The organism is Ancylomarina longa, from assembly GCF_003996985.1.
Taxonomy (GTDB): Bacteria; Bacteroidota; Bacteroidia; order Bacteroidales; family Marinifilaceae; genus Ancylomarina_A; species Ancylomarina_A longa.
In genome coordinates, this window is the sequence record NZ_RJJX01000004.1 from 1 (window position 1) to 57,671 (window position 57,671).

At 36.1% G+C, this 57,671-nt stretch carries 41 protein-coding genes (1 of these 41 running past the window's edge); 17 read left to right on the forward strand and 24 right to left on the reverse strand.

The features are described from left to right. Positions 1 to 264 precede the first annotated feature (264 nt). Positions 265 to 645: a VOC family protein gene (locus DLK05_RS04415; protein ID WP_127342779.1), complete on the forward strand. Its 381-nt coding sequence runs from the start codon at positions 265 to 267 to the stop codon at positions 643 to 645. Continuing rightward, positions 642 to 1,391, forward strand: coding sequence for a patatin-like phospholipase family protein (locus tag DLK05_RS04420; protein WP_127342780.1), 750 nt, complete (start codon positions 642 to 644; stop codon positions 1,389 to 1,391). The genes DLK05_RS04415 and DLK05_RS04420 overlap by 4 nt, the downstream gene beginning before the upstream one ends. A 160-nt stretch (positions 1,392 to 1,551) precedes the next feature. Here DLK05_RS04420 and DLK05_RS04425 read toward each other — a convergent pair whose 3' ends face one another. After that, the gene (locus DLK05_RS04425) at positions 1,552 to 2,865 is read right to left on the reverse strand and encodes a cysteate synthase (RefSeq protein WP_127342782.1); all 1,314 of its coding nucleotides are present in this window, start codon (positions 2,863 to 2,865) and stop codon (positions 1,552 to 1,554) included. A gap of 244 nt (positions 2,866 to 3,109) precedes the next feature. Between DLK05_RS04425 and DLK05_RS04430 the strand changes: the two genes are divergently transcribed. Together DLK05_RS04430 and DLK05_RS04435 are read left to right on the forward strand one after the other, a co-directional pair. Then, on the forward strand, positions 3,110 to 4,087 hold the full coding sequence (locus DLK05_RS04430; protein WP_127342784.1) for a Gfo/Idh/MocA family protein: 978 nt from the start codon (positions 3,110 to 3,112) through the stop codon (positions 4,085 to 4,087). Between the two features lie 3 nt (positions 4,088 to 4,090). Next, positions 4,091 to 4,558: a hypothetical protein gene (locus DLK05_RS04435; protein WP_127342785.1), complete on the forward strand. Its 468-nt coding sequence runs from the start codon at positions 4,091 to 4,093 to the stop codon at positions 4,556 to 4,558. A gap of 107 nt (positions 4,559 to 4,665) precedes the next feature. On the opposite strand, the gene DLK05_RS04440 is transcribed toward DLK05_RS04435, so the two are convergent. Beyond that, positions 4,666 to 4,980 carry a putative quinol monooxygenase gene (locus DLK05_RS04440; RefSeq protein WP_127342787.1) on the reverse strand — a complete coding sequence of 105 codons (315 nt, stop codon included), beginning with the start codon at positions 4,978 to 4,980 and terminating at the stop codon, positions 4,666 to 4,668. 73 nt (positions 4,981 to 5,053) lie between these two features. Continuing rightward, positions 5,054 to 6,175 carry a DEAD/DEAH box helicase gene (locus tag DLK05_RS04445; RefSeq protein WP_209319711.1) on the reverse strand — a complete coding sequence of 374 codons (1,122 nt, stop codon included), beginning with the start codon at positions 6,173 to 6,175 and terminating at the stop codon, positions 5,054 to 5,056. 289 nt (positions 6,176 to 6,464) lie between these two features. On the opposite strand from DLK05_RS04445, the gene DLK05_RS04450 reads away from it, so the two are divergent. From DLK05_RS04450 to rlmF, 5 genes are all read left to right on the forward strand, one after another. Continuing rightward, on the forward strand, positions 6,465 to 6,848 hold the full coding sequence (locus DLK05_RS04450) for a hypothetical protein (protein ID WP_127342789.1): 384 nt from the start codon (positions 6,465 to 6,467) through the stop codon (positions 6,846 to 6,848). 282 nt (positions 6,849 to 7,130) lie between these two features. Then, positions 7,131 to 9,680 (forward strand): hybrid sensor histidine kinase/response regulator, encoded by a 2,550-nt coding sequence (locus tag DLK05_RS04455; RefSeq protein ID WP_127342790.1) that lies wholly within the window; start codon positions 7,131 to 7,133, stop codon positions 9,678 to 9,680. 194 nt (positions 9,681 to 9,874) lie between these two features. Further along, the gene (locus DLK05_RS04460) at positions 9,875 to 11,311 is read left to right on the forward strand and encodes a TlpA family protein disulfide reductase (RefSeq protein ID WP_127342792.1); all 1,437 of its coding nucleotides are present in this window, start codon (positions 9,875 to 9,877) and stop codon (positions 11,309 to 11,311) included. A 259-nt stretch (positions 11,312 to 11,570) separates the two neighbouring features. Next, entirely contained in the window at positions 11,571 to 13,256 is a 1,686-nt protein-coding gene (asnB, locus tag DLK05_RS04465) for an asparagine synthase B (RefSeq protein WP_127342794.1), read from the forward strand. Positions 13,257 to 13,396: 140 nt separating this feature from the next. Further along, on the forward strand, positions 13,397 to 14,383 hold the full coding sequence (gene rlmF / locus DLK05_RS04470; protein ID WP_127342795.1) for a 23S rRNA (adenine(1618)-N(6))-methyltransferase RlmF: 987 nt from the start codon (positions 13,397 to 13,399) through the stop codon (positions 14,381 to 14,383). A gap of 118 nt (positions 14,384 to 14,501) precedes the next feature. On the opposite strand, the gene DLK05_RS04475 is transcribed toward rlmF, so the two are convergent. From DLK05_RS04475 to DLK05_RS04515, 9 genes are all read right to left on the reverse strand, one after another. Continuing rightward, positions 14,502 to 15,470 (reverse strand): glycoside hydrolase family 130 protein, encoded by a 969-nt coding sequence (locus tag DLK05_RS04475; RefSeq protein ID WP_127342797.1) that lies wholly within the window; start codon positions 15,468 to 15,470, stop codon positions 14,502 to 14,504. A gap of 123 nt (positions 15,471 to 15,593) precedes the next feature. Continuing rightward, positions 15,594 to 17,480 (reverse strand): sodium:solute symporter family protein, encoded by a 1,887-nt coding sequence (locus DLK05_RS04480; protein WP_127342798.1) that lies wholly within the window; start codon positions 17,478 to 17,480, stop codon positions 15,594 to 15,596. An 85-nt stretch (positions 17,481 to 17,565) separates the two neighbouring features. After that, positions 17,566 to 19,809 (reverse strand): GH92 family glycosyl hydrolase, encoded by a 2,244-nt coding sequence (locus DLK05_RS04485; protein ID WP_209319712.1) that lies wholly within the window; start codon positions 19,807 to 19,809, stop codon positions 17,566 to 17,568. A 534-nt stretch (positions 19,810 to 20,343) separates the two neighbouring features. Then, entirely contained in the window at positions 20,344 to 22,356 is a 2,013-nt protein-coding gene (locus tag DLK05_RS04490) for a glycoside hydrolase family 97 protein (protein WP_127342802.1), read from the reverse strand. 109 nt (positions 22,357 to 22,465) lie between these two features. Beyond that, positions 22,466 to 24,757, reverse strand: a complete 2,292-nt coding sequence (locus DLK05_RS04495; RefSeq protein WP_127342804.1) for a GH92 family glycosyl hydrolase — start codon at positions 24,755 to 24,757, stop codon at positions 22,466 to 22,468. A gap of 12 nt (positions 24,758 to 24,769) precedes the next feature. Then, the gene (locus DLK05_RS04500) at positions 24,770 to 27,052 is read right to left on the reverse strand and encodes a GH92 family glycosyl hydrolase (RefSeq protein WP_127342805.1); all 2,283 of its coding nucleotides are present in this window, start codon (positions 27,050 to 27,052) and stop codon (positions 24,770 to 24,772) included. A 255-nt stretch (positions 27,053 to 27,307) separates the two neighbouring features. After that, on the reverse strand, positions 27,308 to 29,170 hold the full coding sequence (locus DLK05_RS04505) for a LamG domain-containing protein (protein ID WP_127342806.1): 1,863 nt from the start codon (positions 29,168 to 29,170) through the stop codon (positions 27,308 to 27,310). A 66-nt stretch (positions 29,171 to 29,236) separates the two neighbouring features. After that, complete coding sequence (locus DLK05_RS04510; protein ID WP_127342808.1) at positions 29,237 to 30,799, reverse strand: SusD/RagB family nutrient-binding outer membrane lipoprotein; 1,563 nt, start codon at positions 30,797 to 30,799, stop codon at positions 29,237 to 29,239. A 19-nt stretch (positions 30,800 to 30,818) separates the two neighbouring features. Continuing rightward, entirely contained in the window at positions 30,819 to 33,977 is a 3,159-nt protein-coding gene (locus tag DLK05_RS04515) for a SusC/RagA family TonB-linked outer membrane protein (protein ID WP_127342810.1), read from the reverse strand. Between the two features lie 557 nt (positions 33,978 to 34,534). On the opposite strand from DLK05_RS04515, the gene DLK05_RS04520 reads away from it, so the two are divergent. Then, on the forward strand, positions 34,535 to 37,063 hold the full coding sequence (locus DLK05_RS04520) for a hypothetical protein (protein ID WP_127342811.1): 2,529 nt from the start codon (positions 34,535 to 34,537) through the stop codon (positions 37,061 to 37,063). 191 nt (positions 37,064 to 37,254) lie between these two features. Here the strand turns inward: DLK05_RS04520 and DLK05_RS04525 are convergent, their stop codons facing one another. The 4 genes from DLK05_RS04525 to DLK05_RS04540 are packed head-to-tail and all read right to left on the reverse strand — an operon-like array spanning position 37,255 to position 41,967. Then, positions 37,255 to 38,682, reverse strand: coding sequence for a glycoside hydrolase family 125 protein (locus tag DLK05_RS04525; RefSeq protein WP_127342813.1), 1,428 nt, complete (start codon positions 38,680 to 38,682; stop codon positions 37,255 to 37,257). A gap of 17 nt (positions 38,683 to 38,699) precedes the next feature. After that, positions 38,700 to 39,803, reverse strand: coding sequence for an ROK family protein (locus DLK05_RS04530; RefSeq protein ID WP_127342815.1), 1,104 nt, complete (start codon positions 39,801 to 39,803; stop codon positions 38,700 to 38,702). A 1-nt stretch (position 39,804) separates the two neighbouring features. Beyond that, a complete protein-coding gene (locus tag DLK05_RS04535) occupies positions 39,805 to 40,965 on the reverse strand; it encodes an MFS transporter (protein ID WP_127342816.1) in 1,161 nt (386 codons plus the stop codon). Positions 40,966 to 40,971: 6 nt separating this feature from the next. Then, positions 40,972 to 41,967 (reverse strand): LacI family DNA-binding transcriptional regulator, encoded by a 996-nt coding sequence (locus tag DLK05_RS04540; RefSeq protein WP_127342817.1) that lies wholly within the window; start codon positions 41,965 to 41,967, stop codon positions 40,972 to 40,974. Positions 41,968 to 42,385: 418 nt separating this feature from the next. Here DLK05_RS04540 and proC point away from each other — a divergent pair, with 418 nt between their 5' ends. Then, complete coding sequence (gene proC, locus DLK05_RS04545; protein ID WP_127342818.1) at positions 42,386 to 43,183, forward strand: pyrroline-5-carboxylate reductase; 798 nt, start codon at positions 42,386 to 42,388, stop codon at positions 43,181 to 43,183. Positions 43,184 to 43,307: 124 nt separating this feature from the next. Here the strand turns inward: proC and DLK05_RS04550 are convergent, their stop codons facing one another. Continuing rightward, complete coding sequence (locus DLK05_RS04550) at positions 43,308 to 45,392, reverse strand: PKD domain-containing protein (RefSeq protein WP_127342819.1); 2,085 nt, start codon at positions 45,390 to 45,392, stop codon at positions 43,308 to 43,310. Positions 45,393 to 45,659: 267 nt separating this feature from the next. Here DLK05_RS04550 and DLK05_RS04555 point away from each other — a divergent pair, with 267 nt between their 5' ends. Beyond that, positions 45,660 to 46,043, forward strand: coding sequence for a response regulator (locus DLK05_RS04555; protein WP_127342820.1), 384 nt, complete (start codon positions 45,660 to 45,662; stop codon positions 46,041 to 46,043). Here the strand turns inward: DLK05_RS04555 and DLK05_RS04560 are convergent. The 5 genes from DLK05_RS04560 to DLK05_RS04580 all read right to left on the reverse strand — a co-directional run bounded on the left by DLK05_RS04560 (position 46,036) and on the right by DLK05_RS04580 (position 52,381). Further along, positions 46,036 to 47,220 carry a SpoIIE family protein phosphatase gene (locus tag DLK05_RS04560; protein WP_127342821.1) on the reverse strand — a complete coding sequence of 395 codons (1,185 nt, stop codon included), beginning with the start codon at positions 47,218 to 47,220 and terminating at the stop codon, positions 46,036 to 46,038. The genes DLK05_RS04555 and DLK05_RS04560 overlap by 8 nt on opposite strands. After that, positions 47,220 to 49,073, reverse strand: a complete 1,854-nt coding sequence (locus DLK05_RS04565; RefSeq protein WP_127342822.1) for a [Fe-Fe] hydrogenase large subunit C-terminal domain-containing protein — start codon at positions 49,071 to 49,073, stop codon at positions 47,220 to 47,222. The genes DLK05_RS04560 and DLK05_RS04565 overlap by 1 nt, the downstream gene beginning before the upstream one ends. A 33-nt stretch (positions 49,074 to 49,106) precedes the next feature. Then, positions 49,107 to 49,358: an NAD(P)H-dependent oxidoreductase subunit E gene (locus DLK05_RS04570; protein ID WP_127342823.1), complete on the reverse strand. Its 252-nt coding sequence runs from the start codon at positions 49,356 to 49,358 to the stop codon at positions 49,107 to 49,109. A gap of 113 nt (positions 49,359 to 49,471) precedes the next feature. Then, positions 49,472 to 50,659: a SpoIIE family protein phosphatase gene (locus DLK05_RS04575; RefSeq protein ID WP_127342824.1), complete on the reverse strand. Its 1,188-nt coding sequence runs from the start codon at positions 50,657 to 50,659 to the stop codon at positions 49,472 to 49,474. A 3-nt stretch (positions 50,660 to 50,662) separates the two neighbouring features. Then, the gene (locus DLK05_RS04580; protein WP_127342826.1) at positions 50,663 to 52,381 is read right to left on the reverse strand and encodes a [Fe-Fe] hydrogenase large subunit C-terminal domain-containing protein; all 1,719 of its coding nucleotides are present in this window, start codon (positions 52,379 to 52,381) and stop codon (positions 50,663 to 50,665) included. Positions 52,382 to 53,294: 913 nt separating this feature from the next. On the opposite strand from DLK05_RS04580, the gene DLK05_RS04590 reads away from it, so the two are divergent. Together DLK05_RS04590 and DLK05_RS04595 are read left to right on the forward strand one after the other, a co-directional pair. Continuing rightward, a complete protein-coding gene (locus DLK05_RS04590) occupies positions 53,295 to 53,663 on the forward strand; it encodes a DUF6864 domain-containing function (protein ID WP_127342828.1) in 369 nt (122 codons plus the stop codon). Then, positions 53,663 to 53,920, forward strand: coding sequence for a hypothetical protein (locus DLK05_RS04595; protein ID WP_127342830.1), 258 nt, complete (start codon positions 53,663 to 53,665; stop codon positions 53,918 to 53,920). Before DLK05_RS04590 ends, DLK05_RS04595 begins: the two co-directional genes overlap by 1 nt. Before the next feature lie 116 nt (positions 53,921 to 54,036). Here the strand turns inward: DLK05_RS04595 and DLK05_RS17820 are convergent, their stop codons facing one another. Beyond that, positions 54,037 to 54,279 (reverse strand): hypothetical protein, encoded by a 243-nt coding sequence (locus tag DLK05_RS17820; RefSeq protein ID WP_235831951.1) that lies wholly within the window; start codon positions 54,277 to 54,279, stop codon positions 54,037 to 54,039. 293 nt (positions 54,280 to 54,572) lie between these two features. Between DLK05_RS17820 and DLK05_RS04605 the strand changes: the two genes are divergently transcribed. The 3 genes from DLK05_RS04605 (at position 54,573) to DLK05_RS04615 (ending at position 57,543) form a co-directional block, all read left to right on the forward strand. Continuing rightward, the gene (locus DLK05_RS04605) at positions 54,573 to 55,040 is read left to right on the forward strand and encodes a pyridoxamine 5'-phosphate oxidase family protein (protein WP_127342832.1); all 468 of its coding nucleotides are present in this window, start codon (positions 54,573 to 54,575) and stop codon (positions 55,038 to 55,040) included. Between the two features lie 333 nt (positions 55,041 to 55,373). Further along, the gene (locus tag DLK05_RS04610; protein ID WP_127342833.1) at positions 55,374 to 56,114 is read left to right on the forward strand and encodes a glycosyltransferase; all 741 of its coding nucleotides are present in this window, start codon (positions 55,374 to 55,376) and stop codon (positions 56,112 to 56,114) included. Further along, positions 56,098 to 57,543 carry an ArnT family glycosyltransferase gene (locus DLK05_RS04615; protein WP_127342834.1) on the forward strand — a complete coding sequence of 482 codons (1,446 nt, stop codon included), beginning with the start codon at positions 56,098 to 56,100 and terminating at the stop codon, positions 57,541 to 57,543. Before DLK05_RS04610 ends, DLK05_RS04615 begins: the two co-directional genes overlap by 17 nt. Positions 57,544 to 57,664: 121 nt before the next feature. Here DLK05_RS04615 and DLK05_RS04620 read toward each other — a convergent pair whose 3' ends face one another. Next, positions 57,665 to 57,671, reverse strand: partial view of a transposase gene (locus DLK05_RS04620; protein WP_209319722.1) — the final stretch only. It continues 134 nt past the right edge of the window; the window shows 7 of its 141 coding nt (coding positions 135-141); the start codon falls outside the window, past its right edge — the gene reads right to left on this strand; the stop codon is at positions 57,665 to 57,667.

A 57,671-nucleotide genomic window follows, 5' to 3' on the forward strand; every position in this document is an offset into this window, starting at 1 on the left:
ATCTGTATATGGGCTTAAGCCTAATGTTTGTTGTTGAACGAGCATGATATTATTTTTCTAACAGGCTCTAAGATATTAAAAAAGCATCAAGCCAAAGAGTAATTCTTCGGTTTGATGCTTGATAGTATGTTACTTTTTCAGTGGCCTCTATCAATAACGATCTCTTTTTTTACAAAAAAGATTCTATAATAATCGTAAAGCTCGAATCTATTCTGTATTTTCTACAAGTACACAAAATATCTATCAACAATCTAAATAGCTAATATGAAAAAACCATTCTTAGGATTACGAACTACTATCTATAAAGTGCCTGATCTTGCAGAGGCAAAGGTTTGGTATGCGAAAGCATTTAATACTGAACCATATTTTGATGAAGTATTTTACGTGGGATTTAATATCGGAGGCTATGAATTAGGTTTACTGCCGGAAGAAAAGCCACCTCACCATAAAACGGAAAGCGTGGTAGCCTACTGGGGCGTTGAGGATATTCAATTTAGTTATGAGCAATTATTAAAAAATGGAGCTATTGCCAACGAAAAACCCGAAAATGTTGGAGGCACTGTTTGGGTTGCCAGTGTAAAAGACCCATGGGATAATGTAATTGGAATTATTTGTAATCCTGAATTCAAAGCAAATCAAATATGACGATTGGAATTGCTTTAGGTGGTGGTGGAGCAAGAGGATTTGCTCATCTGGGAGTATTAAAAGCCCTGGAAGAAAAAGGCATTCGCCCGGATATTATTTCCGGGGTGAGTGCCGGTGCTTTAATTGGTGCTTTTCTGGCTTCGGGAAATAGCTATCAGGAAATCTTGAAATCCTTAAAAAATAAAGGTATCATGGCTTATTCCAAATTGCAATATCCCAAATATGGATTATTTAGTTTGGATGGATTGAAAAAGGAAATCATTAAACATATTAAAATCAAGAGGATAGAAAATCTAAAAATCCCTTTATATATTGCCGTTTCCAATTTGAATGATGGAAGAGTGGAATACATCAAGGAAGGTAAATTGATTCCTTATTTATTGGCATCGGTAAGTATTCCGGTTCTTTTTTCTCCTATAAGTATAGATAAAAAAATGTATGTTGACGGTGGATTATTTGATAACCTCCCCATTTCTCCACTACTAGGTAAATGTGATATTATTATTGCAGTGAATGTTAGTCCAATCCAAAAAATAGAAAAATTTGATAATCTGGTACAAGTGGCTTCCCGCACTTTTCAATTGGGAGTTCATTCTAACATTATCCGACATAAAGAGAAATGTTCCTTATATATTGAGCCAACAGGACTAAGGGAGTATGAAATTTTAAATGGAGCCAACGCACAAGAAATTTTCGATTTAGGATACAATTACACCAAGAACATGGAAATTAAGGCTTTTGAATAGCTCCTCCACCTCTATCAATCAAGTAAACATTCAGGCATTGCCTCTGTAAGAAAATGAACCATTCTAATAAATTGAGATAAATACTATATCACAAGAAAGTGCATAAAAAAAGCAGGCTTTTACCCTGCTTTCTAAATTGTCCTACAAGAAGTAGGTCGTATTATAATATCTCAGGAATCTCCACTTTAAATATCTTCCCCATCACTTCTCTTACCTCACTAAGATCGGGATTGATATCAAACACATGAGAAGGTTTAAGATAGCAAACCTTTTTTTCACGCTTAAATCTTTCCTCCCCACCGCCAGTAATATTCAGCATGATACAAGCATTTTTATCTATTTTTCCCTGCTGTACATATTTTATGAGTGTTGCCGTAGCAACTGCGGCAGCTGGGTGAATATCATTCCCTTCAGTTTCCAGAAATATTTTTGAAGCTTCCATTGCTTCCTCATTGGTCGCTTTTAGAATATCACCACCAGCATCCTTCATGGCATCAAACAATCCACCTTTAATAGAATAAGGAGGCTTACGATTCGAAAGCACTTTGGCGATTATTTCCTCCACTTGTGCTCTTGCCATATCATCATCTAAAGCCAACATTTCCCGGGAATCCTCTTTCCATGCATCATACATAGGAAGGAAAGGTGTATTCTGAGAAACCATCAACTTCATCTTATGGGTTCCAAAACGTCCATCTTCAATTAAACGCATATTCGCTTCCCAAGCAGCAATTGCACCAGTACCGGACCCAACTGCCTGAAAATAATAATCTGGAATCCTGCCTATTTCTGTTGCGGCAGATAAAACAGTACAAGCCATTCCATCACGACGAGCAATATTTTTAGCTCCTCCTTCGGTGATAAAACCTTCTAATTGGCAAGCCAGATTCGATAGATGAATAGCATCGAAATAGTCGCTTCCTGATTTAGTAGCTACCAAGCACACATTTTCCTTAATTGGCTCATCAAACCAAAGAACATCAATATTATCCTCTGGAACGCAAAGTAATAACGGGATGTTATTATCAGAACAAACTCTTGCAAATGCTCTTGCAGTATTTCCTGCCGATGCTACAACCAATACCTGATCGCTAGAATTTAATCTACCGCAAACGGAATAGGCTTCCGTTTCTTTAAAAGAACAGGTTCTGAAATTTGCATCTTTCTCAGGCCAATAACCACTAAAAGTGATATACAAATTATTTAGCCCTAAATATTTGGCAAGCCCTTCACTCTTATATGTGGCTGGAGCGGAAGATCCTTCCAGCATTCTTTGAATAGGTAACCAATCGGCAAACTTATATAAGCCCAAGGAATTATCCTTAACTTCAATTTGTTCTTTATTATAGATCGCTCTTACTAAACCTGGTTTATCTTCCGCAGGTGCATCAAGTGTCCATCCTTCGTCCTCGAATTTCTTTCCGGTTTGCAAAGACTCTAAAATATACTCTGTAGGTCGAAAATCTTCTGCCATTTTTACACGTTTTGATTTTGAATGGGTAAAATTAATCTTTTTAATGTAATCGGAAGCATTTTGGTATAATATTAGACACAATTGCCATTACAAAAATAATGGAACGGTTGTAAAAGTTCAGAAAATAAAATATGATTTTGATTATAAGTCTCTTCTCAAAATCTTATATTTAAGCTGATAAATATTTAGTACAGTTTACTTCTACTAAATGCAAATAGGTTCTAATTAAAAAAAACTATAGACAATGACTATCAATTGGGCTATTCTGGGTGCAGGACGAATTGCAAGTAAATTTGCTGAAGATTTTAAAGCTGTTCCAAATGGGAAATTACTAGCTGTTGCTTCCAGATCAAAGGCTAAAGCCTTGGAATTTTCTCATTTGCATGACATACCGAAAAGCTATGATTCCTATGAGGCAATGCTTCAGGATGAAGAAATTAATGTGGTATATATTGCAACGCCGCATAATTTTCATTTCGAACAAGTAAAGCTGTGTCTAAATCATGGCAAATCTGTTTTGTGTGAGAAACCTGTAACAGTGAACTCCTCAGAATTTGAAATTTTAATACAACTGGCTAAAGAAAAAAAGCTTTTTTTCATGGAGGCCATGTGGACCTATTATCTCCCTGCGATTCAGCAATGTGTAAAGTGGGTTCAATCTGGTAAAATTGGTGATATCAAACAATTGCAAGTAAGTTTTGGTTTTATTGGGGATATGGATTCAAAATTGAGACTGGCAGATCTAAATTTGGCTGGTGGAGCACTTTTAGATATCGGCATTTATGGAGTGGCAATTTCTCAACTAATATTTAACAAGCCTATAAAAAAAATACAATCACTTGCTCATTTTAGCGATACAGGAATTGACGATTACAATAACATACAGATTCAATACGAAGGAGGAGGCATTGCTCAAATTGCTAGTTCCTTTCTTTCTAATTTGAAAAATGAAGCTGTCATTTATGGTACAAAAGGCAATATCGTTATACCAGAATTCTGGATGGCAAAAAAAGGAATACTAATATCCAAAAGTGAAAAGCTGGAGTTTTTAGATGATAGTCCTCAATTTGGCTATCATTATGAAACAATTGCTATAAATGAATTATTAAAAAAAGGAGCTTTAGAAAGTTCTGTAGTACCTTTAGAAAAAAGTAGGAATAACCTATTAATTCTAGATGAAATAAGGAATCAAATCGGCCTAAAATATCCTTTTGAAAAATAGAATATGGATCAAAACAAAATTATTCTTGGTAAAGGTTTACTTGGTATTCACTTTGGAATGACACAATCCAACGTGGAAAAAAAGCTAGGCAAAGCTGATGATATTGGAGAATATGCTCTTTCTGAAAATGAAAGGAGTATCACACTTTTTTATCACCAGCGTGGCATTAGTTTCACTTTTGAATCTGTTGACCAGTACAAGTTAAGTTATATCTCTGTATATAGTAATAACTTCCAGATCTTTCAATTTATTAGAATTGGTTTACAAAAAAGTATGCTTCTGGAAGAGTTGGAATTATATCAATTGAGTAAGCCCGAATTCGAGAATGCCTATTCCGAAGCTTTTCCCACACATGAATTGATTTATTTTCCTGGAGAAAATCTGCACCTATGGCTAGACAACTACAAAATATCAGAAATTCAGTTCGGACCATTTTGGGAAGATATGAAGACCATTGTATGGGAGGAATAAATGTAATAAGACAAAAGAATTTTGCTTAAGCAAGTGAAATCACACACCAAAATATTACCACTACAAATCCACACTAACAGATTAATATTAAGTAAACAAACTAAACATTAGGCTAAAATTTGCTTATGCAAGTTCACTTCAAATTCTTTTACGTGTAAAGGCTTTCCGTCATTAAAAAATTTTGTGATATAAGGCATGGCACAATGTGTGTTGAAAGTTGTTTCATCATACCACTTCTCTATAAAAGTAATACGGTTTGGATCATCAATACACTGATTCAATTCATAGCGAATACATCCTCCCTCTTGATGAGTTAGTGCAATTAAAGCATGTAAATCATGAATCAATGCTTCGACTTCGCCCTCTTTTGCAATAAATTTAGCGATACAAACCAACTGCGTTTCATTTTTTCTTATCTCCATAATTTAATTTTTAATCGATTCTGCAAAAAAAAGAGGTCTTGAATGTAAGACCTCCTTTGAATAGCTTATTTGTTTATCTTCTTGGTCTAATTTGGCTAAATCCAATATGTAAAGCCTTTTGAAAGTAGCGAATGCTTTTCAACTCTTTACTGTTAACTAATGCCAAGGATCTGCCTTCTTTACCGGCACGTGCCGTTCTTCCGCTTCGATGAGTATAGTATTCTTCTTTATCCGGAAGCTGGTAATGAACCACAAATGCAAGCCCCTCTATGTCAATTCCACGAGCAGCAATATCAGTAGCCACCAAAAATTGAAGTTTTTCATTCTTAAAGGCTCGCATAACTTTAGTACGATCCTTTTGTAATAGATCTCCATGAATAGCATCTGCAGGAATATTTTTAGCAATTAACTGTTTGGCAAGCGTCTGTGCAGCTACTTTCGTCTTACAAAAAATAATACCCCGATTATCGTACTCTCCTTTTAAAAATTGAAGTAATATCTGAAGTTTTTCATTTTCCTCACAAATAAGGAATTCATGCTTAATTTTTTTATTCACCACATTCCTACCACTTATTTCTACCCGAACGGCATTTGGAGACATATGATGTTTTATAATCCGTTTAATTCCTTCAGGCATAGTAGCCGAAAACAACCATTTATTTTCTACCCTTGAAACTTGAGTAAGAATTTCGTCTAATTCCTCTTTAAAACCCATACTCAACATTTCATCCGCCTCATCCAAAATCACCGTCTTCACATTGCTCAAATCCAAAGCTTTTCGTTTTATTAAATCAATTAATCTTCCTGGAGTAGCAACGATAATATGAGTTGGTCTTCTTAAAGCATTTATTTGTCCCTCAATTGGAGCGCCACCATAAACCGCTTCGGTAAAAATTTTATCGGTATATTTTGTAAATCGAAAAAGTTGTTTTGCTATTTGTAAGCCCAATTCCCTTGTAGGACAGAGAATCAATCCTTGAATTACCTTCTGATTAGAATCAATTCGTTGCAATAAAGGCAAACCGAAAGCCGCAGTTTTTCCTGTACCAGTTTGGGCTTGGCCAACCAAATCGGTATTTGCACTTAATAAAACGGAAATAACTTCTGATTGAATTGCAGTAGGTTCAACAATATTCATATCATTCAAACCTTTAACAAGATTTGCACTTACACCAAGTTCTTTGAAATTTTTCAAAATGATAATAATTTAATGAAGCAACAAAGATACTTCAAATAATTAAATTCTAAATATACTTATTCGCAATCCTAATAGATATAAATGACCAAAACAGCAAACTAAAATCCGAAATATTATGGGAGAATTGATACTCATTTCACTTCTATTTCTCCTTATTATACTAATTGTAGACCTACCTACGCTATTCCTTAAAAATAAATACACTAAATTATTTGAAGCCTATTTTGAATTCTATTTTTTGTTTCTCCATTCTGATATTCATATATTTATTAGAAAAGCATCAACAATGAAGTTCAGATACAAAATATTACCAGACCTAAAATTAATTAAGGAATATTATTACGGATATTTTAAATGGAACGATTTAATTCAACACTCTTTAAGCACTCGTAATGATCCCAACTTTGATGAAACATTTAATGTAATTTCAGATTTTTCTCAAGCCAAAGTTCTTCTCAATATTAAAGATCTGGATGATTATATTAATGAATACGAAAAATACAGTCCTATTCTAAACAAATGCGCCATTATTGTTAGTGAATCTTATGATACATCTATGGCAATGCTCTTTGAAATACAAGTCCGTATTCAGAATGCAAAAGTCTTTTATACCGAAAGCGAAGCATTCCGTTGGCTTAATATCGACCCCATAACAGTTAAAAAGCAATAATTACACACAAAATTATATTTATTCTAAAGGATTAAATCAAGGTCTGTATGAATATTACAGGCAAACTTTCAAAATACCGGATTGGGATCTATCACAAAAAATATTTACAAAGGAGAAATCCACCATATCATTTTAATAAAAAAAACGATAGATTAAATCATTACCCTCAAAAGCTCCGGTTAATTTTTTGAATCTTTTCAAAAAATCACCAATACGATCCTGACACAAAATTCAGTATATGTAAATCACAATGAGCGATATTTATTAAACGAATCTTTAGGTATGCAAAACAGTTTAGATAAAAAAATAATAGAAAGCTTACCACACATCTATTATGTAGTGGATGCGGATAATCTTCAGATTATGCAATCTAATTCTCCTAATTACCAAAAAGGAAATTTTAATTGTAGTATCATATTTAACTGCGGTAAATCTTGTAGAAATTCACCTCTCAAAAAATGCATCCTATCCAAAACAATTAGGGAGAAAAAACAAATTCAAAAAAAAATATCTCAGGTTCTCATCAATGGCATACCAACCTGCTTATTAATTAATAGTTTCCCCATTTTTGATTCTCATAAAAATGTAAAGCAAATTATTATCCACACCATAAATATTTCAAAAGAAGAATCTTTACAAGAGGAATTAAAATCCCAAAAGAATGATCTTGCTAAGCAAGAATTAAAATTATCCTTGCTCAACAATCAGCTTAGTGAAGCACATCTTAAGTACAGATCCCTGTTTGATGATTCGCCAGAACCAATATGGGAAGAGGATTTTACTCATCTCATGAAACATCTTAATAAATTAAAAAAACAAGGGGTAAAAGATTTTAAAGCCTATTTTGATAATAATCCTGAAATAGTTCAAGAATTGGCTAATTCCATAGTAATAATAGATGTGAATCAAGCTACACTCGATCTTTATGAAGCTCAAAACAAAAAGGAGTTATTAGAAAATTTTAGTAAAACATTTGTTCCGGAATCCTTTCAAGTGTTTAAAGAGGAAATATTACATCTACTGGATGGATTTAAGTCTTTTGAAAAAGAAGCCAGAGTCTCAAAATTAAATGGTGAAATAATAGATATTATTATTAAACTTCATTATGCTCAGCATCCGGAAAGTGGGAAATTTATTGCATACGTTTCAACAATTGATATAACAAACCGAAAAAAAAGTGAAGAAGCCCTGAGTAAGAGTAAGAATATTTTTGAGAGAGTAATGAATAATATGAATGCTTTAGTATATGTGGCAGATATAAAAACCCATGACCTATTATTCATGAATCAAAAAATGATAGAACGCTTTGGTGATTTTACCAATAAAAAATGTTATCAGGTATTACAAGAAGGGCAAAAATCACCATGCTCCTTTTGCAATAATAATTTAATTGCAAATAATGGTATTCCTACAGGACTTCATACCTGGGAATTTCAAAATACTAAAAACAATAAATGGTACTACATTTCGGATATTGCCATGGAATGGATTGACGGTCGCATGGTAAGATTTGAAATTGCTACTGATATCACAGAACTCAAGGAAACCGATCTTGCACTAAAGAAAAAGAATGAAGAATATCTCAATTTAAATGAGAAACTTCAGGATACAAATAAGGAATACGAAAAACTAAATCTGGAATACAAGAATATTAATAGTAATATTTTAAAAACAAATATAGAACTAGAACAAGCCAAGGCCAAAGCAATAGAGAGTGATAGACTTAAATCAGCTTTTTTGGCTAACATGAGTCATGAAATCAGGACTCCAATGAATGCAATTATTGGCTTCTCAGACTTATTAACTATCGATGGACTTGAAAACGCAAAAAAGCAAAAATATTTAAAATTGGTTCAGACCAGCGGAGTACACTTGTTGCGTATCATTGATGATATCATCGACATCTCTAAAATTGAATCCAATCAATTAAAAATAAAAAGTACACTTTGCAATGTCAATCAATTATTAATTGATATTCAGGATTCGCAAAGTATGCTTAAAATATTGCAAGGAAAACATGACATTCCCTTACATATAAAATTACCAGATAATAGTCAGGATTTATTTATTGAATGTGACAAAACTAGATTTAGACAAATAATATACAATCTGGTGTCTAATGCCTACAAATACACTAAAGAAGGATATGTGGAAATAGGTTATCAATTTGACCAGAGAAAAGATTTCGCTAATTTTTATGTGAAAGATACCGGGGTAGGTATTCCCAAAGAGATGTTTGCTGTTATTTTCGAACGATTCAGGCAAATAGAAGGCGAAAATCTTCAAGAAGGAACAGGACTTGGACTAAGTATTACCAAAGGATTAGTGCGTATTCTAGGCGGAGATATTTGGCTTGAATCTTCAATTGAGCATGGAACGACTTTTTATTTTAGTATTCCAATATCGAAACACCAAGTGGCTCCTGATTCTGAAAAAGAAAATGGGTTCGTACAAACAAAATTAGATTTATCTAAATATTTAATTTATGTAGCCGAAGATGATTCAAGTTCCTATCTACTCATCGAAGAACTATTAATGGAATCAAAAGCAAGACTTCGCCGTGCAAAAAATGGTAAGGAATTATTAAATATGGTTCAGATGCAAAAACCAGATTTAATATTAATGGATATCAATATGCCTGTTATGAATGGATATACAGCCATTTCTGAAATCAGGAAGCAATATCCGAAGCTGGCTATTATTGCACAAACCGCATATGCCATGGAAGAAGAACATCAAAAATGTATTCGTTGTGGTTGTAACGATTATATATCCAAACCAATTAATGCGAACCTATTAATTCGGAAAATTGAAAAACAATTAATTGATTAAGCTTTATCAGAAGTTGGAAAACTTCTCATTTATTAAAATCTTGCTATTATCAGAATAGTCCCAGTTAATAAACTGGGATTTATTCTCCATTATAAATAAGCACTCCATAAGGGTAAATTCATTAAAATAAAACTCAATTTAAAAAAAGTTTTGTAATTTTCGCCCTACATTATGCTTATCTATTACAAAATAACATGAAAAAAATATTTACATCTTTTATTGCGCTCCTAATCAGCTTTACAATTTTTAATTCAATTTCGGCTCAAAAATATCGAATTGCAATTCAATTTTCTAACACTTCGGATAGTACCGCATATCTGGCACACTATTTTGACGGTCGTATATTTGCGGATGACACCTCTCAATTGGTGAATGGAAAAGGCTTATTCAGCAAGGATAAGGTTCTGGATCAAGGTATTTATGTTATTTATTTACAAGGTCAAAAGTATTTCGATTTATTAATTGGAGAAGATCAGCAATTCGAAATCAAAGCAGACCCAGCAGATTTTATTGGGAGTATTAAAATAACCGGATCAGAAGAAAGTAAGGCTTTTCATGATTTCCAGCAATTTATGAAATCTCAAAATACAAAATCTAAAAAGCTACAGGAATCGTTCAAAGCAAATGCAAATAATCCAGAGGAGAAGAAAAAATATAGAGAGGCCTACAAAAATGCCGATTTAGAGGTTAGAAACTATATCGCCTCACTAAAATCTAAATTCAATACGCATAGTTTTCTATCTAAGTTTGCCCAATTAACTCTTACTCCTCAAGTTCCTGATTTTTCTAAGAATATACCAGATTCAATTGTTGATAGGGATAAATTAATTCAAAAAAAATCCTATTTATACAATAAGGATCACTTCTTCGATTATGTGGATTTTTCGGATGACAGATTTCTAAGAACTCCTATTTTAAAAAACAAATTAGATTTTTTCTACGGAAAAATATTAGTACAAAGTCCTGATACTATTGTTAAAGAATCCAATAAATTGATTGAAGCAGCGAGAGCAAATCATGATTTCTTTCAATATCTCACTCAATATTCTTTGAACTACGCTGTAAAAAGCAAAATTATGGGAATGGATGCTGCTTTCGTAAAACTAGCGAAGAAATACTATTTAAGCGGCCAAGCAAGCTGGGCAGATTCAACTCTTCTGTCCAATATACGCGAGCAGGTAATTAAACTTCAGTTTAATCTTATTGGTGAGAAAGGCCAGGATTTAACTATGGAAACACCCGAAGGAGAATATATCCGCCTAAGTGAAGTAGATGCTCCTTATACCATTTTATATTTCTGGGAACCTGATTGTGGACATTGCAAGAAATCAACCCCCAAATTAAAAACAGAAATTTACGATAAGTTTAAAGATAAGGGCGTAAAAATATTTGCCGTTTGCACGCAAAATGAAAAAGAAAAATGGAAAAACTTCATTGCCGACCATGACTTGTTCGGATTTATGAATTGTTATGATCCTCACTATCAAACTAATTTCAGGATATACTATGATGTTTTTAGTACACCAACTATTTATCTTCTGGATAAGGATAAAAAAATTATTGCAAAACGATTGGATATTGAAACATTAAAAACCTTTCTCGAGAATAAACTCAACAAGGAGAAGAATTAATTATAAAGACACTTTCGAGTGTCTTTTTTTATGCCCAAACCAAAACATCACAATAGTTGGAATGGAAACAATATCCTTCTTTTCTCTCTTAAAATCTATCAAATAATATTTTTTCGACTTCCGCAAACGATAACAGTCTGTTTACATGATGGAAACTAAAATGAAAATCGTATTTTTCAAACTCGAAAACCAAAATTAATGCAGTGTTCCTGAGGAGATCAGGAAACTGTGAGAAGTGTAACTATTAAACAAAATTTTTATGTGTGGATTTGTAGGAGTTTTTGATTTGAAGGTCGATGCTCAACAGCTACGCCCTCAAATTCTCGAAATGTCTAAGAAAATTCGTCACCGAGGGCCAGACTGGTCTGGAGTATTTTGTGATGAAAAGGCAATTTTAGCCCATGAGAGGCTATCGATTGTAGATCCTCAGTCGGGAGGACAACCCCTTTACAGCAAAGATGGTAATTTGGTCTTGGCTGTTAATGGTGAAATCTATAATCATATGGACATTCGAAATCAGATGAATGGTTCCTATGAGTTTCTTACTAAATCGGATTGCGAAGTAATTCTGGCTCTTTATGACAAAAAAGGAATTGATTTTATCGATGATTTAAATGGTATTTTTGCTTTTGCCCTTTACGACAAAAAAAATGATTGTTATTTAATTGGTCGTGATCATATGGGTATTATCCCTTTATATCAGGGATGGGATCAGTATGGTAATTACTATGTAGCTTCAGAATTAAAAGCTTTAGAAGGATATTGTAATAAGATTGAGGAATTCCTTCCCGGAAAATTTTTGTATAGCAAAGATGGCGCTGTAAAAGAATGGTATCAGCGCGACTGGATGGATTACGAAAATATAAAGAGCAATCAAACTGATATAGCTGTTCTTCGAAAAGGACTGGAAGACGCCGTACACCGTCAGTTGATGTCTGATGTGCCCTATGGTGTTCTACTTTCGGGAGGCCTGGATTCTTCCGTAATTTCAGCTATCGCAAAAAAATTCGCAGCGAAACGAATTGAATCGGCAGATAAACAAGAAGCGTGGTATCCACAATTGCACTCCTTCGCAATTGGATTAGATGGTTCTCCTGACCTGGCAGCCTCACGTAAGGTTGCTGATCATATAGGCACGGTTCATCACGAAATTACTTTTACCGTTCAGCAAGGATTAGATGCTATCCGCGATGTAATTTACCATTTAGAAACTTACGACGTAACCACCGTTCGAGCTTCTACGCCTATGTATTTAATGTCTCGTGTCATTAAATCAATGGGAATAAAAATGGTGCTTTCGGGTGAAGGTGCTGATGAAATGTTTGGTGGATACCTGTATTTCCACAAAGCTCCGAATGCCAAAGAATTTCATACCGAAACAATTCGTAAGCTTGGTAAACTTCATTTATACGATTGCCTGCGTTCCAATAAGTCAATGGCTTCGTGGGGAGTAGAAAGTAGGGTTCCATTTCTGGATAAAGAATTTCTGGATATTGCCATGCGTATCAACCCTGAGGATAAGATGGCCAAGGACGGAAAAATGGAGAAATGGATTTTACGCAAAGCATTTGAGGATTACTTGCCAGCAAGTGTTGCATGGAGACAAAAAGAACAGTTCTCGGATGGAGTTGGTTACAGCTGGATAGATACACTGAAAGAAATTGCAGATAAGGAAATTAGCAATGAGCAATTAACAAATGCGGCTTATCGATTCCCTGTAAATCCTCCTATGTCAAAAGAAGAATATTACTATCGCGTAATATTTTCAGAGCATTTTCCATCGGAAACTGCAGCGGCATGTGTGCCTTCTGTTCCGTCCATTGCCTGTAGCACTCCGGAAGCACTGGCATGGGATGAATCGTTCCGTAACAATGCTGATCCTTCGGGAAGAGCTGTTAATGCTGTTCACAAAGATGCATACAAAGAAAAAGTAAAGAGCAAGTAAATATCTGCTCAATTAGAATATTGAAGGCCATTCGCAGGAAGCGAATGGCCTTTTTAGTAAGTGAATTGGTATGCAAGTTTTATGCGGCTTTCTGCCATTAATGTTCTAATTTGGTCGATTCAAACAAGAGAATTATATCCATGCTAGATAAAAAAAGAAAACACCCAAAAGAAAAGTCGAGATTACACGAGAGAAACAAAAACCGTATGCGATACGATTTTAAACAATTGGTTGCAACCTGTCCCGAATTAGAACCTTTTGTGATATTAAATAAATATGAGGATGAATCGATTGATTTCGCAAATCCGGATGCCATTAAAATGCTAAACAAAGCTATCTTAATACATTTTTATGGGCTTAGCACATGGGATATTCCTGAAAACTACCTTTGCCCTCCTATTCCTGGGAGAGCTGATTACATTCATCACATTGCCGATTTGTTACGCCAAAACAACTATGGGAAAATACCAATGGGAGCTAAAATAACCTGTTTAGACATTGGCGTTGGTGCTAACTGCATTTATCCAATTATAGGAAACAATGAATACGGCTGGGCCTTTATTGGTTCTGATATCGATCCCATTGCATTAAAATCAGCAGAAAACATTGTCAACTCAAATCCAACATTAAAAGGAAATGTTCAGTGCGTGTTACAAGAAAATCCGAAGGACTATTTTTACGGTGTAATTCCAAAAGATGGATTAGTTGATTTATCGATTTGTAATCCTCCTTTTCATGCCTCAGCGAAAGATGCATTAGAAGGGAACATCCGCAAAACAAGAAATTTAGGTACTGAAAAGGTGACTAAACCAAATCTAAATTTTGCTGGTAAAAGTAATGAGCTATGGTGCGATGGTGGTGAAGAAAGATTTGTACGTAACATGATTCATCAGAGTAAGAAATTTGCAAAATCATGCTTTTGGTTTTCAAGTTTGATATCGAAAGAATCGAACCTGAAAAGTATATACCAAGCCCTTAAAAAAGCTGATGCAGTGAAGGTGGAAACCATACCAATGGGACAGGGAAACAAAAAAAGCCGGATCGTTGCATGGACATTTCTTACAAAGGAAGAACAACAGCAATGGAAAAATACGAGATGGAATATGAAGCTTAAACAAAAAGAATAAGCTTAAATTTAAAGACCTCAGCCTTTATTAATTGGCTTAGTCTTTAAAGGAAAACACCAAAATAAAAAATCGACTAGCACCTTAGGATGCTAGCCGATTCTGCACTAATCTAACCTAACTATAATGAATTCTTCTTCAGAAAATCAATAATCTCATCGACATAAGCAAAGCTCATACCGACCACCGTATCAGCAGCACCATAATATACCGCCAACTTATTACCTTCTTTTAAGGCTGCACAAGGAAAAACTACATTCGGAACATCTCCGGTAAGTTCATAAGATGCTGCAGGAGCCAATAAATAAGGCTGTGAGCGATACAATACTTGATTGGGATTTTTAAGATCGAGAAGCGCAGCTCCCATGGAATAACGAAATCCGTTGCAGGTATTAATTACACCATGATAGAACAACAACCATCCTTCCTTGGTACGAATCGGAACCGATCCGGCTCCGATTTTAGTACACTGCCATGCGCTCTTAGTGAAATCCGCCACTTTCATCACACAACGATGTTCGCCCCAGTATTTCATATCAGGACTGTAAGAGATGTAAATATCACCGAAAGGGGTGTGCCCATTATCACTCGGACGACTTAACATGGCATACTTCCCGTTAATCTTTTCGGAAAATAGCACTCCGTTGCGATTGAATGGAAGAAAAGCATTTTCGCATTGATAAAAAGTTTTAAAATCGAAAGTATAGGCAATTCCTATTGTTGGTCCGTGATAACCATTACACCAAGTAAGCCAGTATCGATCTTCGATGAAACATACACGCGGATCGTATTTGTAATCAGAATCAATCATTTCGGTATTACCTTCGACCATTTCGATAGGTTCATGATTGATTTTCCAATGGATACCGTCTTTACTAAAACCAGCAAAAATATTCATTTGTACCGATTTATTATCGCAACGGAATACTCCTGCAAAACCATCTCCGAAAGGAACTACCGCACTATTAAAAATACTGTTGGAAGTAGGTATATCGTACCTTCCAATTACAGGATTCTTAGAATATCTCCACATCACATCCGTACAACCATCAGGTCGGTCTTCCCAAGGTATATTTGCTTTACTGGTCATCTCTTTTTTGTTTTCTGTTTAATATGGTATCTCTACATTAAATCGAGTTACCTTTAATTTCTTTTTTATTGCAAAAGTCCAACTTTGACTCGGAATTCCGGGACACCTGAATCAGGAGAAAACTTATTCTACCAATTCAGGTTCTTTCACCTCTACTTCTTTTTTTACTTCGCACTTATAATCGGCAGGATAATCCTCCAGCTTTTTGTACCAGGTAAAGTACAGTACGATACTTGATATTGCGAATAAACCCACTACCCAGGTTAAAGATAAAAATTCGCCAATCACAAAATATATTGGAATGAGAACCAACATCATTTGCCAACCAGCACCTATGGTACAGTTCATCATATCCCGTAAGAAGTCGTTGTTTGGTTTTGCCTCTGGTTTTTGTGCTTTTAATTTCAGATAAACCGGTTTCCAGAATCCCCAGGGACGAACACTATCGTAAAATTTGATTAACACTTCGTCTGGTTCTGGTTTTGTTACCAAAGTTCCAATGACAGATGCCGCCAATGAAAAAATGAAAATAAACGGAAATGCATAAATTGGGGAAACTTCGGGAAATACAAGGGGAGCAATCAAAGAAGCAAGCAAGCCCGCTACCATTCCTGAGAAATAACCATATCCATTAAATCTCCACCAAATCCATTTTAAAAGATTTGCCGCAGTATATCCTCCAAATAAAGCACCCACCAACCATTTCATCACCGTATCGATGCTTTCGGCAAAAAACCCAAAGAAAATACCTACGATAACCACTGCAAAAGATGCCAAATAGGACATGTGAATATATTTCTTCTGCGAGGCATTCGGATTGATGAACTTCTTATAAATATCATTTACAATATAAGCAGGTCCGGCATTTACATTAGCTGCAAAAGTGGACATGAAAGCTGCCACCAATCCTGCCAACAACAAGCCCTTTGCTCCATCCGGAATAAAATTGTTTAAAGCGTAGGGCAAGACCATCTCAAAATCGATATTTGCTCCCATTTTATTAAACTCCGGAGCCAAATAAACCAATGCTAACACCGTTAATCCTGCAATCATCAAATAGCGGGGAATGAATAGAACCAAAGATACAATACCACTCATTTTCGCAGCATCTTTAGGGGTTTCGGTTGATAGAATCCGCTGCATATCATAGCTTGGTACCGGACCCGCAATACTTACCAATACCCCTTTAAATAGCATCATCATCATTAATGCGGAGAATAGAGAATAGCCATCTGTTTCAATCTTATTGTTGACAGCAGGAATCAATTGATCCCAATTCAGATTCAAATGCCAACCGAAAAACACATCTTTCCAGCCTGCTGGCACGGCAGCTGCAATTTGTTCGGGAGATACTAAGGAAATGGCTATAATTCCTACCATTATACAAGCAATAGTCATGATGATAAACTGAAGTACTTCGGTAAAAACCACACTATACATTCCTCCTTTCACCACATATATGGTAGTCAGTCCCATAATGATGATCGCATACATATTTGCCGAACTTATATTTAGTCCTAACCTATTAGTATGTAAATCCCAGGGAAAGAAGGTCTCTGCAAACTTTCCTACTCCAACAAAACCATAGGTGATGAAGCCTATAACACTCACAATTGCAAAGAGCACTACAATTAAATGCGAAAGCTGAGATCCTTTATCATCGCCAAAGCGGGTTTTCAACCATTCGGCACCTGTCATTACATTGGAACGACGCAACCAAACTGCCAAAAACATCATCAGGAAAATTTGATTCCATACCGGCCAAAGCCAGGGAATCCACACCGACTTTAATCCATAAACAAACAGAATGGTAACCGTCCACATGGTTCCGGTAATATCGAACATTCCCGAAGCATTGGAAACGCCCAACATATACCAGGGTATTTTATTCCCTCCTAAAAAATAATTGGATAAATTTTTAGATGCTTTATTAGATAAAAAGTAACCAATAAAAATGGTTAGAAAGATATATCCTATAATAATAGATGTGTCGAGAACTGATAAATTCATTTAATAGATGTTAGATAGCTTATATTAGTTGTTAGATAGCTTATATTAGTTGTTAGATTTGAGCATCTGTTGATCCCTCACTGCTTTACTTATGATGCGCCTTTAACTGAAATTCTATTTTTCCTCCTTTGGTAATATCTGCATGATTCAAAAACAGCCTGTTTAGTGTTTTGCCATTGCGTTTTACTTCATTAATATAGATTTCTTCAGGAGAATTTCTGTGTGTGATAATTTCCAATGTTTTCCCCGGGTAAAATTCGGGATCGAGCTGAATGCTTATTTTATCGAATACCGGACTGGTAAGCGCATAATTCATATTTCCCGGACATACAGGATACATTCCCATCATGCTATAAACAATCCATGATGATAAGGTGCCGCAATCGTCGTTACCGGGAATACCATCGGGAGCGTTTTTGAAATAGGTATCTATTAATCGGTGTACCTCTTTTTGCGTTCTCCACTCTTCGCCCTTAAAATAAGTAAACAGGTAGGGATAGTGAATATCCGGTTCGTTCGCCATATCGAACAAATTATCGTCGAAAACTTTCTGCAGTTTATGCACGAATTTTTGCTTGCCTCCCATTAGTTTGCTTAAACCTTTTATATCATGCGGAACGCAAAAAGTATATTGCCAAGCCGTTCCCTCGTGAAAACCCGGGCAGGCTTCGAAATTCTCTCCCTGTCGGGGATTAAAATCATTTAAAAAACTTCCATCCTCCAGTCGTGGACGAAGCATCCCAAAATCCTTGTCGAAATAGGCTTTATATGCCAAAGACTGTTTTAGGAATTTCTTGTAATCGTCCTTTTTGTGCAATGCTTTTGCAAACTGAGCCAAATTCCAATCGGCAATATAATACTCCAGTGCATGAGAAACCGAATTGTCGAATTCCTCTTTTAAAGGGACAAATCCTTTCTCTAAATAGGAATCAATATCTGGTCTTAACTTATTGTTTTTCCCTTCGGTAGTAGCCGATTTGAACATAGCCTGATATGCTGCCTCCACATCAAAGTCGGTTAATCCACGCAAGTAAGCATCCACAATAACCGGAATAGCAGGATCGCCTTCCATCACATGCGTTTCCTTGCTGTTTAGTTCCCACTTTGGCAACCAGCCACTTTCCTTATACATATCAATCATCGAACGCATCATATCCAGTTGTTCGGCAGGATATAACAAAGACATAAGCGGATGAAAATTGCGGTAAGTATCCCATAAGGAAAAGACAGAATATCTGTCGTGCTTTGTGTTTTCCCTTATTTCAAATGATCCCATTGCCGGATATTGCCCGTTTGCATCATTAATAATATTAGGATGAATCTGAGTATGATATAAAGCGGTATAAAAGATTGTTTTCTGATCTTTAGTTCCTCCTTCTACTTTCACCCTGCTCAATACATCGTTCCATTGGGTGGTAGCCTCTTGTTTTGTTTTTTCAAAATCGAAATGATTCGATTCCATATCTAAATTTAATCGGGCATTAGCAATGCTTACATAGGAAACACCTACTTCAACCAGTATCTGCTCCTTTTCTTCGGTAGAGAAAGTAAAATAAGCTCCCACCTCATCGCCACACATCTCAGGAGTATAGTTCTGATAATATTTGATTTGCCCATCGGTATCGCTCCATGCTGATTCCGCTTGCATAGCAGGCATTTTCTTCCAAACACCGAATGATTCGGCGGCCTTACTAAATCGGGCAACGAAATACACAGGACGTTCCGATCCCGCGTTATAACAAAAGCTCCCGGTCATTCGCGATCCCTCGATTTCCCGATTATTTACGATACGCACCTTTGCTCCCGATTCATTCGTTAGTCCCAAGCCCATATTTAATAGAATATGAGATTCCCCCTTGGGAAAAGTGTAACGGCTAATCCCTGTTCTTTTGCTTGCACTCATCTCGGCAATAATCCCGTATTTTTTTAAATCAGTACGGTAATAACCCGGATTGGCTTGTTGATTTTCCATGATCGATCCGTAAATTTTAGGATCGGCATTAACTTGCCCTGTGGTTGGCATGAGCAGAATAACGCCCAATTCGGGACAACCAACACCGCTAAGGTTTACATGCGAAAATCCCGTAAGGTAAACGTTATTGAATGCGTAGGGAGCAGACCACCAACGCGTATCCTTGTCGTAAGTATTCAGATCAGATCCGGAAACGTTAAAAGGAGATACGGAAACCATACCACGCGGTACAAGTGCTCCGGGATTGGTCGTTCCGAAATTAGCCGACCCAATAAAAGGATTTACGTAATCGGTAAATTGTGCAAAACAATTTGTACTCAGGAATAAAATAAACAAGCATCCTGTAAAGCGTTTCATCAAAGATTGCATTTGTTCGATTGTTGAGGTAAAAAAATATACCGAACGGGATTTCAACTAGCCAAGCATCTCCCCGTACGGTTATCCAATTTATCTGTAAGCCAAAATAAAGTCTTTGCGGTTAAAACCTGATTAATTTTAAGGTTAATCCGACCATTCATTCATTAATCAAGGAAATTGTAGTGACAGATGAAGTGCAAAAATAAAAAGTCAGTTCATCGGAATCTCCGATGAGGTGAAAAAACAAAAAAATCACTCATCGGAGTCTCCGATAAGTCGAAAAAGCAAAAAAATCATCCATCGGAGTCTCCGATAAGTCAAAAAAATAAAAAAATCATCCATCGGAGTCTCCGATGAGTCGAAAAAGCAAAAAAATCATCCATCGGAGTCTCCGATGAGGCAAAAAAGCAAAAAGTCAGCTCATCTGAATTCCAGATGAATCAAAAAGATAAAAAGATAGCTGAACGGATTTTTTGATAAGTCTTTAAAAATGGAATGTTCGCAGGAAATAACTCCCAATTGCTTCTTTTGTGTTTATTCTTTTATTTCTTCAATTTCGATAGCCTGCCCTCCACTCTTTTTCATCTTAACAGATAATTTTGTGTGACAATCTACCACTCTTTGCATGATTTTAATAGCTGTAGGATTATCCTTTAAGCGAGTATTTTCGTCATCGGCATAAATGCTTGCTTTGTATTTTGTCTTTTCTTTTAAAAAGGATAAATCCAATGTTATTTCTCTGGCATTTTCATCCGTAATTGCACCAATATACCAGTTGTCGCCTTTCCTGCGGGCAACAGCAAAGTAATCTCCTATTTCGGCAGCAAGTACTTTCGATGCCTCGAAATCGGCAGGCAGATCCTTGAAAAATTGAAATGCCGGTTGATCTTTATAGTTAGAAATCATATCCGAAGCCATTTGCAAGGGACTATACAAACAAACCCAGAGTGCTAACTGCTTTGCAAGTGTGGTATTTACCCTACTATTTCCCTTGTCGTTGCTATTCCACTTGCGATACTTTCCTCTGTTTTTGTATAAAATATCAAAGGTGCCGGGCGTGTAATCGATAGGACCACCCAAACAACGGGTAAATGGCAAAATCACATGATGCTCGGGAGGATTACCGGCACTCCATCCGTTCCATTCCATGCCGCGGGCACCTTCTCTTGTCATCATGTTAGGATAAGTTCGGCTTATTCCGGTGGCCTTAATCGGCTCGTGCGCATCTACCATTAAATGATACTTTGCTGCCATTTTTACCACTTTCCGATAATGCTGCACCATCTTTTGTCCGTGATGATGTTGACCATTCGGAATAGGTCCGGCATAACCGGTTTTCACCACTCTAATCCCTTGCTCGTGCAGTTGCTGAAAGGCTTTCTCCATGCGCTCTTCATAGTATAAATAATCTCCTCCCGTTTCGTGATGTCCAATTAATTCCACTCCTTTTGCCTTGGCATACCGGACGATTTCCGGTATATCGAAATCGGCATAGGCTGTGGTCTGATCAAAAGCTTTTGGTTTCCCCCAGTTTTCCCATCCGGTATTCCAACCTTCGGCTAATACGGCATTTATGTGATGATCGGCGGCAAAATCGATATATCGCTTCATATTTTCGGTAGTCGCTCCATGTTTCGGCCCCATCGTCCAGGTTTCTATACCCAGATGCATCCCCCACCAAATACCTATATATTTCATTGGTTCAATCCAATCGGCAGCATCCAGTACACAAGGATCATTTAAATTCTGAATCAGGTTCGATTCCACCAATCCGGCTGCATTTTTACTTATCGTGATGGTTCTCCAAGGAGATAGAAGCGAATCTTTTAGTCTTACTTTAACGCCATCGGGCCAGGGAACCAAATTGACTTCAAAATTGGTTCCTCCGATATTTTTTAGGGTCATGCCAGCGTAATCGGTAAGATTTGCTTCATGAATACTCAAATAAATCCCCTTATCGGTTTTAAAGGTGACGGGAGTATTTGCATCTGCAACCTCACTAATTCCGGTAGTGCGATACAACATCTCATAGCTGTCGAAATTCGCGGGTATAGACCAGGCAGTACCATTTTGTGCGATATTAAACTCAGTCAACTCTTTACGGATAATAATACTATCCAGACCACTTTGCCGGGGTATCTCATATCGAAATCCTAAGCCATCGTTGAATAGGCGAACATGCAATTTAAGCAAGTATTTCTTTTGATTTTGAATAGTTAAACTAAGTTCGTTATAACGATTCCCAATAGAATTATTGGGTCCCCATACCGGTTTCCATACTTCCGAAAATTGCTTTCTTTCCACATTTTCCAAACTCAAAGCTTTCCCGAAATTGATATTTCCTGTCAATCCCAATTGAGATGCTAAGATAATTTGCTGTTGATATCCTTTTAACTGATAAAACAATTGCCCCTTCTCATTAAGGATGATTCTCACCTCTTTATTACCATCCGGAGATTGCAATACTAGTTCTTTACCCGATGTACAAGCCGCTCCAAAAAAAAGAACAAGGATAACAAATAGAATAAATACATCTTTGAATTTCATTACTATAAATTTTTGCTAAAGAAAGCCCACAAATAATATTGTGAGCTTTTACTTCAATTATTTTAACACCTTCAAGCACCTTAGGATTGTTTTAGCTCTCCTCATCGCTTTATTTGCTCATAGAATATGGCATACTTTCTTGCTTAACTCCTCTGTGTTTATTGGGTTGAGCAGACATATCGAACTCAAGACTGCCACCTTTTAAAATATCAGAGTGCCTGATAAAGTTCGCATCATACTCTTTGCCATTCCATTTTAAATCCTCAACAAAAACATTTTTAGGATTGTTATTCTTGCTGGTGATGGTGAAAGTATTTCCGTTCTCCAGGCTCAATGTTACTTTATCGAACAAGGGGGATCCGAAAACATACTCGCCAGATCCCGGACAAACGGGATAAAATCCCATAGAACTAAAAACATACCAAGCGGAGGTCTGACCATTATCTTCGTCGCCACAATATCCATCGGCTTGAGGATTGTATAACTTATCCATTACCTCACGAACCCTGCTTTGTGCTTTCCAAGGTTCTCCGGCAAAGTTGTACAGGTATATCATATGCTGTATAGGCTGATTTCCGTGAGCATAATTTCCCATGTTGGCAATTTGCATTTCACGAATCTCATGAATGGTTGTGCCATAATACGAATCGTCGAATTTAGGTGGCATTTCAAATACGGTATCCAGAGTGGAAATAAATTTCTCCTTCCCTCCCATCAGATGAATCAAACCATTCACATCCTGAAATACCGACCAGGTGTAATGCAAACTATTTCCTTCGGTAAAAGCATCTCCCCATTTTAAAGGATTAAAGGGAGATTGAAAAGTTCCGTTTTTATTTTTACCGCGCATTAAGCCAGATTCTTTATCGAATACATTCCTGTAATTTTGCGCCCGTTTGGCAAACAAATCTATTTCTGCTTGCGGACGATCTAACTTCTGAGCCAATTTCCAGATACAAAAGTCTGCGTAGGAATACTCTAAAGTTCTTGCCACATTTTCATTAATCCCTACGTTGTAAGGAACATATCCCAGTTCGTTATAGTAATCTGCACCATAGCGACCCACCGAGGTGATATCTGATTTATATCCTTTGGTATTCTTTAAAATTGCTTCGTACAGCGTTTCTATATCAAAGCCACGGATTCCTTTTAGATAAGCATCTGCAATAATGGATGTGGAATTAGAACCTATCATACAGCCTCTATGTCCCGGACTTGCCCATTCGGGCAACCAACCACTTTCCTTATAAGTATTTGCCAATCCTTCCATAATTTGAGTATCCAAATCGGGATACATCAAGGTAAAGAATGGAAAGACTGCCCGGAACGTATCCCAAAAGCCATTATCTGTAAACATGTAGCCGGGCAATACTTTACCATTATAAGGACTGTAATGAATTACTTCATTTTTATCATTTATTTCATAAAACTTTCGTGGGAATAACAACACACGATATAAGCAGGAATAAAAAGTCTTCAACTGATCGTCGGTTCCGCCTTCTACTTTAATTCTGGAAAGCTCGTTCTCCCAAGCTTGCTTCGCCTTGGCTAAAACCTCATCGAAACTTTTTGTTCCTATTTCGCGATCCAGATTCAACTGCGCCTGCTCCGGACTTACAAACGAAGAAGCAACTTTTACATGAACCACTTCTCCCTTCTTGGTTTTGAAGCCAACAACTGCACCTACATGATCGCCACTTGCAAAAGTTGAACCCTTACTTAACTTATCACCTTTCCAGGTATTTATTACTTCAAAATCTTTATCGAATTCTGCAACAAAATAGTTGTGAAAATTTGCAGGAACACCACCACTGTTATTCCGGCAGTATCCAATAATCTTTCTTTCCTCCGGAAGAATCTTCACTTCGGAACCTTTAAAAAACCCATCCAGAAGAATATAAGATTTTTCACTCTTTGGAAATGTAAAGCGAAACATTGCTGCCCGCTCGGTTGGAGTTAATTCTACCCTTACATCATAATCTGCCAGATAAACTTTATAATAGTTTGGATTGGCAACTTCCGCTTTGTGCGAAAACCAGGATGCTCTTTCGTCCTCCTTAAATTTTAAATCGCCGGTAACAGCCATCAACGAAAATGCTGCATAATCATTAATCCACGGACTCGGTTGATGTGTTTGCTTTATTCCTCTGATTTTTTTTGCATCATAAGCATAGCACCATCCATTTCCCATCTCGCCAGTCTGTGGAGTCCAAAAGTTCATTCCCCAAGGCATAGCTATTGCAGGATATGTATTCCCATTTGACAGGGTATAATCAGAATCGGTTCCCATTAAGGGATTTACAAAATCGACTAAGGATTGTTCCGTGTGAATTTCCTTTGCACCACTGCAAGCCGATAGCAACACGGTAAATAGTAATATTAAAAGCTTCGTTTTCTTCATTCTTTTCAAATACTAATAAACTATTGATTTAGGACGATCTTCTGGTGCTTTTCCAAAATCAGGATTTGGCTTCGCTCCCATTTCAAAAGTGAGTGTACCTCCTTTTACAATATCCTTGTGGGTGATAAAAGATTTTTTATAATCCTGCCCATTTAATTTTACAGATTGGATGTATATATTCTTATCGCTGTTATTTCTTGCAACAATCTTAAAAGTCCTATTGCCAGGGAGATTTATACTAACTTCATCGAACAATGGACTACCAAAAACATAGGCGCCATTACATGGATTCACCGGATAAAATCCCATGGAGGACATGATATACCATGCAGACATCTGCCCACAGTCTTCGTTTCCGGATAAACCATCAGCTTTATCGGTGTATAATTTATTCATGATATAGCGTACCTTTTCGGCAGTTTTATACTGTTGTCCCGCATAAGCATACAAATAAGTAATATGATGACTTGGCTCGTTACCATGTGCATATTGCCCGATCAATCCTGATATATCAGCCGATGCTCCATGTTCCAAATCGGAAGAAATAGTAAACAAACTATCTAGTTTAGCCAGGAAAGGCTTATCTCCGCCTAAAAGATTAATTAAACCTTCCGGATCCTGAGGAACCAACCACAAGTATTGCCATGCATTTCCTTCACAATAGTCATTCACCCGATGTTGTGCCGAAACAGGATCGAATGGAGTTCTCCAGCTTCCATCCAACAATTTTCCTTTCATAAAACGATCAGAAGGATCGTAGTACTTTTTATAAGCCTTGGCTCTTTCGGCAAAATATTTTGCATCCTCAACCTTACCGAGTTTTTCGGCTAATTTGCTAATTCCCCAATCGCTGATAGCATACTCCATAGCACTTGCAACCGATTCGTGCATCATATCAGCAGGAATATATCCGTATTTCATCAGCTCCTTCACTCCTGGTTCAAAATCACCCATTGCTGTAGTTTTAACTGCTTCGTAGGCCAAATTGTAATCTATACCTTTAAAACCTTTTAAGCAAGCATCAACTACTACTGGTACGGCACTATATCCGACCATGGTATTGGTTTCGTTTCCTCTCAAGTGCCAAACTGGAAGTTTACCCTGTTGTTGGTAAATTGCCAACATAGAATTAATCATATCAGGTACTCTTTCCTGCTGCGTTAAAGTGAATAATGGATTCTCTGTTCGATAAGTATCCCACAATGAGAACAAAGTGTAATTTGTGAAATTCGAATGTTTGTGAACTTCTTTATCCACACCCCGATAATCACCATTATGGTCGTTATATAGAGTTGGAGCAATCATACTATGATATAATGCTGTGTAGAAAACTCTTTTTTTAGCTATATCATCTGTTTTTACCTGTACTTTCGATAACTCGTGATTCCATTTTGCTTGATTCCCTCTAAGAACTTTTTCAAAATCCCAGCTTGGTATTTCGGAATTTATATTTGCCAGTGCATTTTCCATGCTTACCGGTGAAATTCCAAATTTAACTTCTATTTTCTCAAATGCATCTGTATGAAACTGAAGGAATGCTTTTACTGCTTTTCCTTCTGCAGCATCACCATCTATTTTATTTTGCCCGTTGTAAACACGAATACCTTTCATTGGCTTGGAGAGCACCATTGCAAAATACTCTCTCTGATCAGCGGCCCATCCCTTTGAAAATCGGTAACCGGCAACAATGGTATCGTTTACCTTATGCAAGAAAGTCTCTGTTGCAGTATCGCCATTTCCTTCCTTTAAATCAACAATAATTCTTGCCTTTTCTGATTTAGGAAAAGTATATCGGTGTAAAGCTACTCGCTCACTTGTGGTCAATTCAACATCGATATCATAGGTATCCAGATGAACCTTATAATACCCCGGCTCTACCTTTTCAGACTTATGTTGGTAATAGGAAGCATATCCAATAGTAGGATCGTCTTGCGAACCCGGATTAATTTTCAAATCTCCTATAGTTGGCATCAGTAGTAATTCCCCTAAATCGCTACAACCCGTTCCGCTTAAATGAAGGTGAGTAAATCCCTTGACGATGCTATCGGAATAATGGTAGGCAGAACACCAATCCCATCCTTTATAAAAATTACTAGGACCTGCCTGAATGCCGCCAAAAGGAACACTCGCTCCAACAAAAACATGTCCATGACCTCCTGATCCTATGTAAGGATCTACATATTGAATTAAATCTTCCGTATTATTGGCTGATTTTCCCGCTAATTGACATGAAATAAGGGAAGATGCCAACACAAATAAGGCAAAGAGAGTTTTACTATATTTTTGATATTGCATTTGGTTCTTGTTCTTAGGTTAAGTAATCTGGTTGATATATGTTGTAGCGCAAGGCTATAATTATATTCGAATTCATACACCTTTTTCCCAAAAAAGGCTATAAAAAAATCCTTCCATTATTATACAGGCGGAAGCATACCATTAGTATTAATGGTTTTAAATCCCATTATCTAAAACAATAAAAAAATAGAAATTTCAATTAGGTATTGGAGCTACCTTTCGATAGCTCCAATTTTATTCTCAAAACATATTCTGTTATTCTACGTTCCATGAGATTCCTCTCATTTCACCCTTATAATTACCGGTTACATCTTCAAACTTAACTCCGGCTACTTTATCCAGAGGGAAATATACATTCAAGCCAGCTTCTGTACCATCAATTGCGGCATCTAAATCGGCAGCATCACGAGCAACATCCCAAAGACGGAAGTCTTTCATGTATCCATCCATTTTACCCCAGCCATTACCTAACCACATTTCGCCCCAACCTGAAACTTCAGGAGCTCCAACATCAGTTTGTACACCTTTTTCTTCTCCATCAACATAAAGTGTTGTTGTGCGAGCTGTATCATCATGAACAATAGCTACATGTTGCCATTCGCCGGTTTTCATTGTCAATGCATCTGCCTTTGGACCTTCCCAACCATTACCTGCATTGGTAAAGTTCCATAAGCCTCCTGATCCCAATACATTCTCTTCAGTCAACTCGTCATAACCATAAACCCAAATACCATAGTTTCCGTTATTAAAGAATTCACCAGTTCCGTAACCGAATAGAGATTTAACTTTCACATTAAATTCAACGGTATAATCACCTTGAGGCGTATAATTAGGAGTAATACGCAAACCTACAGCATCAGGATTGTCATGATCGATGAAGATACCATCAGTAGCTTCTACCAACATGCTGTTAATTATATCGATTTTAGCTAATAACGATTCGGCTGCATCATCTAGAGAAGATTGGCGCGTTTCGTTTGCTAATTTGTCATTTGCATTTGAAATCAATTCATCGATATAAGCTAAAGTTCCAATAGGATAATCCCCATCTTGGTTTCCCTCTACGATTGTTGCTTTAAAATCTGTGAGATCCTGGATAGCACCTTCTAATTTTGATTTGTCAAGGACAATCACAGGAGGCTCATTCACCCAATCAATTTTACCTTTAATAGATGCTTTATAGTTTCCTGTAACATCTGAAAAGTCGGAACCTAAATCGGAGCCAAATGGGAAGTAACATTCCAAACCTGCTTCTGAGCCTGTAAATCCGGCACTTATATTAGCTTGAATAGCCGCTGGATCCAACACACTATTCCATACTCTGAATTCTCGCACCAGCATATTGCAAACTCTATCCGTCCACATAGGACTATTTCCAATTACGAACGATTTATCAACAGCCAGCAAATGGGTATTATCATTAGTAGCCACAGCAGCACCATTTACATATAGTATTTGATGAGATCCTGTATTGGTTAAGGCTACATGCATCCACTCCCCTGATTTCATTGTGCCTGCTCCTGCCTGATCACCCGAATCAACCCAATTGTTATTACCAACAACAACCTGAATTTTACCATCGCTAAAATATCTTACTCCGAAACCACTATCCGGTCCTGATTGCTCACAAGAAAATAAATTGTTTGAATACCCTTTTGTATTTAAATCAACAATGTAACAATCAATTTCAATCGTAAAAGCACCATTTAAAACAGGCTTTATATTATCCGAAATCTGAATGTAAGTATCATTCTCTTGCTGAATATATGGCATGGCTACTGCTACAATATTCGCTTTAAATATGTCAATGTAACGTTGCAATTTCACTACAGCATCGGCAATTTCTTCTTGGTTTTTAGCATTATCAATTCGCCAATAAACCCAATTTACCACTTCCTGAAGTTCATCTTTTGATCCTGGTTTAAAATCGCCTGCGTTGATTCCCTCCACACTGTTGGCGATTAGGCCTTCTGCTTCTGTTATCAGAGCATCAAGAGAACCCGTTTCATATCCTCCTGTATTGTTATTATTATCATCGTTGCAAGCTGCAAAGGCAAAAACCATTACAAAGGCAGCCAGAAAAGACAATAGCTTTATATTTAACTTTAATGCTTTCATATCTAATAAAATATTTAGATTTAAAATAGTATTCCACCATGTATCACAATGGAATACTATCTTTTATTATAAATTACTATTCATCAAACCATCACCACCTTTAGTTTTGGTATCAGCAGTATCCCACCAAACACGGATATCCATTCTGTCTGTTTCCAAGCTATTTTGTGCAGAAGGCATATTGGCTTCGTTTTGTAAATGCTCATTATCAGGATAGCGAACACGCTTCACCCAAGTACCTGATGCAACAGAAGAGCTACCACTTACTCCATCTTTTGGAAGTGTAATGTCCGGATAATCTGTTCTTCTAAAATCAGCCCATCCTTCTACGCCATTTGGAAAATCAGCAACCCATTTCTGAGTAATCAATTGTTTTAGGGAAGCTTCATTAGCCCCGGTAAGTTGAGGCAAACCGGCAATATAATCGCTTGCTGCAGAAGCATCAACACCAACATATTCCATAGAAGCCTGAATTCCTTCTTGATATAGTGCATTTGCATCTCCGGATATCCATCCACGCAAGGCAGCCTCTGATTGTAAGAACAATACTTCCGCATAAAACATTACTGGACAATACATGGCATCTTCTACGCCATCACCAACAAAATCAATATATCCACCTTTAAGATTTATAGTTGCGAAATTTTCATCCGATTTTGGAGGAACTAAGTTGTATCCGTTTTCGATTCCTTCGTATTTGGTAAAACCTGCATCTTCTTTGCTGGTTGGCTCACCATCTACCTGATAGGCGAACCAAATAGGTGTTCTTGGATCTTCACCAGCACTAGATTGATTATATACATAGTTCGAAAAAGTTTTCGACATTCTGATATTATTCCAATTCCACGCCATTTGGTGTAGATAATCGTACCAGCCTTTATTCCACATTGGAACTTTTGCAACATCAGCATTACTGGTAAGTAAACCACCTGGTCCGTTCACAGCAGCTTGTGCTTCAGCTTGTGCTTTTGAAGCATCTACATTTGAAATACGCATAGCCAATCGTAAACGTAGTGAGTTACCAAACTTTCGCCATTGAGAAGCATCACCATCATAAATCAAATCGTAACCATCATCATACTTGTACTGTTCCTCACCACCTGTAATACTATTAATAGCTACATCTAATCTTTTAAACAGATCCGTATAAATATCCTGTTGAGATGTATAGGCTACCGCATCACCAGTTCCGGCACCAAAATATGGAATATCACCATAAGTATCTGTCATTCTTGACCACCAGTAGCACATCCAAATTTCTTTAATAGCAATTGCATCAGTATATACAGGATCTTCACCATACATATTTTGAATAGCCAAAGCTCTTCTCAGATGTCTTGTATAATGTTCCTTCCATTGGTTTCCAATCCATCCATCAACATATTCATAACGTGGTGATGGAAAACCAGAAACAGTATTCGCCCAATATTGAGAATATAAATCGGGGTACAAATTCACATTTCTTTGGTAGTTAGCAAACACCTCTTGTTCCATGGTGTTGAAGAAGAATTTTGGCTCGACCTCAGTTACTGCATCAGAAGGGACATTCATGTCTCCAAAATCATCAGAACAACTACTGTTCAAAATGATCAGCCCCAATACAAATAATATTATATTTAATTTTTTCATATCGTTTCACTTTTTTCAATTAAAATCCTACGTTAAGGGAGAATCCATATGTTCTAGCAGATGGTACAGGTGAGAAATCGTATGCCTGCGCTGCAAAACTAGAACTATAAGCACTTGCATCAGGAGCTGTTCCTGGTGTATGTTTGTAGAAATAAAATAAATTTCTTCCTACGAGAGAAACTCTTGCCGACTTAACAGGATTATGAGGAATTTTATTCAGAAATGATTTTGGAATATTATATCCAAGAACAAGTTCTCTTAATTTCATATGAGAAGCATCATACATAAATTCTTCATCTACCTTTGATAATTGTCTCCAATATTCTTCTGCAGAAATCATTACATTATTTGTACTTCCATCCATAGCAACTCCATCAACGAATAAAGCCATACGATTGTTTTCGAGTGTTCTTTTAGCAGTACCTGCCGAAGTTGCTCCTTGTTCAGAAGAAGACAAAATATCTCCACCTTCCTGAACAGATACTAATGCAGTAAAAAACAATCCTTTATAATCGATACTTAAATTAATGGAACCTGTAAAATCAGGTTGAATATTTCCTAAAACATGGTCATCACCTTGAGCCAATGTCATAAGGCCATTTTCATCCATTATCAAATCACCATTTTCGTTTCGATTATAAATACTGCCTCGGATTACTCCAAGCTTTTCGCCTGGAATTGCCATCACATTCATTCCAAAACCATATTCAGGCACACCTTCGGCTAACCTCTCCATTACACTCTCGTTTTGTGCGAAATTAAAATCCAAACCAATGGTTAAATCTTTTGTTTTTACAGGAACGGTTGACAACATAACCTCAATACCTTTATTGGTAATCAAACCAGCATTGATCAAATGTACATCGTATCCAGAGCTCTGAACTGTTTCCACAGGAAGAATTTGATTTTTTGTGTCTTCATTATAATAGGTAAAATCAATTCCTACTCTATTGCTAAGTAATCTTAAATCAGCACCAATTTCCCAGGAAGTAGAAATCTCCGGCTTTAAGTTTTGTACCACTTGCTTTGAGGAAACATTACCGGTAGATAAACCATAGTTCCAATTTCCGATGGTAAAGTTCTGGCTTGTTTGATACGGATCAGTTGCTTTACCAACTCTTGCCCATGAACCACGAACCTTTGCAAAAGAAACCCAATTAGGCATTTCTATCATTTCAGAAACAATTCCACTTAAACTTAAAGATGGATAAAAATAAGAATTGTCGTATTTCGCATCGGATGCTGTAAGGGTTGAAGACCAATCATTACGAGCAGTCATATCTAAGAAAATACTATTCTTATAAGCCACTTGTCCAAAACCATAAATTGAGCGAACTTCTGACTCATTGATAGACTCGGATGCATTAATATTAGAACCTGCTCCTAAAAAGAAATCACCCTCAGAGGTTAAACGACCAGAAGTTGCACTTAAGGTTTTTGCATAACGTTGCATACTATTTGCACCTACATTTAATCCAATAGTGAAATCCTCATTCAAGTCTTTATTATAAGATAATAAGAACTCATAGTTTTCCTCCTTAAAGTTAGATTGCGTAGGATTGTAATTTGGCCGGTTAGAATCAACATTATCTGCAAACAAATAGCCTTCAACAGAAGAAAATTGATAAAAATCCATTCCATATTTAAATTTCGCCTTTAAATTAGAGTTGATTTTTATATTAGCAGCCAAATACCCAAAGGTTCTGTTCTTTTGGTCGTTGTTTGTGGTTTGAGCTTGCAAAAAATATGGATTCCTATAATTTGCATTTGCAGTAGTATACAACTGCTCTACATGCTGTCCTCCAACAATATTATATCCAGGTGCCAAATCCTGATTTCTAATATTTAATGGCATTGTATTAAAGTAAGACACATAACTGTAGTTTCCTACCTCCGGACGATCATTTCCCTCCGTTAAAAAGTAAGATACCTTCGTATCAATATTTAACCAATTATTTATATCGTAATCTGCTCTCAAATCAAAAGTTGATTTCTCTACTTTATGATCTTCATAAATACCGTTCATAATGTCTTTTCCAAGAGAAACACGATAAGAACCGTTGTCGTTTCCTCCTGTAAATGAAACATTGTGTTTTTGAGTAGTTCCAGTACGAGTAAAATCTTCCAAACGATTTTTTTGAGCTTCGTAAGGAATTGTTTCACCTGTCCAGGATTCGAGCATTTGCCCCTGCATCATTGGTCCCCAGGAGGACGTTGCATTCTTGTCATATTCACCATTGGTGCCCTGTCCATATTTATCTTGCAAATCCAATAAATATGCAGCATCTGAGAAAGTAAAACTTCCGGAATAATCAATTCCCAGACCTTTATTTCTACTTCCTTTTTTAGTAGTAACAAGAATTACTCCATTACCACCTCGTTCTCCATATAGCGCTGCAGCATTTGGTCCTTTTAGAATTGACACTGATGCTATATCGTCTGGATTCAAATCAAATGCACCACCAGCTCTTGATGTACCTCCCCAGATTCCACCATCACGGCTATTACCATTATCAAACGGCACTCCATCAACTACCCATAAAGGCGCATTATTACCTGTTAGTGAACTAGATCCACGAATTTCAATCCGGGAAGTTCCTCCAATACCACTACCCGACTGATTAATCTGCACACCAGCAACTTTACCTTGTAAAGAACTCACCAAATCTGCATTGCCAGCCTGTGTTAACTCATCAGCTTTCACATCCTGAACGGCATAACCAAGAGCTTTTTTCTCTCTTTTAATACCTAAGGCAGTTACAACAACCTCATCTACTTGCAAAGCATCGATATGCATTACAAGATCAATTACAGAGTGAGAACCAACTGTGATTTCCTGTGTTTCCATCCCAACAAAACTAAATACCAAAACATCCGTATCACCCGAAACAGAGATTTCGTATTTTCCGTCTACATCAGTAACGGTTCCAATAGTAGTTCCTTTTATAACAACAGATACTCCGGGAAGTGACATACCCGACTCTTCTGTTATAGTACCATTAATTACCCTTTGTGCAGCAACAGCTGAATTGTCTTCGGATAATTTGTCAACGTTTGCATTTGCCGATAATGGGAGAACCATTATTGCAAACAGCAAGACAAAAATTCCAATCTTACTTCCAAAACCTAATGGGTTAGATAGGTTGGAATGAAGATTTCGTAAATAGCATTTCTTCATAGTTAGTAATTATTAATTATACACTGAACAAAAAAAATCATGTGAATTTTTCTTGAAACCAATATTAGCGCAAACGTATTAATTCACGATTAATATTGAATTAATGTGTCTTTCAAAATCATTAATCTACTTGTTTTCTCTTGTCTTTCTGATATATAAATTTCTTTGTCCACTTTTAAAGCGCATTTCATTGTATCCACGTCAAAAAGTTAGAGTGTTTTTTAAAGTCTTGATACTTGTGAAAAGAAGTCTAGATGTTTTTCGGAAAAGGTCTTGATCTTTTTAAATAAATCCTTGATGTTTTTTAAAAAAGTCAAGACATTTTTCCATTAAGATCCTTTATTATAATTCAAACAGATAATATATTCTTCCAGACTCCAAACATATTTATTCCAAATAATCTTAATAATAACAGCTCTAAATCATTCCAAAATCTAGTATTTACAGGTGTTTTCTGATAACTTTGACAACCATAGACTTTATAGTCTAACTAGATTTAGATATATTTGATAATTATCTGCAAACCACTTTAATTTTTAACTAAGCCCCAATAAACAATGAGATATTTCATTTGTCTTGTCATCCTGTTTTCCTCTCTTTCAGAATTACATGCAGATCATGGATTACATTTCAAATCGAATGAAGTTGCGAAGGAACTAAGGACAGGTGTCGATATAACCCACAAAAGCAATATATCTTACAATACAAGTTTTAGCATACATTTTGCTATTTCATTTAGGGATAGTGACACTCATTATGGCGATATTTTATCGCTAAAAGAAATAAATGGGAACAAACTCATTCAGGTTAACTTTCGGGATCCGGATCTTTTTGTAATTTATAATAAACGGGAAACAAAATTTCATTGCAATTTTAAAGAATTGGGAATCCAAAATAACCGTTGGATCTCTTTCGAATTAAAAATTGATGCAAAAAATGAAAATCTACAACTCTTGTTTGGAGATACAATTCTCAACACTAGTATTAAATTTCCTCAGAATTCTGAATTTGCACTATCACTTGGTGTTGTTAATAAATATGGTTTCGTTATTGATGAAGTACCTTCGATTTCAATCAAGGATCTAAGTATCCGGATAAATGGTTCTCCAAAACATTTGTGGCCATTTCGAAAAACGGATTCAAATCTCCTTCGAGATATTTTATCGAGTAGAACCGCAAAAATATATAATCCTGATTGGGTTGTAGATTATCACAATAAATGGGCTCCTCTTGATTCATTTACATTTTCCACCATTCCGTCGATGGCATTTGATTCTCAAAAAGAGATTCTATATTTTGTGATGAATAATGGAGATATTAGTTCTTATGATCTACGAACAAAACAATTCTCAACTCTAACTGTACATTCAGGTTATCCTAGTTTTGAAAAGTCACAGCAGGTAATCATAAACAAAGGGGAAATTCTATCCTATAGTTTCAATAGAAACAGAACCTCAAGTTATAATTTTAAAACTCACCAATGGAGTAAAAATAAGAAAAGTTCCCTTGATGATATTCCAAAATTCTGGCATCACAATAAACTAATTCACCCGATAACGAAAGAAATCACCACTATTTGCGGATACGGATTTTACTCCTATTATAATAAAATTCAGTCCTTTAATAAAGAAAGTAATACATGGAATGAATTAAAATTTACAGGAGATACCATTCAACCCAGATACTTAGCTTCCTTTGGCTCTTCATCAAAAGATTCCAATATCGGTTATCTTTTTGGTGGCTTGGGTAATTCTCTGGGAAAACAGATTCTCGGTAAAGAGTTCTATTATGATCTTTATAAAATTGATTTTAAAAAGAAGTGCATCAAAAAACTTTGGAATTATAAATGTAAGGATGATAAGTTTCAATATTTACCTGTAAATACCATGATTACTGATAATGACAGTTGTTTTTACACCATCATGTTTCCTGCATTAAAGAGGAATACTTATCTAAAAGTTGTAAAAGGATTTATTAATAATTCTAGGTTGGTTTTTATTGGGGATAGTATTCCGTATGACTTTTTAGATGTTGAATCCTTTGCTGATTTATATTATTGGAAGAGTGAAAATAAATTAATTGCATTAACATCTCACTTAGCTTCGGATAATACATACCATGTGAATTTACACTCTATCAGTTATGCTCCGGATGAGGAAGCAGAATTAAATCTTGATGCCAGATCTCTTCCTCTATCAATAAAAATATTCTATTCTTGCTTTGCATTGTTCCTATTGATTCTTGCTTTAATAATTAGAAAAAAAATACGAGCCAAACATCAGTCTGAGAAAGAACTAGTTTCTCATGTCAGCACATTCGATATAGAACCAATAATAAGCTACAAAATTCCTCTGGTAAACGCGATACTTTTATTTGGGGGCTTTCAAGTATTTGACAGTAAAAGTAAAAACATAAGCTATCGCTTTAGTCCCACCTTAAAGGAATTATTTTTACTGATATTATTATATTCTACTGAAAATGGGAAAGGCATTTCTTCAAGAAGGATTCAAGAATACCTTTGGCCTGATAAACCTGAAAGTAAAGCAAAAAATAACAGAGGGGTTAATATTAAAAAATTAAGGAGCATTTTAGAAGATATTTCTGGCTTAGAAATAATATATGACAACAATTATTGGAAACTAACCTCCGATGATTCCATTTTTTGTGACTTAATTCATATCACTAATGAAATAAAAAAATTCAAAGAATCCGGAAATATTGAAAAGCTGGAAGAAATACTTCAAATTCTTAAAAGAGGTACCCTTTTAAGAGATATTTTTCCGGAATGGCTTGATTCTTTTAAAGATAAAAATACCGGAAAAATTGTAAATTTTCTTGAGAATATTGTATCGCAAGCAGATCTTAATACAAGCTTGCGCTTAAGAATTTCAAATGTAATTTTTGAATTTGATCAAATGAATGAGACTGCTTTAAGAGTGAAATGTTCTTTGCTTAGTTCAGAAGGAAAACATAGTCTTTCTGTTGAAACTTATGAGAATTATAAAAAACTATATTCCAAATTTTATAATGAAGAATATAAATTCTCCTTTAAAGATATCGCTAAAGATTTAACAGTTATGCACTAATTAAAAAACCCCGGACTTTTCCGGGGTTTCCACAACTAATTTAATCTAATTACTAAATCTAAAACGATTTAAGAGGATCCAGAAAGAGATTCCTGCTAAAGTCTCTCCTTCCGGTTAGCACACTACTACTATAAATTAATAATCAGCCCTTTCTTCTCACTTCTATCTGTTTAATACTTGCTACGAATTATTTAGATAGAAGCTAAAATGGAAGGCCTTTCTTTATAGACTTTAAGAACTAATTCACCAAACAAGGTATTCGCCCAAGCAAACCAGGATCTGGTATAATTTTCAGGATTATCTTTATGGAATGTTTCATGCATAAATCCGGTTCCCGCATGAGATTTCATGAGCATTTTCAGACAAGCAATAATTTCCTCATCTTTCTCTGATGTTATTGCTCTCATAATAATACTCATTGGCCAAATCTGGTCAACACCGACATGCGGACCTCCAATTCCTTCGGCATATTTACCTTTAAAAAACCAAGGATTCTTTATACTCAAAATAAATTCACGTGTACTCAGATAAACAGGATCATTTGGTTTAAGTGCACCTAAATATGGCAAAGACAATAAACTTGGGATATTTGCATCATCCATAAAGAGTTTGTTTCCAAAACCATCTACTTCAAATGCAATGGTCCTGCCATAATCCAGATGCTTTGAAATCGCAAACTCACCCAATGCAATCTCCACTTCTTGAGCCAATTCTAACGCTTCTTTTGCAAGTACAGTATCAATTTGCAATTGAGCTAAAATCTCAGACAATTGCTTTAAGGAAACTACAGCAAAATAATTCGATGGTATCAAAAAAGGCAATACGGTAGCATCATCAGAAGGTCGAAAAGATGAAACAATTAAACCAATTGGATTCATCGGATTTCCATAACCATTTCCTGGCAGGGTGTCGTATGGATTAGATGTTTTTCGTTGAAAAGTATAAGATCCTCTTCCTTCTTTTCTTTGCTGTTCTTTAAATGTTTTTACAATTTTTTTGGCGGCTTCTTGCCATTGTGTATCAAAGCAACTTACATCTCCGGTGGCTTTCCAATAATGATATGCCAAACGGATGGTATAACACAAAGAATCAATTTCCCATTTTCTTTCATGTAATTCTGGCTTCATATCCGTATTATCACTTTCCCAATGACTTCCCTCCGAATCTTTGTTAAAAGCATTTGCATAGGAATCAATATTTACACACTTAGTTTGTCTGTTTATTAAACCCTGAAATAATTTTCTCAAATGTTCATCTCCATCAACAAATGGCAAATATGGCCAGACCTGAGCTGTAGAATCTCTCAACCACATGGCGTTAATATCTCCGGTAATCACAAATGTGTCTGGCCTTCCCTTTTCTTCTGAATAGTAAACTGTAGAATCCAGCGTATTAGGAAAGCAATTTTCAAACATCCATGCTAATTCCGGATTCCTTATCTCTTTTTTAACCTTATCTATAATTTCATCAATAACAGGACTTACAAACAAACGATTATCAGGAAGAGGTCTATTAGAGATATACTTCATTTGTTTTAATGATGCATATCCTTTCATCCCTGTAAGGGCAATGCCTCCGGTAAATAGAATTGAATTTTTAAAAAATGTTCTTCTTTCCATGTTTGCAGATTCAATATTTATTCTGGAAGATTCTTTAAGGCAAAAGCATAAGCACCTAAGCCAATTGCTCTACTTGCTCCCAGTTTACTGGAGCAAACAGCTAATTTTGGTATTGGGTCATATTTAATTGTTTTATCGGTACCTGGAATTTTAATCTCCTTCGATCGGTCCTTGGCAAATTCCAAAAATTCATTTTCGTTGTCGATATTATAAACTTTTTGAACCAAACGAGGTAAAGCTTCACCATTAGCCTTATGGCATTTACCATTCATCTCTTTTAATGCAGCAGGCATATATAATTGATATGCTCCCGTTAGTCCTCCTCCGATTACAGCAATTCCATCCGTGATAGTGAATAAATTGGCCAAACTATCCCCCAAACATTTACCAAACTGTTCAAAAGCCAGTAAAGCAGCTTTTTGATCCGACTGATTCTTATTTAGAGCAATATCATGAATATCCTTAGGCATTAAATAGTCTGGATATTGTCCGATTGCATTTTCAAGAAAAACACGTTGTATTGCTCTAGTACTAATTCCCTCCTCGGCAAAGCGTTCCGGAAACAATCTGGAACTTGTTAACCACACCTCTGCTGCAATAGAGTTATCCCCTATGAATAATTCATCATTATGAACCAAGCCACCACCAAAACCGGTTCCTAAGGTTACCCCAATTAAATTACGATATTGCTTTGCGCTATTCTCTGCCTTTAATCGCTTATTGATTTCGGGCAGAACACCTCCTAAAGCCTCTCCATATGCAAATAAATCACCATCATTATTGATAAAAACAGGGATATTAAAATATTCTTCCAACATTGGACCAAGTGCTACCCCACCTTTAAATGCCGGTAAATTAGGTAAATCTCCAATGATCCCATTTTTATAATCAGCCGGACCGGGAAATGCAAAACTTATAGCAACTGGCTTTTCTTGGAGAACATTTAACACCTCCCGAAAACCATCGATTATTGTTTGCAAACAAACCTCCAGGTTATCAGCATTTGCTGGTTTGCAAATTGGTTCAACGATCTCCTCCCCGCTTTTTATGGCCGAAAAAACAAAATTAGTTCCTCCTGCATCAAGCGTTAACACCACTCTTTTATCGCTCCAAATATTCATGTTATACCTGTTTTATATTATAAAATGATAATCCCAAAATGTAGACAATACATAGCATCGGAACAGCAAATCCTACCATAAGTGTGAAAATATCCACAACTGCACCAAAAATAAGAGGTACTATTGCCCCTCCAATAATCGCAGTTACCATTAATCCGGAAATTTCATTACTCCTTTCTGGCATTGCATCAATGGTGATGGAAAATACCAGCGGAAATATATTGGCAAAGCCTAATCCAATAATAAATATAGACACAAAGCCAAATAGAGAAGTGGTGGCAAAATATAAACTTGCAATTCCCAATATGGATAAGAGGGTAGTTAATCTCAAAAATTTTGAAGGTATCATCCAATTAAGAATAACCCCACCGAGAAATCGCCCAATCATTAAGGATAAAAAGAAAAATAATGTTCCCCACAAACCCATTTCTTTAATATCGAAATTAAATTTATATTCCAGGTAATTAGGCAACTTAGCACTCATACTAACCTCTGCACCAACATAAAGGAAAATAGCTAGTACCATAAAAAAAACATATCTGTTTTTCAGTAAAGCCAAAACTGATCCAAATGATGCTGGCGAGGAAGTATTATTTTTCTTTTCATCAATTTTTACAATCCATAAATAAATTACTGCAATAAGCACCAATATGGCATATATCGGAAATAGTATCTTCCAATCTAAACCCCAATATTTAGCAGCTAACAAAGGGAGTAATGCTCCCGACAGGGAACCTATAGCTTTAATAAACTGACCAAAGGATAAATTTCGCGAGTATTTTCCATCAGGAGATACATCTCTCATTATTGGATTTCCCGCGACTTGCAATAAAGTTGCTCCCGTACCAAGTAAAAGAAGAGATGCCAATAATAAACCAAAGGAAGCAAACTGACCTATAATGGGCAAAAGTAAGCCAATTAATGCAGCAATCATTCCTAATACCAATACATGTTTTTTCCCCTTTCTATCCTGATACAATCCCATCGGCACGGAAAGTAGTCCAAACATAATAAACCCCATAAATGTAACAAAACCAGCTAAAAAATTAGAAAGTTGATATTCACTTTGAAGCTGACTTGTTAATGGACCCACAACATCTCCAAAACCCATACATAAAAATGCCAGAAAAACGGGACCTGATTTTAAATAATTATTTTTCATAAATTCTTAACGTTCTATTAATTTAGGTTTTAACTCAATTCTTTTTATTACTCTATCATTTGATTGAATCACTTCTTTTAATATATCAACTGCGTACTTAGCTATTTCCTCAATTGGTTGTGCAACAGAAACAACTCTAGGTATTGAATAATCGAATAAATCCAGATTATCAAAACTCACAAATTTAATCTCTGACAAATCCTTCTTGTGAATGGTATTCATCCACCAAATAGCAATAGCTGTAATCTGGTTATTTGTAAAGGCAATCGCATCAACCTTTTGACTCATTAAGTAATTTAGTTGTGCCTGTGTACTCTCCTGCAAATCGTTATTATCCACAATACGAATCAAGTTTTCATCCAATTTTATGCTATTCTTTGCCAGGGCATCTTTATAACCATTAATCCTAAGTTTTAAGGAATAAATATTTGGGGTAATGGATAATAATCCAATTTTAGTTGCTCCTTTATCAATTATCTTTTGAACCGCCTCTCTCATCGGTTTCTGATTTTCAACTAAGATATAATTCGCATTAAAATCAGGATCCTCCCTATCGAAAAACACCATCGGAAAATTCTGGGCAGACAAGGTTTTTAACCGATGAAGATCCGAAAAGCAAGAAGCTATAATTAATCCGTCTACCTGTCTATTGACAAACATACTGAGCAATAAATCTTCCTTTTCCTGCTTCTCATCAGTACTGCCAATAATCAAATGATATCCTTGCTCCCACAGCAAATCCTCAATCAATCTGCCAATACGGGCGTAAAAGGGATTTGAAATATCTGGCACCAAATAACCAATTGTATTTGTCTTGCCATTTTTCAAACTCTTAGCAATCTGATTGGGTTGGTAATTAACTTTGCGAACATATTCAAGAATAATTTCTTGGGTTCTTTTACTAATATTCTTCTCGTCTCCCTTGTTATTCAAAACAAACGAAATGGTTGTCTTGGAAAATCCAAGCTCCTTCGCAATATCATTTATAGATTTTTTTTTCACTTCCTACAGACTAAACCGTTTTACTAAATCGATTTATCAAATGTATGGAAATTTTTCTGAATCCAAAATAACATTTCTAATAATAGCTGATTTCAAATAAAATTACACCCACTCACCCCGACGTAAGTATCTGTTTTTCGTGCATTACACATCCAATTCAATAAGTAATATTTTTTCTTCATTATCCATATTAGAGATAATAGCTTCGTCCATTCCATTACTTAGTACCTATTATCTATATTCACGAAAAAGTACTACATTTGATATTCAACTTTACAGGTTGAGTCACACCACCACTCTTTAAACGATTTCTCTATCGGTAGTATTTCATGCTTTTCCTGCATTACATTAAATATGAAGATGCCTGCAAATTGCTGAGTTTAAACACAAAATTTTAAATGTATTATAATTTCATTTCATGAAAAATAGAGGAATATGTATTATCGGTTGTGGTAATTTAGGGAAGTCGATTGCCAATGGTTTATTAAATAACAAAGAATTAAGCCCTTCTAATATAACGGTAACCAGAAGAACTTTATCTAAAATAACAGATCTGAAGGATGCAGGTATTAATATTACATCTGATAATGTAATGGCTGTTCGAAACAGCAATATTATATTACTTGCAGTGAAGCCTTATAACGTATCTAAAATTATTAACGAAATTAGGAGCGAAATTAAAGCGGAGCAGCATATTTTGGTTTCTCTGGCAACTGGCTTAAGTACATCTGAAATATCGGAGATGTTAGAGCATAAAATTCCGGTATTTAGAGCCATGCCTAATATTGCCGCAAATATCAGGGAATCTATAACTTGTATCTGTGATAAAAATGCCATCGCAGAAGAAGTGAAGATGGTGAAATTTATTTTTGATTCCATTGGTGAAAGCCTTATCATCAATGAAGAATTAATGGAGGCAGCAACCATTCTGGGTGCATGCGGAATCGCATTTGTATTCAGATTCATCAGAGCAATGATTCAAGGTGGAATTCAAATTGGATTTGATGCTAACACAGCAAAACAGATTGTTTCACAAACTGTGAAAGGAGCAGCCGAAATGCTTCAAAAGAACAATAATCATCCGGAATCAGAAATTGACAAAGTCACCACACCTAAAGGTTGCACCATTGTAGGATTGAATGAGATGGAACATCGGGGATTTTCCTCCGCCTTAATTCGAGGAATTGTAACTTCTTTTGAAAAGATTGAAAAGTAGATAGATACATTCTGCATATCATTATTCTGCTGCCCTATCTATTAATATGTACACTTTAATATTATTTGATTCTCCTAAAAGAAAATCGGGAGAATCAAATATTCTGATATTTAAAGAATTCATTTTATTTCACCAGGACTAGCTTTCGTTTTAAAACTTCTCCATCTACATTAAGATTCAGAATATAAATATCAGGTGCTTGACCATTTAAGTTAACATCAAGGGAATTGCTATATTGAGCTATAAGTCCATTCTTAACTAATGATCCATTTGAGGAATATATCCCCCAGACTATTTGTGAATAAGTAATTTTACTCAAATCAACGGTGAATATTCCATTAGAAGGATTTGGATATATACTTAATTGATCCTTATAGGATGTTTTAATCTCCTTTTGAGTCGTATTCAATCCACAAACATTTTTCACGCTTAAATTCACTTCATAATTTCCTCCTAAACTGTAAGAATGCAGTGGATTTTCAAGATCAGATAGACCTCCATCTCCAAAATTCCATTCATAGCTAAAGGCATTAAGTGATGTATTTATTATTTGAATTGTCTGCTTCTCTAAAGTATAATCAAAATCCGCAAATGGATAATCCATTACCAAAATGGTATTTGATAAACTATCCACAACTCCATTTTTTTGAACGATTAACTTCACTGTTTTTAATCCATCACTACTATAAACTATTTCACTCGGCACCTTATCCGTAGAATTTGCCGGAACAGCATCTTGACCAAAATCCCAATTATAACTATCTGGATCACCTGTAGAAAAATCTGCCAAAGTAACAGGAGAATTTATACATATTGTGTCGTCCGATATAATAAAATTAGCCCTTAAACCAGCGTAAGGGTCGAAACCATCCAGAGTTTCAACGCCCAGATTTAAAGGATCCAACCACACTTTCAACTGCTCACTGTCCCCGGGATAATTATTCCAGCTCTCGGAAAATTTCGCATAAAAATCATTTATGGAGTTCGAACAGCTGGCTTCTCCTCCTGTGAGATCTCCAATAATCCGGTGATTTTCATCAAAAAGAGGTGAACCCGATGAACCTCCTTCTGTTGTGCCAATATCCCATTCTCCTATCCGCCAATGTGTATTTGCATCAAAAGTAAATTTGGTATCAGAATAAGAATCTGTCACCGGAGAATCATAATCAATAGATATTTTTTTTGCATCCCCACTTGGGTGATGAATACACACAGTTCTTGCCGGCACTCTTCCAGATCTATCCCACCCTGCATAATATGGAGTATAGGCAGCCGGAGGCATTACAGATAATTCGAGTAGGGTAAAATCTAAATTGACTGTAGTAGCTAATAAGGTAGATCCGGAAATGGATTGCGATTTTAATGCATCAGCAGTATTGCAACTTGAATTTTCGTAATTAAAATAAAATATAGCTATGTCCGCATCATCTTGCGTGTTAATCGCATGGTGTGCTGTAAGGAAGAACGGTCGTCCATCAAAATTCGTATTATTAACCAAGGCACCGGTAGCAATCCATCCTCCATAAAGAATATGGCAAACAGCTTCTTTTTCTGTTTGCCAATCTGCTCCCTCCGGACAATTAATATCAACATTACAGGTTCCGGAAGATTTTAGATAAGTTGCTTCTCCTTGCAATAAATTAAATATGTTTTTATAATCGTGTAATACAGCTCCTATTTCAATCTCTGCTGTAAAATCAGCGTCTTGTGGCTCTATATATTCAATAATTGCCATATCCCCAGCTAATGGTTCAACCGATAGTTTTCCCGATTTCTTATTATTTTTTTCCGTGTAAGCTCCTAATACCTGATCATTCTGATTACTGTATATAAACAGCTGTCCTCCTTTGGGTAGTTTAAATTTAGAAAAAATAATTCCAAGAGAAAATGCACCTGATGAGGACAATGCGAAACGCCATACTCTTCTCCCATTCTCTATAGTTTCCCATGATCCGTATTCGTTAGCATTATAGTCAACCTTAAAACGATAAGCGTATTGAGCGAGTTTTAGCCTGTTCCCACCGATGTTATCCTTGTTATTTATAGAATAACTTGATTCAAAACGAGGTAAATACTGAACTTTCACCTCCGACTTAGTAGTCCTTTTGTTATATATTGGAGAGCCACCACATGAAATTTGAGCATGGCTTGACCATGAAAAAAATATAAAGCTAATAGAGAATCCTATTCTTAAGAGTTTTGAAATCATGAAGAGGTTTTACGGTCAAAGATTTTCAAAAGTAACAATTAAGCAGATAAAGTCAACTAATTCAACGACACAATATATCTTCCCTATCCCCATTATATATAACTTCCAAATAATCAAACTTAGCTAATAATTAAGCGGTTTTAAATTGAAATGTATGTCTTTAAACAGTTGTTCAATATTACTGATAGCAAGTTATCAACAGATTCAATCCAATAATTTTATTTATCTTAGCAGCCTAACTTTAATGCAAAAACACCAAACTTTCTCATGAAGCAAGAAGCTTTTAATTGGTCTATGAAAACCATTCTGATAGCAGAAGATGTGGAATCAAATTACCTTTATCTTGAAGAAGTTATCAAAAAGACTGGTGCTAAAATCCTATGGGCTACAGATGGTCTTAAGGCAGTAGAATTATTTCATGAAAATAAAATTGACCTTATCCTGATGGACATTCAAATGCCGTTCCTCAATGGTTTTGAAACCACTAAAATCATAAAGGGAGAGAATCCAAATATTCCTATCATTTCTCAAACTGCCTATGCGATGGCAGAAGATAGGTTAAAAAGTTTAGATGCTGGTTGTGATGATTATATCGCTAAGCCCATTTCCAGTAAAAAATTACTAACAATAGTGGACAAGTATATTAAATAAAAGTCAGGCTTACGTCTTTTAGAAATTTTTCTTCCAGCAAACCAACAATTTTTTTCACCACTGTTCTTCGGATTTCTAATTCAACAGGTAAACTGGGATCCTGATGTGCAAAATTAATTCGAGTACCGGAAATAATAGATATCTTATCGCTTTGTAATAGGTAATGTGCGATTTGATCTGCAGGTCCTTCTCCTAATTGGTAATCGTTATTATAATCCTCCAGTATTCTTGCCACCTTACCGATGGTTAGAATGCCTTCGGTAACCAAATTGATACTTTCCATATACGATGCTGGTGGCAATTCCGGATCCGTAATTTTCATTCCTGCAGCAAATTTCAGACTCAATTCCCGGGCCAATATTTCAGCTGTAGTTYCTCCACATATGATTTTCTTTCCTTTAAAATGGTAAACCCTCATAGCTAATTCAGAGTCCTTGTCTTTTTCGAATGGAGGCCCGGTGCATATTAAAAGTTTTCTTGGCTCCCTAAAATATATCACACCAGCACTAGTGTCATCTTTTAATTCATTCTGATCGTTACGCGATGCCTGTTTCACTAATTTCAATCCTAAATTTCGGGCAGAAATAAAGGGAGTACCTTTCACTACATTGGTAACATACTTCACAACATTCTCATGGCTCCACCCGAAAGGAAATTCCTTACTTCCCATTCCGGATTGCATAATACCATCGGACCAAAAAAGAATCCGATCTTCCTTACGAGCCGTAAAAGCACAAGTTCGCAACTCTTTACCTTTATTCTCCTCACTATCCATTACTATGGTTCTCCAACCAGGATCAAAGATATTGGCTCCTCTCATCACAACACAGGAAGGATTATCAAATTCAAGAATACGTGTTGTTCCATCATATTCGATATCTAAAATAGTAAAAGTGGAGTAGCTAACTTTACGCACACTGCAAACCGGCAGTGTATTCATAATTATCTCGGCGATAGTTTTCACATCCTTATGTTCCATGGTGAAATTCATGGCCATAGAAGCAGTTAAAGTAGCAAGAACATTCGCTTTCACCCCACTTCCCATTCCATCGCTTAAAACTACAATCGTTCTGTTTTCCTCTTTTATTCTGGTAGAAAGAAAAACATCTCCACAAATCATTTCACCATGATGAAACAATTGCTGACAATCAATATCGACATGAAATTTTTCTTCCATTATTTCCCTTTCTCCTCTTCTCCCGATGTGTGGGATTTAATGATAGAACTTAATAGTTTTTCGGTTTTCGAAGCACTTTCGCCAAGCAGAAACGCAATTTGCTGTACCGTTTGCAGATTTTCTTTTATTACAGCTCTGGCTCTTCCTATCACCTCCTCTTTTCGGACTTCCGGAGCATACAAATCTCTTATTATTCCACCAACAATTTGATTTTTTTTAATCGTAAAAACAGAAATATTAAACAGTCGGTTTCCGTAGTGAACATCCCGGTTTAAAATATCTTCTCCATTTATGATAACGGTGGAAAATAGCTTGTAAAACGGAATAAGCTTAGTAAGATCTGCATCCACTAATCCGGGAATGATTTCATTCAACAAACGAGTTTCTTCCCCCAAAAGATCAACAAAGCTTCTGTTAGATTCAATAACTTTTAAATCTGCATCGACAATAACAACACCAGAAGGAAGTTTCTGCAACATGGCAGATACCGTCTCGGATGCCTCTTGAGCCAAATGTCTTTCTTCGTTTGCTATCTTCTCCGATTCCTTTAATGCTGTTTTTGTTTTGGTAAGCTTTTCGTTAATAGTACCGAGCTCTTTAATATAGGTATTCATATTCTTGATGGTAAAAGAAGAACACATCTCAAAATTAGCCAGCCCTTGACATTTGGCTATTGCAAATTCGCGACAAGACTCATAGCCACAAGAACCACAACCTAACTGATCTTCAATTTTTCCTTTACCCATTTCAAGCAATACTGTCTGAACTTCCTCTTCGGAAGGCTCCGGTAAATTCATTCCCTTAGAAATAAATTCTCTGTTAAAATCCAGATCTTGATAATCTGCCAAATCTCTCTTCCATTGCTCCTCGTCAAATGTTTTCAGACGTTTTCTTACATAGGTGATAACCTGAGACCTTCTGGAAAATTTCCTCCCTCCGAGACTTGTGCCAGGTCCCATTATACAACCCTCACAATAAAATAAATCTAAATGTTGATTTAAATTACGTTGTGTTTTAAATTCATTTATAGATCGAAGAAAATTATTTCTGCCTTCAGTACTAATGATTCCTCCATCCAACATATTAATATCAATATCTGCAGCCTGGAATAATCCGTGACTAATTGGAAATAGCCCACCTAATCTGGCAAAAGGAGGATCAAACTCCGAATATTCAACTGAATTTTCACTTATCCCAAATTCTTCAAATAGCTTTCGTAATTCTATAAAACTCAATACTGCATGAATATTACCATCGGTACCATTAAATACTTTCACATCATTTTTACTGGCAACACAAGGAGATAAAGAAACTAGTTTTACATTCTTACCATATTTCTTCCGCATCACTTTAGCCATTGCAATACCAGGAGGAACGATTGGAGCAAGGTTTTCCACCAATTCAGGATGGAAATATTCAATCTGATTTACTAAAGCAGGACATTTGGTCGTAATGTAGTATTTACCATGAAAATTATTGAATAATTCTTTATACTTATAGGCAACTAAATCAGCTCCAAAAGCTGCCTCTACCACGTAATCAAATCCTAAGGCTCGAATCATGCCCACAAAATTCCGGTAATCTAATATATCATCAAATTCTCCCGAAATGCTAGGATCACAAATTGCAACCACCGGATCATTTCCGCTCAATAGTTGTCTTACAATATCCTCCGATTTACGATATTCTATGGCAGATTGCGCACACATAGTCACACAATTACCACAGCCTATACATCTGTTTCCAATGATATTAGCAAAATCATTTTCAATTTTTATTGCCTTTGCAGGACAAACCCTAATACAAGTATAACTTAAATTACACTTGTCTTTGTTTGTTGAAATTAATGGCATAAGATCAATTTTAAAATTTGAAGAAACTCAGATTTACACCAGCCCAAAAACACCATTTAAGATCTCATTCACTTTTTCAGGATCGATTTCCTCATACAAATCCTCATTTATCTTCAATATTGGCCCTTTCGCACAGTTTCCGGTACATAATTCACCATGAAAAAACACTTGGTCTTTTAATTTATTTTCTTCCAGAAAAGTGTTTATCGCTTTTAGCGTTTTACCGTTTCCCCTTGAGAAACAAGAACTACCCAAACAAATGGTAATTTCAATTTTATCGGACATTTAGCTCCAGAATTTAGTTTGGAATATGAAGGTTATTTAGTCTTTTTGATTTACAATTAAGTCAGAATAGCAATAGAATTATTTCCAGCGACTATCAACTTAATGTTAAGATTTTAAATATAGCTAAGATCTACTTCTTTTAAAAACTTTTCCTCAAGTAGTGCGACGATGTTTTTTACCACCGTTCGTCTTATTTCCAGTTCAACAGGCAAATTGGGATCCTGATGTGCTACATTAATCCTTGTTCCATTAATCAGAAATATTTTATCGCTATCGATAAGTAATCGTACAATGCAATCTGCAGGGCCGTGACCCAACGCCATACCTTGCTTATGATTTATCAATAATCGATATACTTTACCGAGTGTTAAAATCCCTTCCGTAACCAAATCAATACCTTCTATATGTGATAAGGGGGGCAATTCGTTATCAGTAATCTGTAAATCTACTGATATGGGTTTTTGTAATTCACGGGATACAATACCCGCAGTAGTTCCTCCACAAACAATTTTTGTCCCCTTAAATTCATTTAACTGACGAACCAATTTCGCATCTTTTGATTTTTCGTAGGGAGGTCCGGTGCAAATGATCAAATTTCTAGGCTCCCGATAATACAAAACGGCACAGGAAGTATCATCCTTTGGATCATTTCCATAGTTGGCACAAGCTCGTTCAACTACTTTAGACCCCAGATCGCGAGCCGAAAGAAACACATGTTTTCGAATTAAGCCAATTACAAATGGCTTTAAATTCTCTAAGCCCCAACCAAATGGCCATCGACGGCTGCCCATTCCAGAATTGGTTACTCCATCGGAACAGAATACAATTCTATCCTCCTTTTGTGCCTTAAATCTATAGGAATATAAAACCTTGTCCTTATTGCTATCTCCATCCAATAGTAATTCCTCATAATCCGGAGTTATCGTATCCAAACCTCGTAATATCAAACAATCCGGATTATCATATCTAATGATTCGGGTTTCTCCATCGCACTCCACATCTACAATGGTAAATGTGGAATAGCTGGCTTTTCGTTTGCTACAAACCGGAAGCGTATTCATTATTACCTCTGCAGCTTTACGAATATCCTTATTTACCTTCATGTAATTCAAAATCATGGAAGCAGTTAAGGTTCCTAAGACATTTGCCTTCACACCACTACCTAAACCATCAGAAAGAACCAAAATGGTTCTTCCCTCCTCCTTAATCTTGCGCGACATAAAAACATCCCCGCAAATAGACTGTCCGTGCTGGTTTTGTTGCAGGCATTCTACCTCTAGATAAAAATCTGATCGCTTCATATACTATTCCATTTCGGAAGGAGTATAAAACTCCACTATTGAATTCAACATTTCTTCTGTTTCCGAAGCATTCTCCCCCAGTAGATAGGCAATTTTCTGTACGGTTTCCAGATTTTTCTGATTTACTGATTTTGCTCGTGAAACCACCTCTTCGCGCTGAATAAATGGTTCCGACATATCCCTTATGATAGCTCCCAGCATCTTGTTTTTCTGTATACTAAAAACACTTATGTGGAGCATTTTACTTCCAAAGCGAACATCTCGCTCCAGGTGTTCTTCTCCCGTAGCGAGTACCGATGCAAAAAGCTTATGGAAAGGAACTATCTTTTGAAGATCGGCATCTGCTAAGCCAGGAATCGCTTCGTAGATGGATTCTATTTCCCCTCCAATAATTCTGGCAAAATTCTCATTCGCCTCAATTACTTTTAACTGATCGTTTACAATTACCACTCCGGATGGTATTTTCCGAAGCAAAGCCGAAGACTTATCCTGTGCTATTTTTCGCATATAGGAGACACACATGTTTGGTTCTGATCTGTCCTCGAGATAAGCTTGTGCAAATTCTCTACAACTGTTGTAACCGCAACCGCCACAATTAATTTCATCCTTTTCGGAGTATTTGCCAATCATGGTTAGAGCTTCCTTAATACTATTTTCGGAATGCTTATTATGCTGTATCGGCACGATAGAATTAAAATTACGGCGAATAGAAAATGATGTGTGGAGATAAAAGGCTTCTTCCTCTTCTGTATTGTTGATTACTTCCAATCGCTTTAATGCCGTTGAGTATGATTTACTGGTTCCCGGACCATTCACACAACCACCATCGCAAGCAAGTAATTCTAAAAACAACTTGCCAGAACCTTTAAATTGGTCTAAATCGTTTAATACATTCTGAATATTTGAGATTCCTGAAAAAGTCATATACACAGCATCGGTAGCTGTGGTATTGTTTTTCACTCCCATAATCATTCCTCCATCAATAGGATACAATATTCCTTTCCCTGCTTTTCCAGGCACAAACTTATCATTCTGAGAAGAATCAGGAAACAGATAAGGATCAATACTTTCCTCTTCCAACCACTTCACCAAATCAACAAATGTTATTGAAGCATCCAGTAATTCTGGAAATGCATCACTTTCTGCTTTTTTGGCAATACAGGGACCAATAAATACCACATGTACTTTATCTCCAAAAGTTTCTTTTAGATATTTGGCATGGGTTAATAAAGGCGATAAAAAGGGAGTGATATTATTCCGGTACTGCGGATAGTGTTTCCCTATCATCTCTACCACCGAAGGACATGCCGATGAAATAAACAGACCTTTCTCTTGCTCCGCCATAAAATCAGACACATGACGGGAAACCTCCTGCGCTCCCAATGCTGTTTCTGATACTGCTTTAAAACCAAGCGACTTTATAGCTGCAATCAATTGCTTTTCGGAAAGATCAGGAAACTCGGTAACAAAAGATGGCGCCAAAGAAACAATGACTTCCTTCTTATGTCTCAATAGCTTTTTCACCTTCTCTACATCATTACGTACCTTTTTTGCATTTACGGGACAAATCTGCGTGCATGTACCACAATAAATACAATCATCCTGTAGGATCTGCGCTGAATTATTCACCACCTTAATAGCTTTCAATTTACATTCCCTTATGCATTTATAGCAATCCTGACAATCATTTTGCTCGGTATAAACCGGTTTTAAAACATCCATTATTACTGATTTCGATTGTTTTAGAATAATTTGATTAACCCATTTCTTTCACACAAAGCTCAGAATTTATGTTCTGGATTAGCCTTAGATCAGGATATTCTAAAACACATACTTGTTATTCATAAATGATTTAAATAAGCAGTTTTAGTCACCGCGTTTACACGTCCTGTTCGAATTTTTTACGTCCTGTCGCTTTAACCGCAAACCCTGTTGGGTTTTTAGATGTCCTGTTAGCTTATCATCATTTCCTGTTGTTTTTTAACTTGTCCTGTTAGGCTTGCTATTACTCCTGTTGATTTTCAGAGCGTCCTGTTACATTTTTACTCCCCCTGTTGACTTATTACCAATCCTGTTGTTATTTACCTCGCCCTGTTACTTTCAAACTCGCCCTGTTCAACAGGACAGCTATTTTCGTAACAGGACGAGCAAAATCCTAACAGGGTGACATTTTACCCAACAGGGCGACTATTTTCGTAACAGGACGACTTTAGATCTAACAGGGCGACTATTTTCGCAACAGGATTACCTAAAACCCGGCAGGACTACTTCTACAATTTTGTTGGTATAAATCTTATTTAAAATGATTCTATGATCATAAATATAAAAAGCCTTCTGGATATTAAATAATATATATATTTTTAGGGGGCTGAAACAATAGTGATAGATTTTGTATTGTTTTTAATAGGAACAGACCTAAGATACATTCAAGATATACCAAGACATAGTTCGTCTAAAACAACAGAAATTTATACCCATGTTTGCAAAAAGTCTCTTGCAAAAATCAAGAGTCCATTAGATGTAATTTTAACCAATAACGACAAGAATAACAGTAACTTAAAAAAGACGTCAGATAAGTGATATAAGACGCATAGCGTCTTATCCACTTGTTACCTGCAATATTTAATACAAAACTATGATAGTATCACAGAATAAAAATGGACAAAATAGATTATTGGTTTACAATGAATCTGTTTTAATGCCAGATAAAGATGATAACCTAACTTTTATAATCGAAAATGAAAATTTGAATTATAAAATTAGATTTACATTTTCTCAAGAAGGTGAGAAATATTCCACTACTTTTTGGGAAGATTCGAATGCAGGATATCTACACTATCAACTGAATAATTGGGATAGTAGTACTTATGTTGAAGTAACCAAACCTGTGGAATTAAAAGTACTTAATTCAGATTCTAAGTTTTGGATGAAATTTAGGAATCAGTCGCTTGAAAACAAAAATCATCGGAAGTTTCAACTAAGTATTTGGAAGGAAATTGAGTAATGGAAAATAATGACATGAACTTAGTTCCCCAGACAGGACCTGTAGCAGGAGAACCAGCCAAAAGTAAAGTTGATTTATTTTCGGGTGAACATACAACTTCTTTAATTGTAGGAGTTCTTTTTATAATAGTATTTATTGGTTTAATAATTTATGTATCTGTCAAGACAAGCTATGTGAATTTAATCCTAAATGGTTTCTTTTCGTTACTAAGTTTACTTGGGGGCTTTTTTGCTGGTTCACAGATCAATAAAAAATAAAGTTGCCAATCGAGTAGGCAGCCGCTAGGCGTTAAGCCTAGCGGAGAACCTCTCACACCACCAGATACTTTGCAAAGCTCAGCATAAACCAAGCGGGTCACGTATACGGCGGTTCGTTAAGTTATGGAGAATAAAGTATCACGTCTAACAGGCGTGATTTGTTTGTAAATGTCGAGCATAGATTCATAACCGCGTTTCTTCAGCCTTTCAAGGGTAATGGTCGTTCTCAAAATAGGACTCTGAGCTATTGCCCAGCCTCCCATTCGTGAACGAGACCATGCATAGGCTTGTCCTTGCTGAACACCCAAGCGGATAAGGCTTCGCCTTTTCTTTTCGGGTTTGTTATTCCCTTCGGTCATGAGCTCCGCTACGCTTCGGTACCAATGGTGCCAAATGCAATACCTGAGCCTGTTGCGCAACCAACCGTCGAGATCTTCAAGTTTGTTTAAAATACTTGCCATACAGAAGTTGTTAACCCAAGCTCGCTGAACCTCAAAGCAATGACTTGTTCTATATTGGTGAATCCTTTTTTCGCTCTCATATCCTTAATTATTTAAGGAGAAAATAATTAAAGATACATTAATGTATAGATAAGCGTTTTATTGTTATATTTGAAAAGCTATCCCGAAGGGATTTAGTTCAACTACTCGCAATGGACCACAAAATCAGAAAACAAGAACGAAAAGTGAGTGATTCCGAAGCTATTGAAATATTACAGCAGGGAGAATTCGGTGTACTTTCCATGTGTACTACAGAAAAAGAAGGATATGGCATTCCTTTGAATTACGTATTACACGATAATGCCATCTATTTTCATGGAGCCAAGGAGGGGTTCAAATTAGATACTTTGCAGATGAATAATAAAGTTTCCTTCTGTGTGGTAGGAAAAACAAGGATACTTCCTGATAAATTTAGCACTATCTACGAAAGTACAATTGCTTTTGGGTCTATATCGGAGATTGAAGGTTCAGAAAAACAGGCTGCATTAGAATTGTTCCTTGAAAAATATTCTAATGATTTTATCCCTAAAGGGAAAAAATACATAAATAAATTATACGATGAAGTTCTCATTTTAAAGCTAAGCATTGAAAACCTTACTGGTAAAGCTCGAATGCAGTAAATTTCAACGCCAAATCACTTTTTAACAAGCGTCTAATCTACCAACTAGTACAAGACTGCAAGCCCGGTCATACAATTGACATAATCAACTCATTTACAACTCAGAATAGCAGAAAAAATGATGCGCTGTATTGCTTTCCTCAATCAGACGCTTATCTTTGAGATCTGAATTTAGATGCTGTTAAGATATTTAAGACAGCATAAAATAGTATTCTTAGATACGAACATTCTTTTTGTAGTATGAAAATTCACACAGGAAATCAGGAATGAGTCGCAGGACAAACAGTTAGATTCTATGATTAACAAGTCAATTCTAAGTACTTAAATCCATACAATGAGTTTAGCAATAGTAGTACCTTGTTATAATGAATTTGACAGACTTCCTAAAGCGAAATTTATTCAGTTTCTACAAAACAATAAAGATTGCTCCATTATTTTTTCTGATGATGGCTCCACAGATAATACCAATCAACTTCTGGAACAAATCAGGAAAACTGCTCCCGATAATGTATTCATTAATACCTTGATAAAAAATAGAGGAAAAGCTCATGCAGTGAGAGAAGGTGTTTTATTCTGTTCCCGAAATAAATTGGAGTTTGAAAAAATTGCCTATCTCGATGCCGATCTTTCCACCTCTCTGGAAGAGTGTCTGCTTATTAGTCAGGAGATAAAGGAATCGGTCTATTTTGCCTTCGGATCGAGAATTTCCAAGATAGATAATAATATTACTCGAAAGCTATATCGTCACCTTATTGGAAGATTTACTGCCACACTTATTTCCAATGTGCTAGGGCTGGCAGTTTATGATACGCAATGCGGCTGTAAAATTTTCACCAAAAACTTAGCAAATGAGGTGTTTGAGGAAGATTTCATCTCAAAATGGTTGTTCGATGTAGAGATATTTTACCGTATCATACAATTAAAAGGTAAAGAAAAAATGAGGCAGAGTTCGAGGGAAATTCCTTTGCAGACCTGGATAGATACTGATGGTTCGAAGGTTAGTTTCACCTACTTCTTTAAGATGTGGAAAGATTTGTTTCTTATTTACAAACGATATAATGAAAAGAAAAAATAGCTTTATAAGTAACCCAAATTTCTACATCATTGCAGTTATTGGAATAATTGTGCTAAGGTTATTCCTCAATGGCTTTATACCTTTAATGGACAAAACAGAAGCCAGATATGCAGAAATTGCCAGGATCATGGTCGAAACCAATAATTGGATTACCCCACAAATTGATTATGGTGTTCCTTTTTGGGCAAAACCTCCCCTATCAACATGGTTATCGGCATTAAGCATGAAGGCGTTTGGTGTAAATGAGTTTGCAGTAAGATTCCCTTACCTTTTACTTTGTGTAGCACTGGTTATCCTGATAGGGCAATTTGCTAAAGAAAAAAAATTGCCATTTTTCCTTTCCGGATTTATACTTTTAAGCTTACCCGAATTTTTATTACACGCAGGAGTTGTATCTACAGATACAGCCCTTTGTTTCTTTATTACCCTTGCCATGCTTTCTTTTTGGAAAGCTATTCATCTCGAGAAAATATCAGGCTGGAGCTACCTGTTTTTTGTGGCCTTAGGATTAGGCTTATTATCAAAAGGCCCAATTGTAGTAATTCTGACTATGCCCCCCATTGTTTTATGGGTAATGTTATTCAAGGAATACCGCAATGCACTCAAAAGATTCCCCTGGATATTGGGATCGATTATTAGCTTAGCAATTGCCGTTCCCTGGTATTATTTAGCCGAACTTAAAACAAAAGGTTTTATTGATTATTTTATAGTTGGTGAACATTTTAAAAGATTCTTCGATGCTAGTTGGAAGGGAGATAAATATGGATTCCCTAAAAAACAACCTCTCGGAATTATATGGGTCTTTTTATTTGCTTTTGCCATGCCATGGATACAACTAGTTGCTGCAAAAACATGGAAAATCAGAAAAGAACTTTTGAAAAACAAATGGCTGGTCTTTTTACTTTTCTGGTTAATTTGGACTCCCTTGTTTTTTACTGTTTCCCGTAGTTTGATTCATACTTATACCCTACCTGTAATGGTGCCAGTCGCCCTGTTGGCTCTGCACTTTTGGGAATCCATTAAGAATAAAAAACGAATGGTGCTTATAAGTTTAATTTTACCTTTTTTAGCAATAATAACTACTGTTGTGGCTTTAACAGATAATAATTTGGAGAAATACAGCAATACAGATAAATATTTGATTCAGGAGCAATTAAAGAATAATGATCTGGATCTATTTTATTTAGGGCGAAAGTCGTATTCCAGTCAGTTTTATAGTAAGGGACACATGAAGAGTATTACCCCTGCTGAATTAACAGAAAAATTGAAGCACAACAAAGCATTCAACATCATTATTCCTCACAAAAGATTAAAGATTGTCGATCCTTCGGATTGCAGTAAAATGCAGATTCTCAAATCGAATTCTAAAAAGGATGCATACGTATTTCGGCCAAATTCCAGTCAGTCGATTCCTGCCTATAAAGAATAGGAATTAACAGAAGAGAAATAGTTTTCCTGCCGCTTGCCCAAACTTAGGAAAACTATTTTTGGTTTTAAAAAGCCAGAATATGAAAGTAATGGATCAAGCCGAATTACTGGGGATTAAAATTTCAGGTA

What these genes read in the sequence shown, in the direction of transcription:
- DLK05_RS04480 (WP_127342798.1), bottom strand. Translation starts at nt 17,480, where the DNA reads ATGAATTTATCAGTTCTCGACACATCTATTATTATAGGATATATCTTT.
- DLK05_RS04610 (WP_127342833.1), top strand. Translation starts at nt 55,374, where the DNA reads ATGAGTTTAGCAATAGTAGTACCTTGTTATAATGAATTTGACAGACTT.
- DLK05_RS04515 (WP_127342810.1), bottom strand. Translation starts at nt 33,977, where the DNA reads ATGAAGAAATGCTATTTACGAAATCTTCATTCCAACCTATCTAACCCA.
- DLK05_RS04570 (WP_127342823.1), bottom strand. Translation starts at nt 49,358, where the DNA reads ATGTCCGATAAAATTGAAATTACCATTTGTTTGGGTAGTTCTTGTTTC.
- DLK05_RS04555 (WP_127342820.1), top strand. Translation starts at nt 45,660, where the DNA reads ATGAAGCAAGAAGCTTTTAATTGGTCTATGAAAACCATTCTGATAGCA.
- DLK05_RS04615 (WP_127342834.1), top strand. Translation starts at nt 56,098, where the DNA reads ATGAAAAGAAAAAATAGCTTTATAAGTAACCCAAATTTCTACATCATT.
- DLK05_RS04425 (WP_127342782.1), bottom strand. Translation starts at nt 2,865, where the DNA reads ATGGCAGAAGATTTTCGACCTACAGAGTATATTTTAGAGTCTTTGCAA.
- DLK05_RS04460 (WP_127342792.1), top strand. Translation starts at nt 9,875, where the DNA reads ATGAAAAAAATATTTACATCTTTTATTGCGCTCCTAATCAGCTTTACA.
- DLK05_RS04505 (WP_127342806.1), bottom strand. Translation starts at nt 29,170, where the DNA reads ATGAAAGCATTAAAGTTAAATATAAAGCTATTGTCTTTTCTGGCTGCC.
- proC (WP_127342818.1), top strand. Translation starts at nt 42,386, where the DNA reads ATGAAAAATAGAGGAATATGTATTATCGGTTGTGGTAATTTAGGGAAG.
- DLK05_RS04535 (WP_127342816.1), bottom strand. Translation starts at nt 40,965, where the DNA reads ATGAAAAATAATTATTTAAAATCAGGTCCCGTTTTTCTGGCATTTTTA.
- DLK05_RS04475 (WP_127342797.1), bottom strand. Translation starts at nt 15,470, where the DNA reads ATGACCAGTAAAGCAAATATACCTTGGGAAGACCGACCTGATGGTTGT.
- DLK05_RS04435 (WP_127342785.1), top strand. Translation starts at nt 4,091, where the DNA reads ATGGATCAAAACAAAATTATTCTTGGTAAAGGTTTACTTGGTATTCAC.
- DLK05_RS04420 (WP_127342780.1), top strand. Translation starts at nt 642, where the DNA reads ATGACGATTGGAATTGCTTTAGGTGGTGGTGGAGCAAGAGGATTTGCT.
- DLK05_RS04590 (WP_127342828.1), top strand. Translation starts at nt 53,295, where the DNA reads ATGATAGTATCACAGAATAAAAATGGACAAAATAGATTATTGGTTTAC.
- DLK05_RS17820 (WP_235831951.1), bottom strand. Translation starts at nt 54,279, where the DNA reads ATGACCGAAGGGAATAACAAACCCGAAAAGAAAAGGCGAAGCCTTATC.
- DLK05_RS04490 (WP_127342802.1), bottom strand. Translation starts at nt 22,356, where the DNA reads ATGAAATTCAAAGATGTATTTATTCTATTTGTTATCCTTGTTCTTTTT.
- DLK05_RS04415 (WP_127342779.1), top strand. Translation starts at nt 265, where the DNA reads ATGAAAAAACCATTCTTAGGATTACGAACTACTATCTATAAAGTGCCT.
- DLK05_RS04500 (WP_127342805.1), bottom strand. Translation starts at nt 27,052, where the DNA reads ATGCAATATCAAAAATATAGTAAAACTCTCTTTGCCTTATTTGTGTTG.
- rlmF (WP_127342795.1), top strand. Translation starts at nt 13,397, where the DNA reads ATGCTAGATAAAAAAAGAAAACACCCAAAAGAAAAGTCGAGATTACAC.
- DLK05_RS04495 (WP_127342804.1), bottom strand. Translation starts at nt 24,757, where the DNA reads ATGAAGAAAACGAAGCTTTTAATATTACTATTTACCGTGTTGCTATCG.
- DLK05_RS04440 (WP_127342787.1), bottom strand. Translation starts at nt 4,980, where the DNA reads ATGGAGATAAGAAAAAATGAAACGCAGTTGGTTTGTATCGCTAAATTT.
- DLK05_RS04525 (WP_127342813.1), bottom strand. Translation starts at nt 38,682, where the DNA reads ATGGAAAGAAGAACATTTTTTAAAAATTCAATTCTATTTACCGGAGGC.
- DLK05_RS04520 (WP_127342811.1), top strand. Translation starts at nt 34,535, where the DNA reads ATGAGATATTTCATTTGTCTTGTCATCCTGTTTTCCTCTCTTTCAGAA.
- DLK05_RS04565 (WP_127342822.1), bottom strand. Translation starts at nt 49,073, where the DNA reads ATGCCATTAATTTCAACAAACAAAGACAAGTGTAATTTAAGTTATACT.
- asnB (WP_127342794.1), top strand. Translation starts at nt 11,571, where the DNA reads ATGTGTGGATTTGTAGGAGTTTTTGATTTGAAGGTCGATGCTCAACAG.
- DLK05_RS04575 (WP_127342824.1), bottom strand. Translation starts at nt 50,659, where the DNA reads ATGAAGCGATCAGATTTTTATCTAGAGGTAGAATGCCTGCAACAAAAC.
- DLK05_RS04605 (WP_127342832.1), top strand. Translation starts at nt 54,573, where the DNA reads ATGGACCACAAAATCAGAAAACAAGAACGAAAAGTGAGTGATTCCGAA.
- DLK05_RS04485 (WP_209319712.1), bottom strand. Translation starts at nt 19,809, where the DNA reads ATGAAACGCTTTACAGGATGCTTGTTTATTTTATTCCTGAGTACAAAT.
- DLK05_RS04580 (WP_127342826.1), bottom strand. Translation starts at nt 52,381, where the DNA reads ATGGATGTTTTAAAACCGGTTTATACCGAGCAAAATGATTGTCAGGAT.
- DLK05_RS04430 (WP_127342784.1), top strand. Translation starts at nt 3,110, where the DNA reads ATGACTATCAATTGGGCTATTCTGGGTGCAGGACGAATTGCAAGTAAA.
- DLK05_RS04595 (WP_127342830.1), top strand. Translation starts at nt 53,663, where the DNA reads ATGGAAAATAATGACATGAACTTAGTTCCCCAGACAGGACCTGTAGCA.
- DLK05_RS04450 (WP_127342789.1), top strand. Translation starts at nt 6,465, where the DNA reads ATGAAGTTCAGATACAAAATATTACCAGACCTAAAATTAATTAAGGAA.
- DLK05_RS04530 (WP_127342815.1), bottom strand. Translation starts at nt 39,803, where the DNA reads ATGAATATTTGGAGCGATAAAAGAGTGGTGTTAACGCTTGATGCAGGA.
- DLK05_RS04550 (WP_127342819.1), bottom strand. Translation starts at nt 45,392, where the DNA reads ATGATTTCAAAACTCTTAAGAATAGGATTCTCTATTAGCTTTATATTT.
- DLK05_RS04455 (WP_127342790.1), top strand. Translation starts at nt 7,131, where the DNA reads ATGCAAAACAGTTTAGATAAAAAAATAATAGAAAGCTTACCACACATC.
- DLK05_RS04510 (WP_127342808.1), bottom strand. Translation starts at nt 30,799, where the DNA reads ATGAAAAAATTAAATATAATATTATTTGTATTGGGGCTGATCATTTTG.